50 protein-coding genes and 1 riboswitch (2 of these 51 running past the window's edge) are annotated in these 56,725 nt (G+C 72.7%); of the genes, 26 read left to right on the forward strand and 24 right to left on the reverse strand.

What is annotated here, in order from left to right; all coding sequences use genetic code 11:
* A protein-coding gene (locus tag HHX41_RS16160) for a DUF1116 domain-containing protein (protein WP_182906612.1) crosses the window boundary here: on the forward strand, window positions 1–1,313 show its 3' portion. The gene continues 73 nt to the left of window position 1, outside the view; only the last 1,313 of its 1,386 coding nucleotides appear in the window; its start codon lies off the left edge, out of view; it ends in the stop codon at window positions 1,311–1,313.
* Window positions 1,314–1,510: 197 nt separating this feature from the next.
* Window positions 1,511–3,595, forward strand: a complete 2,085-nt coding sequence (locus HHX41_RS39710) for a protein kinase domain-containing protein (RefSeq protein ID WP_310742010.1) — start codon at window positions 1,511–1,513, stop codon at window positions 3,593–3,595.
* 12 nt (window positions 3,596–3,607) lie between these two features.
* Here HHX41_RS39710 and HHX41_RS16170 read toward each other — a convergent pair whose 3' ends face one another.
* The 3 genes from HHX41_RS16170 to HHX41_RS16180 all read right to left on the reverse strand — a co-directional run bounded on the left by HHX41_RS16170 (window position 3,608) and on the right by HHX41_RS16180 (window position 8,668).
* Window positions 3,608–5,212 carry a bifunctional 3'-5' exonuclease/DNA polymerase gene (locus tag HHX41_RS16170; protein ID WP_182906797.1) on the reverse strand — a complete coding sequence of 535 codons (1,605 nt, stop codon included), beginning with the start codon at window positions 5,210–5,212 and terminating at the stop codon, window positions 3,608–3,610.
* A gap of 338 nt (window positions 5,213–5,550) precedes the next feature.
* Window positions 5,551–7,050, reverse strand: coding sequence for a metallophosphoesterase (locus HHX41_RS16175; protein WP_182906613.1), 1,500 nt, complete (start codon window positions 7,048–7,050; stop codon window positions 5,551–5,553).
* Window positions 7,051–7,069: 19 nt separating this feature from the next.
* On the reverse strand, window positions 7,070–8,668 hold the full coding sequence (locus HHX41_RS16180) for an FAD-binding oxidoreductase (protein WP_259401016.1): 1,599 nt from the start codon (window positions 8,666–8,668) through the stop codon (window positions 7,070–7,072).
* A 57-nt stretch (window positions 8,669–8,725) separates the two neighbouring features.
* Here HHX41_RS16180 and HHX41_RS16185 point away from each other — a divergent pair, with 57 nt between their 5' ends.
* The 3 genes from HHX41_RS16185 (at window position 8,726) to HHX41_RS16195 (ending at window position 11,800) form a co-directional block, all read left to right on the forward strand.
* On the forward strand, window positions 8,726–10,270 hold the full coding sequence (locus HHX41_RS16185) for a glycerol-3-phosphate dehydrogenase/oxidase (protein WP_182906614.1): 1,545 nt from the start codon (window positions 8,726–8,728) through the stop codon (window positions 10,268–10,270).
* 193 nt (window positions 10,271–10,463) lie between these two features.
* Entirely contained in the window at window positions 10,464–11,369 is a 906-nt protein-coding gene (locus tag HHX41_RS16190) for a sucrase ferredoxin (RefSeq protein ID WP_182906615.1), read from the forward strand.
* A 116-nt stretch (window positions 11,370–11,485) separates the two neighbouring features.
* Complete coding sequence (locus HHX41_RS16195) at window positions 11,486–11,800, forward strand: WhiB family transcriptional regulator (protein ID WP_076434697.1); 315 nt, start codon at window positions 11,486–11,488, stop codon at window positions 11,798–11,800.
* 176 nt (window positions 11,801–11,976) lie between these two features.
* Here the strand turns inward: HHX41_RS16195 and rsgA are convergent, their stop codons facing one another.
* The 5 genes from rsgA to HHX41_RS16220 form a co-directional block, all read right to left on the reverse strand.
* Window positions 11,977–13,092 (reverse strand): ribosome small subunit-dependent GTPase A, encoded by a 1,116-nt coding sequence (gene rsgA / locus HHX41_RS16200; protein ID WP_182906616.1) that lies wholly within the window; start codon window positions 13,090–13,092, stop codon window positions 11,977–11,979.
* Between the two features lie 285 nt (window positions 13,093–13,377).
* A complete protein-coding gene (gene glyA / locus HHX41_RS16205) occupies window positions 13,378–14,637 on the reverse strand; it encodes a serine hydroxymethyltransferase (protein ID WP_182906617.1) in 1,260 nt (419 codons plus the stop codon).
* A gap of 29 nt (window positions 14,638–14,666) precedes the next feature.
* A riboswitch (ZMP/ZTP riboswitch) is annotated at window positions 14,667–14,768 on the reverse strand.
* A 40-nt stretch (window positions 14,769–14,808) separates the two neighbouring features.
* Window positions 14,809–16,242 (reverse strand): serine/threonine-protein kinase, encoded by a 1,434-nt coding sequence (locus HHX41_RS16210; RefSeq protein WP_396794642.1) that lies wholly within the window; start codon window positions 16,240–16,242, stop codon window positions 14,809–14,811.
* Between the two features lie 74 nt (window positions 16,243–16,316).
* Window positions 16,317–17,759 (reverse strand): serine/threonine-protein kinase, encoded by a 1,443-nt coding sequence (locus tag HHX41_RS40615; protein ID WP_259401017.1) that lies wholly within the window; start codon window positions 17,757–17,759, stop codon window positions 16,317–16,319.
* 32 nt (window positions 17,760–17,791) lie between these two features.
* Entirely contained in the window at window positions 17,792–18,760 is a 969-nt protein-coding gene (locus HHX41_RS16220) for a YihY/virulence factor BrkB family protein (RefSeq protein ID WP_182906619.1), read from the reverse strand.
* Window positions 18,761–18,942: 182 nt separating this feature from the next.
* Here HHX41_RS16220 and HHX41_RS40620 point away from each other — a divergent pair, with 182 nt between their 5' ends.
* The 6 genes from HHX41_RS40620 (at window position 18,943) to HHX41_RS16240 (ending at window position 22,755) form a co-directional block, all read left to right on the forward strand.
* The gene (locus HHX41_RS40620) at window positions 18,943–19,077 is read left to right on the forward strand and encodes a hypothetical protein (RefSeq protein WP_259401018.1); all 135 of its coding nucleotides are present in this window, start codon (window positions 18,943–18,945) and stop codon (window positions 19,075–19,077) included.
* Between the two features lie 84 nt (window positions 19,078–19,161).
* Window positions 19,162–19,245 carry a putative leader peptide gene (locus HHX41_RS42315; protein ID WP_357054749.1) on the forward strand — a complete coding sequence of 28 codons (84 nt, stop codon included), beginning with the start codon at window positions 19,162–19,164 and terminating at the stop codon, window positions 19,243–19,245.
* Window positions 19,246–19,391: 146 nt separating this feature from the next.
* Window positions 19,392–21,074 (forward strand): nitrite/sulfite reductase, encoded by a 1,683-nt coding sequence (locus HHX41_RS16225; RefSeq protein WP_169980309.1) that lies wholly within the window; start codon window positions 19,392–19,394, stop codon window positions 21,072–21,074.
* Window positions 21,038–21,226, forward strand: coding sequence for an Insertion element protein (locus HHX41_RS16230; protein ID WP_169980307.1), 189 nt, complete (start codon window positions 21,038–21,040; stop codon window positions 21,224–21,226). Before HHX41_RS16225 ends, HHX41_RS16230 begins: the two co-directional genes overlap by 37 nt.
* A gap of 60 nt (window positions 21,227–21,286) precedes the next feature.
* Complete coding sequence (locus HHX41_RS16235; RefSeq protein ID WP_030505395.1) at window positions 21,287–22,015, forward strand: phosphoadenylyl-sulfate reductase; 729 nt, start codon at window positions 21,287–21,289, stop codon at window positions 22,013–22,015.
* Window positions 21,997–22,755, forward strand: coding sequence for a sirohydrochlorin chelatase (locus tag HHX41_RS16240; RefSeq protein ID WP_182906620.1), 759 nt, complete (start codon window positions 21,997–21,999; stop codon window positions 22,753–22,755). The genes HHX41_RS16235 and HHX41_RS16240 overlap by 19 nt, the downstream gene beginning before the upstream one ends.
* Before the next feature lie 167 nt (window positions 22,756–22,922).
* Here the strand turns inward: HHX41_RS16240 and HHX41_RS40625 are convergent, their stop codons facing one another.
* Both HHX41_RS40625 and HHX41_RS16250 read right to left on the reverse strand, forming a co-directional pair.
* On the reverse strand, window positions 22,923–24,215 hold the full coding sequence (locus tag HHX41_RS40625) for a cellulose binding domain-containing protein (RefSeq protein WP_169980303.1): 1,293 nt from the start codon (window positions 24,213–24,215) through the stop codon (window positions 22,923–22,925).
* 678 nt (window positions 24,216–24,893) lie between these two features.
* Window positions 24,894–25,595 carry a DUF1707 domain-containing protein gene (locus HHX41_RS16250; protein ID WP_182906621.1) on the reverse strand — a complete coding sequence of 234 codons (702 nt, stop codon included), beginning with the start codon at window positions 25,593–25,595 and terminating at the stop codon, window positions 24,894–24,896.
* A 130-nt stretch (window positions 25,596–25,725) separates the two neighbouring features.
* On the opposite strand from HHX41_RS16250, the gene HHX41_RS16255 reads away from it, so the two are divergent.
* The 6 genes from HHX41_RS16255 to HHX41_RS16280 all read left to right on the forward strand — a co-directional run bounded on the left by HHX41_RS16255 (window position 25,726) and on the right by HHX41_RS16280 (window position 33,166).
* Entirely contained in the window at window positions 25,726–27,264 is a 1,539-nt protein-coding gene (locus HHX41_RS16255) for an ankyrin repeat domain-containing protein (RefSeq protein WP_310742012.1), read from the forward strand.
* Window positions 27,265–27,360: 96 nt separating this feature from the next.
* A complete protein-coding gene (locus HHX41_RS16260) occupies window positions 27,361–29,007 on the forward strand; it encodes an isovaleryl-CoA dehydrogenase (protein WP_169980299.1) in 1,647 nt (548 codons plus the stop codon).
* Window positions 29,008–29,095: 88 nt separating this feature from the next.
* On the forward strand, window positions 29,096–29,524 hold the full coding sequence (locus tag HHX41_RS16265; protein ID WP_169980297.1) for an OsmC family protein: 429 nt from the start codon (window positions 29,096–29,098) through the stop codon (window positions 29,522–29,524).
* A gap of 115 nt (window positions 29,525–29,639) precedes the next feature.
* On the forward strand, window positions 29,640–31,757 hold the full coding sequence (gene glgX / locus HHX41_RS16270; protein ID WP_182906622.1) for a glycogen debranching protein GlgX: 2,118 nt from the start codon (window positions 29,640–29,642) through the stop codon (window positions 31,755–31,757).
* A gap of 180 nt (window positions 31,758–31,937) precedes the next feature.
* Window positions 31,938–32,864 (forward strand): AzlC family ABC transporter permease, encoded by a 927-nt coding sequence (locus tag HHX41_RS16275; RefSeq protein WP_310742013.1) that lies wholly within the window; start codon window positions 31,938–31,940, stop codon window positions 32,862–32,864.
* A complete protein-coding gene (locus HHX41_RS16280; protein ID WP_182906623.1) occupies window positions 32,861–33,166 on the forward strand; it encodes an AzlD domain-containing protein in 306 nt (101 codons plus the stop codon). The genes HHX41_RS16275 and HHX41_RS16280 overlap by 4 nt, the downstream gene beginning before the upstream one ends.
* Window positions 33,167–33,244: 78 nt before the next feature.
* Here the strand turns inward: HHX41_RS16280 and HHX41_RS16285 are convergent, their stop codons facing one another.
* Both HHX41_RS16285 and HHX41_RS16290 read right to left on the reverse strand, forming a co-directional pair.
* Entirely contained in the window at window positions 33,245–34,321 is a 1,077-nt protein-coding gene (locus tag HHX41_RS16285) for an ATP-dependent DNA ligase (RefSeq protein WP_169980750.1), read from the reverse strand.
* A 16-nt stretch (window positions 34,322–34,337) separates the two neighbouring features.
* Window positions 34,338–35,075: a pyrimidine reductase family protein gene (locus HHX41_RS16290; RefSeq protein ID WP_169980291.1), complete on the reverse strand. Its 738-nt coding sequence runs from the start codon at window positions 35,073–35,075 to the stop codon at window positions 34,338–34,340.
* A gap of 268 nt (window positions 35,076–35,343) precedes the next feature.
* Here HHX41_RS16290 and HHX41_RS16295 point away from each other — a divergent pair, with 268 nt between their 5' ends.
* The 3 genes from HHX41_RS16295 (at window position 35,344) to HHX41_RS16305 (ending at window position 38,742) form a co-directional block, all read left to right on the forward strand.
* Window positions 35,344–36,240 (forward strand): tyrosinase family protein, encoded by an 897-nt coding sequence (locus tag HHX41_RS16295; protein ID WP_182906624.1) that lies wholly within the window; start codon window positions 35,344–35,346, stop codon window positions 36,238–36,240.
* Window positions 36,241–36,477: 237 nt separating this feature from the next.
* Window positions 36,478–37,311 (forward strand): class II glutamine amidotransferase, encoded by an 834-nt coding sequence (locus HHX41_RS16300; protein ID WP_182906625.1) that lies wholly within the window; start codon window positions 36,478–36,480, stop codon window positions 37,309–37,311.
* Between the two features lie 27 nt (window positions 37,312–37,338).
* Window positions 37,339–38,742 carry a glutamate decarboxylase gene (locus tag HHX41_RS16305; RefSeq protein ID WP_220504115.1) on the forward strand — a complete coding sequence of 468 codons (1,404 nt, stop codon included), beginning with the start codon at window positions 37,339–37,341 and terminating at the stop codon, window positions 38,740–38,742.
* Between the two features lie 279 nt (window positions 38,743–39,021).
* On the opposite strand, the gene HHX41_RS16310 is transcribed toward HHX41_RS16305, so the two are convergent.
* Both HHX41_RS16310 and ligD read right to left on the reverse strand, forming a co-directional pair.
* Entirely contained in the window at window positions 39,022–39,306 is a 285-nt protein-coding gene (locus HHX41_RS16310; protein WP_182906627.1) for a hypothetical protein, read from the reverse strand.
* A gap of 530 nt (window positions 39,307–39,836) precedes the next feature.
* Window positions 39,837–40,850 carry a non-homologous end-joining DNA ligase gene (gene ligD, locus HHX41_RS16315; RefSeq protein WP_169980281.1) on the reverse strand — a complete coding sequence of 338 codons (1,014 nt, stop codon included), beginning with the start codon at window positions 40,848–40,850 and terminating at the stop codon, window positions 39,837–39,839.
* Window positions 40,851–41,257: 407 nt separating this feature from the next.
* On the opposite strand from ligD, the gene msrB reads away from it, so the two are divergent.
* Window positions 41,258–41,659 (forward strand): peptide-methionine (R)-S-oxide reductase MsrB, encoded by a 402-nt coding sequence (msrB, locus tag HHX41_RS16320; protein ID WP_182906628.1) that lies wholly within the window; start codon window positions 41,258–41,260, stop codon window positions 41,657–41,659.
* Between the two features lie 3 nt (window positions 41,660–41,662).
* Here msrB and HHX41_RS16325 read toward each other — a convergent pair whose 3' ends face one another.
* Window positions 41,663–42,268, reverse strand: coding sequence for a hypothetical protein (locus HHX41_RS16325; RefSeq protein WP_169980277.1), 606 nt, complete (start codon window positions 42,266–42,268; stop codon window positions 41,663–41,665).
* A gap of 144 nt (window positions 42,269–42,412) precedes the next feature.
* On the opposite strand from HHX41_RS16325, the gene HHX41_RS41805 reads away from it, so the two are divergent.
* The 3 genes from HHX41_RS41805 to HHX41_RS16340 all read left to right on the forward strand — a co-directional run bounded on the left by HHX41_RS41805 (window position 42,413) and on the right by HHX41_RS16340 (window position 45,639).
* Entirely contained in the window at window positions 42,413–44,260 is a 1,848-nt protein-coding gene (locus HHX41_RS41805) for a sensor histidine kinase (RefSeq protein ID WP_182906629.1), read from the forward strand.
* Window positions 44,245–44,898, forward strand: coding sequence for a response regulator transcription factor (locus HHX41_RS16335; RefSeq protein ID WP_310742014.1), 654 nt, complete (start codon window positions 44,245–44,247; stop codon window positions 44,896–44,898). The genes HHX41_RS41805 and HHX41_RS16335 overlap by 16 nt, the downstream gene beginning before the upstream one ends.
* Window positions 44,899–45,018: 120 nt before the next feature.
* Complete coding sequence (locus HHX41_RS16340; protein ID WP_182906630.1) at window positions 45,019–45,639, forward strand: hypothetical protein; 621 nt, start codon at window positions 45,019–45,021, stop codon at window positions 45,637–45,639.
* Here HHX41_RS16340 and hemQ read toward each other — a convergent pair.
* Both hemQ and hemG read right to left on the reverse strand, forming a co-directional pair.
* Window positions 45,611–46,312, reverse strand: a complete 702-nt coding sequence (hemQ, locus tag HHX41_RS16345) for a hydrogen peroxide-dependent heme synthase (RefSeq protein ID WP_169980271.1) — start codon at window positions 46,310–46,312, stop codon at window positions 45,611–45,613. The two genes, HHX41_RS16340 and hemQ, sit on opposite strands and share 29 nt — an antisense overlap.
* A gap of 90 nt (window positions 46,313–46,402) precedes the next feature.
* Window positions 46,403–47,833 carry a protoporphyrinogen oxidase gene (gene hemG / locus HHX41_RS16350; RefSeq protein WP_182906631.1) on the reverse strand — a complete coding sequence of 477 codons (1,431 nt, stop codon included), beginning with the start codon at window positions 47,831–47,833 and terminating at the stop codon, window positions 46,403–46,405.
* A 276-nt stretch (window positions 47,834–48,109) separates the two neighbouring features.
* Here hemG and HHX41_RS16355 point away from each other — a divergent pair, with 276 nt between their 5' ends.
* Window positions 48,110–49,288: an ROK family protein gene (locus tag HHX41_RS16355; protein ID WP_169980267.1), complete on the forward strand. Its 1,179-nt coding sequence runs from the start codon at window positions 48,110–48,112 to the stop codon at window positions 49,286–49,288.
* 87 nt (window positions 49,289–49,375) lie between these two features.
* Here the strand turns inward: HHX41_RS16355 and HHX41_RS16360 are convergent, their stop codons facing one another.
* The 7 genes from HHX41_RS16360 to HHX41_RS16390 are packed head-to-tail and all read right to left on the reverse strand — an operon-like array spanning window position 49,376 to window position 55,975.
* The gene (locus tag HHX41_RS16360) at window positions 49,376–50,701 is read right to left on the reverse strand and encodes an alkaline phosphatase family protein (protein ID WP_182906632.1); all 1,326 of its coding nucleotides are present in this window, start codon (window positions 50,699–50,701) and stop codon (window positions 49,376–49,378) included.
* Window positions 50,701–51,822, reverse strand: coding sequence for a metabolite traffic protein EboE (gene eboE / locus HHX41_RS16365; RefSeq protein ID WP_182906633.1), 1,122 nt, complete (start codon window positions 51,820–51,822; stop codon window positions 50,701–50,703). The genes HHX41_RS16360 and eboE overlap by 1 nt, the downstream gene beginning before the upstream one ends.
* Before the next feature lie 2 nt (window positions 51,823–51,824).
* On the reverse strand, window positions 51,825–52,667 hold the full coding sequence (locus HHX41_RS16370) for a TatD family hydrolase (RefSeq protein WP_182906634.1): 843 nt from the start codon (window positions 52,665–52,667) through the stop codon (window positions 51,825–51,827).
* Window positions 52,668–52,673: 6 nt separating this feature from the next.
* Window positions 52,674–53,177 (reverse strand): EboA domain-containing protein, encoded by a 504-nt coding sequence (locus HHX41_RS16375; protein WP_169980259.1) that lies wholly within the window; start codon window positions 53,175–53,177, stop codon window positions 52,674–52,676.
* On the reverse strand, window positions 53,143–53,994 hold the full coding sequence (locus HHX41_RS16380) for a sugar phosphate isomerase/epimerase family protein (protein ID WP_310742015.1): 852 nt from the start codon (window positions 53,992–53,994) through the stop codon (window positions 53,143–53,145). The genes HHX41_RS16375 and HHX41_RS16380 overlap by 35 nt, the downstream gene beginning before the upstream one ends.
* Window positions 53,991–54,836, reverse strand: coding sequence for an SCO3242 family prenyltransferase (locus tag HHX41_RS16385; RefSeq protein WP_182906635.1), 846 nt, complete (start codon window positions 54,834–54,836; stop codon window positions 53,991–53,993). The genes HHX41_RS16380 and HHX41_RS16385 overlap by 4 nt, the downstream gene beginning before the upstream one ends.
* The gene (locus HHX41_RS16390) at window positions 54,833–55,975 is read right to left on the reverse strand and encodes an inositol-3-phosphate synthase (RefSeq protein ID WP_182906636.1); all 1,143 of its coding nucleotides are present in this window, start codon (window positions 55,973–55,975) and stop codon (window positions 54,833–54,835) included. The genes HHX41_RS16385 and HHX41_RS16390 overlap by 4 nt, the downstream gene beginning before the upstream one ends.
* Before the next feature lie 375 nt (window positions 55,976–56,350).
* Between HHX41_RS16390 and HHX41_RS16395 the strand changes: the two genes are divergently transcribed.
* Window positions 56,351–56,725, forward strand: partial view of a sugar phosphate isomerase/epimerase gene (locus HHX41_RS16395; RefSeq protein WP_182906637.1) — the start only. 774 nt of this gene lie beyond the right edge of the window; 375 of the gene's 1,149 nt are visible here — the first part of the coding sequence; the start codon lies at window positions 56,351–56,353; its stop codon lies beyond the right edge, outside the window.

A 56,725-nucleotide genomic window follows, 5' to 3' on the forward strand; every position in this document is an offset into this window, starting at 1 on the left:
ACCGGCAGGCCGTGCCACGGTGTGAGGTCGACTGGCGGCCACCGCTGCCGGGCACCTCCGCGGCCCTCGCCCGGGTGCTCGCCGACCCCCGCCGCGAGGGCGCCAACGCCACCGCCGTCGGCAGGATGCTGTCGGCGCGGCCGATGCTGACCGGCGTGCGTCCGGCACGTGCGGTCCTGGGCCTGCGGGCCGGGGAGTTCTTCCACGCCGGCCCGCCGGTCACCTGGGAGCGCGCCTCCGGCCCGATGCGCGGGGCGCTCGCCGGGGCGATGCTGTTCGAGGGCCTGGCCGCCACTCCCGAGGAGGCGGAGGACCGCCTGGCCTCCGGCGCGGGGATCAGCCTCGACCCCTGTCACCACCACCGCACGGTCGGCCCCATGGCGGGCGTCGTCAGCCCGTCGATGTGGATGCTTGAGGTGACCGACGCCGAGCACGGCGGCACGGCGTACTGCTCGCTGAACGAGGGGCTGGGCAAGGTCCTGCGCTACGGCGCGTACGGACCCGAGGTCATCGGGCGGCTGCGCTGGATGGGCGAGGTGCTCGGGCCGGTGCTGGCGGCGGCGCTGGAGCGCTGCGGCCCGCTCGACCTGCGCACGCTCATCGCCCAGGCGCTGCAGATGGGCGACGAGCTGCACAATCGCAACCGCGCGGCGACGTCCCTGCTGGTACGCGAGATCGCGCCCGCGATCGTGGAGGCCGCTCCGGACCGCGCGGCCGAGGTGCTGCGTTTCATCAATGGAAATGATCATTTCTTCCTGAACGCGGGAATGGCGGCGGCGAAAGTCAGTGCCGACGCGGCCCGCGGCGTACCCGGATCGAGCCTGGTCGTGGCCATGGCGCGCAATGGAACGGATTTCGGAATACAGGTGTCGGGCCTCGGCGACCGGTGGTTCACCGGCCCTGCCGGGGTGCCCGACGGCCTGTACCTCGGGGGGTACGGCCCGGACGACGCCAATCCCGACATCGGCGACTCCACGATCACCGAGACGGCGGGCCTGGGCGGCTTCGCGATGGCGGCGGCCCCCGCGATCGTCCGGTTCGTCGGCGGCGAGGTGTCCGACGCCGTCGCGGCCACGACCTCGATGTACGAGATCACCATGGCCGAGCACCCGGCGTACCAGATTCCCGGGCTGGGCTTCCGCGGCACGCCGGCCGGCATCGACGTGGCGCTCGTGGCCAGAACCGGTTCGCTGCCCGTCGTCAACACCGGAATCGCCGGCAGGATCGCGGGAACCGGGCAGGTGGGAGCGGGTCTGGTGAGCCCGCCGGCCGAGGCCTTCACGGCCGCTCTCGACGCGCTGGCGGATGCGTGAATTCCCTTTGACCGTCATCAGACCGTAATATCGTCGTCAACCTCAGATATCCGATGCAATTCGCACGGTCCGTTCGGGGGATCTTGCGGATCGAGCGTGAATTGGGGACCTTATCTATGACGACGGATCGCCTGCTCGGTATGGTCCCCCCTATGCCAGAGGGTCAGGGACCTGTGGGCCGAGTCCCCTCCGGGGGCGTGCCCGAAGGGCAGGGACGTCTCGTCGGCCGGCGCTACCGGCTGCTGTCCCCGGTGGGCCGCGGCGGCATGGGGATGGTCTGGCACGCCCACGACGTGCTGCTGGACCGGGACGTCGCGGTCAAGGAGCTGCTCCTGCCGTTCGGGCTCGACCCCGCCGGCGCGCAGACGGCGCATCGGCGGGTGCTGCGCGAGGCGCGCTCGGCCGCCCGGCTCAGCCATCCCGGCATCGTCACCGTCCACGACGTCGTGGAGGAGGACGGGCGGCCGTGGATCGTCATGGAGCTCGTCCGCGCCTGGTCCCTGGAACAGGCCGTGCGGCAGAGCGGGCCGCTGCCGGTCGTGCAGGCCGCCGAGATCGGCATCCGGGTGCTCGACGCGCTGCGCCACGCCCACGCCGCCGGCATCCTCCACCGGGACGTGAAGCCCGGCAACGTGCTGCTCACCGCCGACCGCGTGGTGCTCACCGACTTCGGCATCGCCGCCATAGAGGGCGACGTCACGATCACGCAGACCGGGCTGCTGATGGGCTCACCGGCGTACATCCCGCCGGAGCGCCTGCAGGGCCGCCCGATCACCCATGCCGCCGACCTGTGGTCCTTCGGCGCGACGCTGTACGCCGCCGTGGAGGGCCGCCCGCCGTACGAGGGACCGGACGCGGTCGCCGTGCTCGGCGCGGTGCTGACGCAGGAGCCCAACCGGCCTCGCCGGGCGGGGGCGCTGCTGCCGGTCATCGAGGGCCTGCTCCGCAAGAACCCGGCCGACCGCCTTCCGGCCGCGCAGGTCGCGGAGATGCTGGAGCGCGTGCTGCACAGCCACGGCGCCGGGCTGCCTGGCCGCGCGGGGACGCCGTCCTTGGTGCCGACGCCGCAGGACTCCACGCCCGCGGGCCTGCTTCCGCCGCTCGACATCCCCTCGGGGCCGCTGCCCTCGCGCATCATCGAGACGCCCTCGGGGCCGGTCCGCGTGCCGCTCACGGCGGAGAGCGTGCCCGGCGGCGCCGCGGCGCGCCCCGCCGGGTCCCACTCCGTGGACGCCCGGCCCGACGAGCCCGCGTACGAGCCTCCGGGCGCGTTCGGGCCCGTGGCCGCCTTCGGGCAGATGCCCTCCCCCGACATGGCCTTCGACCCGCTGTCGTCCCCCTCGGGGTCGACGCACGCGCCGGAACGGCCGAAGGAGGCCATGTGGCCGACGCCCACCTCGGGTGACATGCCCGGCGATCTGGGCGCGACCGCGCAGCCGCCGCACCGGCCGGGACAGTACGCGTCCCCTGCCGCGCAGGCCTTCCCAGCACAGGCCGGCGCAGCACAGGGCGGCGCGGCGCAAACCGGTGCGGTGCAGGCCGGTGCGGTGCAGGCCACCGGCTCCGAACCGGCCGCGGAGGCCACGGGCCCGCACCGGCCCGGGGTCGGGCGCAGGCGCAAGGAGCGGGCCGACGAGGTCCCCGGCTCCGACGGCCGGTCGAAGCTCCTCCTGGCCGTGGCCGGCGTGGCCGTGGTCGCGGTCATCGTCGCGATCGTGCTCGTGCTGCTGCCGAGCGGTCCGGACGACGACGAGACCGTGGCCGCCCGGCCGGACACCACGACGGCGGCGGCGACCTCCTCGGCCGGGACGAGCGACGCGCCGTCCGAGCGCCCGCTGTCGGCCGTACGCGTGCCCGAGGGCTACCGCCAGGTGACCGAGGGCGGCGTGTCGCTGGCGGTGCCGAAGGAGTGGTCCGCCACGGTCGAGGACGGGGCCGTCAGGCTCACGGGCCCGAAGGACAGCGGGCAGAGCATCACGATCAAGAGGATCCCGGACGGCGGCCTCACGGCGCTGCGGGCCGCCGAGCAGAACCTCGACATCAAGGACTTCACCGACTACACGCAGATCCAGCTGCGCCAGGTGGACTACCGCTACCCCGCGGCCGACTGGGAGTACACCTACACCAACACCAGCGAGGTCACCGTCCACGCGGTGATCCGGTATGTGGAGGCGACCGGCGGGCGCGCCTACGCGATCATGTTCGCCTCGCCCGACTTCGACTGGAACGAGTCCGCCGCACCGGTGCGGCAGGCCCTCTGGAGCACCTTCCGCCCCGCGTGACCCCGGCAGGGGTCACTTCGCGTCGGCGTAGCAGCTGACGGCCACCGCCTCCATCGGGAAGCGGACCGTGGTGTCGCCGAACAGCAGCCGGGTCGCCTCCTCCGCCGCCTGCCCCACGGCCTCGCGGACCTCGCCGGCCAGGCCGAGCGGGCAGTGCACCATCACCTCGTCGTGCTGGAAGAACACCAGCCTCGCCGCGTCGGGCAGGAGCCCCCGCAGCACCGCCAGGAGCGTCAGCGCCCACTCGGCCGCCGTGGCCTGCACGACGAAGTTGCGGGTGAACCTTCCCCGGTCCCTGGCCGCCCGGGCGCCCTCGGGACCCGCCACCAGGCGCCGCCACCGCTCGGACGGGGGCGGGCAGGTGCGGCCCAGCCACGAGCGCACCAGCCGCCCCTCCTCCCCCGCGCGGGCCGCGTCCTCCACGAACGCGTACGCCTTGGGGAACCGCTGCCGCATGACGGCAAGCAGCTTGGAGGCGTCGCCGCTGGTCCCCCCGTACATCGCGGACAGCATCGCGATCTTGGCCGACTCGCGGACCCCGCCGAACGCCTGGGCCAGCGCGGCGTACAGGTCGATCTCCCCGGCGGCCCGCGCGAGCCCCCGGTCGCCGGACAGCGCGGCCAGCACCCGGGGTTCGAGTTGCGCGGCGTCGGCCACCACGAGCGTCCAGCCGTCGTCGGCCACCACGACCCTGCGCATCACCTTGGGGATCTGCAGCGCCCCGCCGCCGCTGGTGGCCCACCTGCCGCTCACCACTCCGCCCACGACGTACTCGGCGCGGAAGCGGTGGCCGCTGACCCACTGCGCGGCCCAGGTCCAGCCGTGGAAGCTGTGCAGGCGGGCCAGCTCCTTGTACGCCAGCAACGGCGCGACGGCCGGGTGGTCGACCGTCTTCAGCACATGGGAGCGGGTGGACGGGATCTCGATCCCCGTGGTCTTGAACGCCCGGACGATCTGCTGCGGGGAGTCGGGGTTGACGAGGTGGCCGAAGGCGGCCGAAACCTCGTCGGCCAGCGCCTGGAGCTTCGCGGGCCGCATGCCGTGGGCGGGCCGGGGCCCGAGCACGTCGGTCAGCAGCGCGTCGTGGACGTCCTCCCGCCACGGCATGCCCTCGTGGGCCATCTCGGCGGCGACCAGCGCACCGGCCGACTCGGCGGCGACGAGCAGGCGGAACCGCCCCGGATCGGGCGTACGCGCGATCCGGCGGCGCTGGTCCTCGAACACCTCGGCGACCATGTCGGCCTCGGGGACGTCATGCCCGGGCGGCGCGGGCTCGAACAGGCTCGCCTGCGTGCCGCCCGCCTGATGCCCCTCTGCGGCCTCGTGGGGGTCGTCGGGCACGGGGAGGCCGTGCAGGCGCGCGTAGGCCGCACGGACCTGCCTGGGCTCTCCGTAACGGCCGTCGGCCGCCAGCAGCAGTCCCTCGGTCAGCGCGACGTCGTGACAGCGCGACAGCCGTACGCCGGCGGACAGGAGCGCCGGGTAGACGCGGCGCGCGTCGGCCCACACCCAGCGGGGCCGTGCGGCGGCCTCCAGCGACCGCACGGCCACGGCGAGATCGGGCACCCTGATCGCGTGCCCCCCGTGCGCCTGCGGCCTCCACGGCGCCCCGGGCACCCCGAATTCACCGGCGCCCCCGGAATCACCGGACTCCCCGAGGTCACCGCGTCCCCCGGAAGCAGGCCCCCCGAGATCACCGAGCCTCCCGAATTCACCGAGCCTCCCGAGATCGCCGAGCCTCCCGAGATCGCCGAGCTGCCCGTGCTCTCCGAGGGGCCGGATCGTCCCGCCTCCTTCGGCGTCGGCCGCGACCACAACGTGCACTCCACCAGCGTGCCAGGCGTCACCGACAGTTCACCCGCCGGTCGGTCCCGCCGCCCGCCCCGTGGCCGGTCCCGCCGTCACGCCCCGTGGCCGGTCCCGCCGCCCGCCGTCCGCGAGGACGCCGTACGAGGTCAGAGCGGGATCTCGACCTCGTCCTCCAGCGGGGGCTCCTCCTCCTGCGGGAGGCAGCCGGTGGCGGCGAAGCAGCGCAGCCGGAGTGTGTCCCCGGTGACCGACAGGTGGAGGAAGCTCTTGAAGAAGGGCGGGGTGTCCCAGTCGGACAGTTCGGAGATGTACCGGTGGAAGACCCGGCCCACCGGCAGGCGGAACGGCATCGGCCAGCCGCCGAGCAGCCGGGCCGCCCACCTCACCCGCGCGCCAATCGGCGCTCCCGGCGTGGGCCGGGGCGGGGCGTTGCCGATCCGCCGGGACATCAGGGCCAGCCCCTCCTCCGGCGTGATGTACAGCCCGCGCAGCCGCAGCCTCCTGCTGTAGAGCAGGCTGTAGAACGACAGCGAGTCGCCGCGCAGCGGATAGCACTTGAAGTCGTCCTCGTGGACGCCGCCGGCGTCCACCCGGGGGATGGTGTGGGTCGCGTGCATGAACGCCCCGCCGCCCCCGGACACGACGTACTGGATGAGCCGCCCCTCCGCCCGGACCGGGTAGCGCTGGTAGTTGTGCACGTCGCCGCCGATGGCCGCGACGTAGTTGTGCGCGGGGTCGCGGACCACCTCGTCCACCGTGCCGCCGCCCTCGATGGGACAGGGATGGTAGGCGTTGTTGACGTAGATCGGCTTGCCGGTGATCAGGATCTTCGGGCGGGGGCCGGCGGAGACCCGGCGCAACCACTCGCCCTGCTCGCGGTCGAGCGTGCCCTTGATGCCGGTGTCGATGCCCACGAGCAGCAGGCGTCCGGTGTCGAGCACCCAGTACGGCCCCGGCAGCGCCGGGCCGGGGTCGGCCCGCATCTTCCTGGCCTCGGCGAGGGCGTCCTCGTCGATCGTCTCGGGCTTCTTCCACAGCAGCCCGCGCAGCCCGCCGGGCGACAACCGGAATCCCCTGCGCTCGGCGGACAGGGGGCGGGCGTCGCAGAAGACCCGCATGAAGCCGCCGAGCCCGTCGTACCAGTCGTGGTTGCCGGGCACGGCGAAGATCGGGGCCGGGTAGTCCTTGTACGCCCGGAAGAACTTGTCGCGGTACTCGTTGCCCGAGCCGGTCGGGTAGATCACGTCGCTCGCGATGACGGCGAACGAGGTGCCCTCGCCGAGTTTGAGCATCCCGGGCACCACCGCGTACTGCGAGGCGTCGCCCTCTCCGGTGTCGCCGAGCACCAGGAACGAGAACTCCTCGCCCAGGTCGAGGCGCACCCGGAAGTCCTCGTCGACGCCGCGCTCGCGCTGCGATGCCAGCCAGCGGCGGCGCACCTGCGGCGAGGGGTCGCCGAACAGCTGGGCGAGGACCTCGTTGCGCGAGCGCCACAGCGTCGCGGGGTTCAGCCAGCTGAAGGAGTTCCGGTCGGGCCGCAGCGCGTCGAAGGAGCCGATTTCCTGGCAGTCCCAGCCCGCTCCGGCCTGCGACACCCGTGACGAGACCTGCTTCCCCCGCGCGGCGGCCGCGCCCACATCGACCATGGGAACAATCTTGGCGTCTCTAGGGGATAAGCACACCCGGGTTGAGGATCCCGGCGGGGTCGAGCCGTTCCTTGATCCCCCGCAGGATCTCGCCGCCCAGGTCGCCGATCTCCGCGGCGTACGCCTCGCGGTGGTCGCGGCCGACGCCGTGGTGGTGTGAGATCGTGCCGCCCGCCTGCACGATCGCCTCGTTCGCGGCGTGCTTGGCCGCCGCCCACTGCGCGAGCGGGTCGGCGGTCTGCGCGGTCACCACGGTGAAGTACAGCGAGGCCCCCGTGGCGTAGACGTGGGAGATGTGGCACATGACCAGGGGCGAGCCCAGCGCGCCGAGCAGGGCGAGCCGTACGGCGTCGTACAGGCGCGGCAGGTTCGACCAGAAGCCGGCGGTCTCCAGCGTCTCCACGGTCGCCCCGGCGGCCAGCAGGGAGTCACGCAGGTAGGGCGCGGAGAACCGGCCCTGCGCCCACTTCTCCCCCGGCTCCGGTCCCAGGTGGACGCCGCCCGCCTCGGCCAGCACGGCGGCGGCCCGGTCCCGCCGGTGGGCCACGTCGCCCGGGGCGCCCTCGAAGCCCGCCACCAGCAGGCAGCCGGAGTCGCGGCCGGCCGCGCCGAGATCGGCGGGCTTCGCCAGCCCGACCATGGTCTCGGTCTCGTCCGACAGCCGCAGCACCGTGGGGGGCGGGCCCTCCTGCGCGAGCCGCCGCACGGCCGCCGTCCCCGCCGCGAAGCTCCCGAACCGCCAGCCCTCGTACGCCCTGACGGCCGGAGTGCGGTGCACCCGCAGCCGCAGCGAGGTGATCACCCCGAGGGCGCCCTCGGAGCCCAGGAACACCTGGCGCAGGTCGGGGCCGGCGGCCGACCTGGGCGCGCGGCCGATCTCCAGCGTGCCCCGGGGCGTCGCGACGGTCAGACCGGCGACCATGTCGTCGAACCTGCCGTACCCGGCCGAGGCCTGCCCACTGGACCTGGCCGCCGCGAACCCGCCGAGCGTCGCGTACTCGTACGACTGGGGGAAGTGCCCGAGCGTCAGCCCGTGCCCCGCGAGCAGCTGCTCGGCCTGCGGCGCGCGCAGGCCCGGCTCCAGCTCCGCGACCATGGACACGGGGTCGACGGAGACGAGCCGGTTGAGCCTGGCCAGATCCAGCGCGACCACGCCCGCGAAGCCGTGCCGGGCCGCGACGAGCCCGCCGACCACCGAGGTGCCGCCGCCGAACGGCACCACGGCCACCCGGTGCTCCGCGCACAGGCGCAGCACGGCGGCCACCTCGTCGTGAGAGCCGGGGAGCACGACGGCGTCGGGCGCGTCCGAGGCGTCCCCCGCGCGCATGAGCAGCAGGTCGGGGGTGGACTTGCCCCGGGTGTGGCGGATGCGGGCGTCGTCGTCGGCTCGCACGTGCTCGTCCCCCACCACGGTGGCCAGCGCGGCCAGGACGGGCGGCGGCAGCGCCACGGGCGGCAGCCGCACCTCGCCGAACGTCGCCGCCGGCACGGCGGGTGCCCGGACGCCGAGGAGCTCGGCGAGCAGGTCACGCACCGGCGCGGGGAGCTCGGCGGCCTTGGCGGGATCGCCCCAGCCCGACCAGAGCATGGGTTCCGCCGAGGTGAGAGGGGTTTCCATGTCCGTGACGCCTCCAGGTAGGTTACTCAAGAGTAATCCCCAAGTAGTGGAGAGGGCATGAACTCCTCACTCAATGCCGCCAGGCGCCTCTGGGAGCTCGGTGAGGCGCGCACGGACGTCGTCGACGTGCTCGTGGTCGGCCTGGGGGCGACGGGGGCCGGAGCGGCGCTCGACGCCGCCTCACGCGGGCTGTCGGTGGCCGCCGTGGACGCTCACGACCTGGCGTTCGGCACCTCCCGGTGGAGCTCGAAGCTGATCCACGGCGGGCTGCGCTACCTCGCGAGCGGGCAGGTCGGCGTGGCCCGGGAGAGCGCGGTGGAGCGCGACGCCCTGCTGCGCTTCACCGCGCCCCATCTGGTCTCCGCCCACCCGTACCTGCTGCCGCTGACGCCGGCCGTCCCCCGGGCCCGGGCCGCGACCGTCATGGCGGGCTACCGCCTGGGCGACGCGCTGCGGGCCGCCGCGGGCACGCCGCGGCGGCTGCTGCCGGGGCCCACCCGGCTGGGGGCGGAGCGGGCCCTCACGCTCGCCCCGGCCCTGCGCGCGGACGGCCTGCGCGGGGCGCTGCTGTCGTGGGACGGCCGGGTGGTGGACGACGCCCGCCTGGTCGTCGCGCTGGCACGGACGGCCGCCGCCCACGGCGCGCGGATCCTCACCCGCTGCCGGGCGCTGACCCTGGCGGGGGACGGCGCCCGGGTGCGTGACGAGCTGACCGGCGAGGAGTTCGACATCCGGGCCCGCGCGGTGATCAACGCGACCGGCGTGTGGGCCGGTGGGCTGACGCCATCGGTGGCGCTGCGCCCCTCACGGGGCACGCACCTCGTGCTGCGCCCCGGGGCGCTCGGCGCGCTGCGCGCGGGGCTGCACGTGCCGATCCCCGGCGAGCGCGCCCGCTTCGCGCTGGTGCTCCCCCAGGCCGACGGGCGCGTCTACGCCGGGCTGACCGACGAACCGCTGGACGGCCCGATCCCCGACGTCCCCGAGGCGCCCGAGAGCGACGTCGCGTTCCTGCTCGAGGTCCTCGGGACGGCACTGGACCGGCCGCTGTCCCGCGCGGACGTCGCCGGTGCCTTCGCCGGGCTGCGGCCCCTGGTCGACACGACCGACACGACCGACACGACCGACACGACCGACACGACCGGCGCGCGGGCCTCCGCCGGCGGGCCGACGGCCGACCTGTCCCGCCGCCACGCCGTACTGCGCTCGCCGGACGGCGTCGTGACGGTCGTGGGCGGGAAGCTCACCACCTACCGGCGGATGGCCGAGGACGCCGTCGACGCCGCGTGCCCCCACGCGCGTGCGAGCCGTACGGCGCGGCTGCCCCTCGTGGGGGCCGGACCGGTGCGGCCGGGCACGCCCGGGCGGCTGGCCCGCAGGTACGGCTCGGAGGCCTGGGCGCTGCGCGAGCTGATGCGCGCGGACCCGGCGCTGGCCGAGCCGGTGGCGCTGGGGATCACCCGGGCCGAACTGGTGTGGGCCGTGCGTCACGAGGGCGCTTTGGACACCGCCGACCTGCTGGACCGGCGGACGAGGATCGGCCTGGTTCCCGAGGACCGGGCGGCGGCCCTCCCCGCCGCCGAGGCCGCCCTCGCCTACTCCTGACGCGCGGCCGCGTCCGCACCGCCGCTCGCCCTCGGCCTGAGTACGACGCCCTCGTGCCGCGGATTCGGACGGCCACGGCTGCATCCGGACAATTATGGATTTAATGGGGATTTGCAGCCCTGCCTCCGCACCCTCTTCCACAAGTCGCTAAGGTAAGTCTTACCTAAGAAACGCGAGAGAAGGACGGGACCGGATGGCCAACGGGTGCGAGCACCCCGCCGCCTGCCACTCGGGGGAGGCGCCGATCCTGGCGAGCGCGACCAAGAAGGGCCGTTTCTGGCTGCTCATCGAGCACGCGGGGCCCTGGGCCGCGGAGCTGGAGGAGTGCCGGCTGCCCGAGGATGTCCACCGGCTGGTCTCCCGCGCCAGGGCACTGGACATCCGGCCGCAGCTGATCCGCCGGCCCGGCCGCCGCGAGGCCCTCACCGGCCCCCTGCACGTCTACGTCGCCGCCGCCGCGGTGGACCACCCGTGGCTCGCGGAGGGCTTCCTGGAGCGCCCCGACGATCTTGACCTGGGCGCACTCGTGCACGGAGTGGTTCCGGAGTCCTGCATACTGGTGAACGAGCCGATGTACCTGGTCTGCACGCACGGCAGGCACAACGCGTGCTGTGCGCGCCTCGGACTCCCGCTGGCCCGGTTCCTGGACGAGAACCTGCCCGGCGAAGTGTGGGAAACCACACATGTCGGCGGCGATCGATACGCCGCCAACCTCGTATGCTTGCCACACGGGCTTTACTACGGCAGCATGTCTCAGGCTGCTGCGATCGCGGCGGCAAACGCGTACCGGCACGGCGAGGTCGTCCTCGACCGTTTCCGGGGACGCGCGGGTATCCCTGAGCCACTGCAGGCCGCCGAGCACTTCGTCCGGGCGCATACCGGCGAGATCTCGGTCGGCGGGGTGGCCGTGGAATCCTCCCGGTCGGTTGACGACACCACGATCTGCGTCGTGCGGCGCACGACGGAGCGTGGGACGTCGCGATTCCGGGTCGTGGTCGAACCCGCGGTGTTCACGGCACCGTGCGGAATGACTTGCGCCGACGGAATCCCGACCTACAGGTTGGCCGAACTGAGCGAGCTCACGCCGGTATTGACCTGAGGGCTCCTGCCTGGAGCCGGGAACACCACGGCCTATCCCGGCGTTGGCACAAGGGACGCCACAAGCGTCCAAAGCGGCACGAACACTGAAATACCTCTCACCAAAGGTGGTTTCTCATGTCTCAGGTACGTCGGCAGCTCGCCCGCCCGCGCCCCAGCTGGGGTTGGCAGGATGATGCCGCGTGCCGGGGAGAGGACCTGGTGCTGTTCTTCGGTCCTGACGGTGAGCGTCAGCCCGAGCGCGACATCCGGGAGCGCAAGGCCAAGGCCATCTGCGCCCAGTGTCCTGTGCGAGCGGAGTGCCTCGACTACGCGCTCTCCCGGCCGGAGAAGTACGGCACGTGGGGCGGCCTCAACGAGGACGAGCGCGCGTCCGAGCGTCGCCGCCGTATGCGCCGCGCCGCCAGCGCCGGCATCAGCGCCGTCGCCTGAGCGTTTTCCCCTTCCCCGACACGCGTCACCGCTGGGCGCCCCGCGTGCCGTCCCCCGAAGAGGACGGCGCACCCGGGGCGCCCTTCGTGTGCCTTCCGTCCCACCGCGTCCACCTCGTCCCACCGCGTCTCACCGCGGCCGGTGGGCACGGCACGCCGCGGTGGGACGGCGCCGTCCTACGGGCGACTTCTGCCCCGCATCTGTTTGTGGATGACCTTCCACTTGCGGGTCTCCTCGGCGCGCAGCCGGGCGTCGGTCCGGCGGGCCATCCAGGCGGCCTCGCGCCGCAGCCTGTTCCAGCTCTCCAGCCGCCGCTCGGGCAGCTCGCCCGACTCCACCGCGGCCAGCACGGCGCAGCCCGGCTCCTCATGGTGCCGGCAGTCGGAGAACCGGCAGCCCTCGGCCAGTTCCTCGATGTCGCCGAAGACCAGGCCGACGCCCTCGCTCATCTCGTACAGTCCGACCCGGCGGATGCCGGGGGTGTCGATGACGAGCCCGCCGCCGGGCAGCGGGATGAGCTGCCGGTGGACGGTCGTGTGCCTGCCCCGCCCGTCGGCGGCCCTGACCTGCTGGGTCTCCATGACCTCCGCGCCGGCGAGTGCGTTGACGAGCGTCGACTTGCCCGCGCCCGACGGTCCGAGGACCACGGCGGTCCCGGCGGCGCCGAGGTGGGCACGCACCAGCTCCACCCCGTCGCCGGTGAGTGAGCAGACCGGATGGACGTCGACGCCCGGCGCCGCCGCCTCGACGTCGGCAAGGAGATCGCCGAGTCCCTGTTCGAAGAGATCGGCCTTGGTGACGAGCACGACCGGACGGGCGCCGCTCTCCCAGGCGAGCGCCACGAGGCGCTCGATCCTGCCGAGATCGGCGAAATCCGTGGCGTGCATGGACGGCTCGGCCACGAAGACCACGTCGACGTTGGCGGCCAGGACCTGGCCCTGGCCGTCGCCCGACAGCCCTCCGCGCGAGTCGCGGCTCACCCCGCCCCGGACGAAGGCCGTACGGCGGGGCAGCACCTCGGCCAGTTCGTAGCGGCCTCCGTGGGATGAGGACAGGTCGAGCCGGTTGAGCGCGACCCAGTCCCCCACGCACGGAAGCGCGAGCGGGTCGGCCGCCGCGGCCCTGCGTACGCGGGCGCCGAACCGCGCCTGATGGGTTCCGTCGGCGGCGATGACCTCGGCGGCGCCCCGGTCGACCCGGGCCACACGCGCGGGAACGGCGCCGCCGGGCAGGTCGGGGAGCTGCTCCGCGAGCCCCTCGTGCCAGCCGAGAAGAGAAAGATCGTTGAACACTGCTGGTGAACACCCTTCGGAAACCGGGCGTCCCAGCGAGAGGAGACTAGGCGGACACCCGGGAGTTGACGGACGGCATGGTCATCAGAAAGACCCGCATAGTCCTCACCTCCCTGGTCCTGGCCGCACAGATCGCGGCGATGGGGGAACACTAGCAGCCCGTCAGCCGCTCCCCGCAAGCGAATTAATCCGCTTCATCACACCGCAGGCGATTCGGCTGACCGCCCGGTACGGGAACGGCTCCCCGCCACCTTCGCGGGGAGCCGTCGCGGACGATCCGGGTGATCAGGACAGGCCGGGCGCGGGGAACCGGCTCGTCAGCTCGGTGACCTCGCCGTGCACCCGTGCGATCACGTCCTCCGCGTCGCCCTTGGCCACGGCGGTGACGACCTCGTCCATCCACGCGCCGATCTGGCGCATCTCGGCCTCGCCCATCCCACGCGAGGTGACCGACGGCGTGCCGATGCGGATACCGGACGGGTCGAACGGCTTGCGCGGGTCGAAGGGCACGGTGTTGTAGTTGGTCTCCAGGCCCGCCCGGTCGAGCGCCTGCGCGGCCGGCTTGCCCCCGACGCCCTTGGACGTGAGGTCCATCAGGATCAGGTGGTTGTCGGTGCCGCCGGAGACCAGGTCGAACCCGCGGGCGAGCAGCTCGTCGGCGAGCGCCTTCGCGTTCTTCACGATCTGCGCGGCGTACGCCTTGAAGTCCGGCTGGGCGGCCTCGTGCAGGGCGACGGCGATGGCGGCGGTGGTGTGGTTGTGCGGGCCGCCCTGCAGGCCGGGGAACACGGCCTTGTCGAGCGCCTTGGCGACCTCGTCGGTGTTCGCCATGAGCATCGCGCCGCGCGGGCCGCGCAGGGTCTTGTGGGTGGTCGTGGAGATCACGTCCGCGTGCCCGACCGGCGAGGGATGGGCGCCGCCGGCGACGAGGCCCGCGATGTGGGCGATGTCGGCCGCGAGCACCGCGCCGACCTCCTTGGCGATCTCGGCGAAGGCCGGGAAGTCGATCGTGCGCGGGATCGCGGTGCCGCCGCAGAAGATCAGCTTGGGCCGGTGCTCGAGCGCCAGCGCGCGCACCTCGTCCATGTCGATGCGGCCGGTGTCGCGGCGCACGCCGTACTTGACCGAGTTGAACCACTTGCCGGTGGCGGACACCGACCAGCCATGGGTGAGGTGGCCGCCGAACGGCAGGCCCATGCCGAGCACCGTGTCGCCCGGGTTCAGGAACGCCAGGTAGACGGCGAGGTTGGCGGGCGAGCCCGAGTAGGGCTGGACGTTGGCGTGGCTCACGCCGAAGACCGACTTGGCCCGCTCGATGGCCAGCGTCTCGATCTTGTCGATGACCTGCTGGCCCTCGTAGTAGCGCTTGCCCGGGTAGCCCTCGGAGTACTTGTTGGTGAGGACGGTCCCGGTCGCCTCCAGGACGGCCCTGGACACGTAGTTCTCGGACGCGATCAGCTTGACGGTGTCGGCCTGCCGCCGCTCCTCCGCCCTGATCAGCTCGGCGATCTCGGGATCGACGACGTTCAGCGAGTTCTCAGCCATGGCGCCTTCCTTCTCCACGTCGACTCTTCGGCGGCGACCCAGGCGCACGGCCTCCGCGAATTCGCTCCCCGGTGGTGCCCCACCTAGCGACGCGCCACAGCAGCACGTCAGCGCCAGTCGCGATGCCTCCAACCCTATCCGAGCGCGCCTCGCCGGAAAGCCGAGTGCGCCTCAGGCGTCAGATATCGACACATTCCGGAAGACACCCAGGCGGGGGATGTCGACGTCCACCGACTCCGCCTCCTCGGGCACGGACGCGTAGACCGCGTAGAACCGCATCTCCTCACCGGAGCGCACCGCCGTGACCCCGGAGCTGCACACGCACGCGCCGTCCTTCCAGGTGGGGTAGAGGGGCTCCTTGCCCCCCGGCGTCGTCAGGCCGACCCGGGACACCGAGTAGTCGAGCGCACTCCTGCCGAAGTCGTCCATGAAGATCCAGGCGTTCGGACCCCTGTTCGTGAGCGCCCACCTCAGCCGGACGTCGCCGTCGCGCAGCCGGACCGCTTCGGTGATCTGGACCCGCATCGGATTCTTATCGATCTCCATGTCACGGGTGGTCGCGGGCGTGCCCGGAAGGTTGCCCTTCGGCTCCCACGGCCGGACGATGACCAGCGCCGTCGCGGCGGCGGCCAGGGCGAGCACCGCCGCCGCGAGGTACGGCCACAGGCGCCGCCCGCGCCGGCCCGGCGGAGCGGAGGCCGCGAGGGTGGCCGCCGGGGCGACGACCGGGGTCCAGGTGTCCCCGACCACCCGGGTGGCCGTCTCGATCCCGGCGCTCTCCCTGCCGAGCAGGGCGTCGAGGAGCCCTTGGGCGGTGGGGCGCCGGGCCGGGTCCTTGTCCAGCGCCCGCTCCACCAACGGCCGCAGGCGCTCGTCGAGGCCGTCGAGCCGCGGCGGCCGGGACACCACGCGGAAGAGCACCTCGGTGGGGGTGCCGCCGCCGAAGGGCGGGCTGCCGGTGCCGGCGTAGGCGATCACGCACCCCCAGGCGAAGACGTCGGCCGCCGCCGTGATCGGTTCGCCGCTCGCCTGCTTCGGGGCCATGTATGAGGGGGTGCCCACGACGGAACCCGTCCGGGTGGCGTCGGCGTCGGCCAGCCGGGCGATGCCGAAATCGATCACTTTGGGCCCGAGCACGCCGAGCAGGATGTTCGACGGCTTCAGATCCCGGTGCACGACGCCGGCCGCGTGGATGGCGACCAGGGCGGCGGCCGTCGCGACGGCCAGGGCCTGCAGGCTTCCGCCGGTGAGCGGACCCTGATCCCTGATCAGCGAGCCGAGGTCGGGCCCTTCGACGTACTCGGTGACCAGATACGCCTGGTCACCGTCCAGTCCGGAGTCGAGCACGGCCGCGGTGCAGAACGGGGCGACCCGTTGGGCGGCCTGCGCCTCCTGGGCGAACCTGCGCCGGAACTCCGGCCCGGCCGCCAGTTCCGGGCGCATGATCTTGACGGCCACCGGCCGGCCCGACGGATCACGCGCGAGATGGACGATTCCCATCCCGCCCTCACCAAGCCGCCGTAGCAGTGTGTAACCCCCGATCGAGGGCCGCGGCGACGCCGGGGACGTCGACGCGTCGTCAGTGGGAGGAATCGGCGTCGTCACCTGCCTAATGGTGGCGGATAGATCAGTCTTTCGCGTCGAATTCCCGGACTGTACGGACTACGGCGGCGGTCCGGTCAGCCGTCATAGATCGGAACGTCGGCGAAGAGCCCGAACCCGGGGACGTCGACCCCGATCGTCTCCAGGTCCTGCGGTACGCCGGTGTACGTGGCCCAGAGAGGGAGCACGTCACCCGGATGCAGCCACTGGGCCGGAAGGGCGACGCACACGCAGCGGTCGTCCTTGCGCGCGGGCAGGAACTTCGACCCGCTGGGCGGGTCCACGAGGCCCGCGCCGGACAGTTCGTCGCCGAACAGGTCCCTCGGCCACCACGATCCCTCGCTGCCGGTCATCGTGACCGTCCACTGGACGGTCACCGAGGTCCCGCGGCGCTTCACGGCGTCGACCGTGACGTGGAGCGGATGCCCGTTGACCTTGATGTCCCTGGACGCCAGCGGGCCTTTCGGCGGCGTCGTCCCGCCGCCGAAAGGACGCAGTGCGAAGATCAGGACCGCGGCGGCCACCGCGAGCGCCCCGCAGACCGCCGCCACCGGCGCCCAGCGGCGGCCGCCCCGCCTGTCCGTGCCGGCTTCCGCGCCGCCCGCCTTCGCGCCGTCCCCCGCGGCGCCCGCACGGCGGGTCGTCTCGGCGGGGGTCGCCCAGATGTCGCTGACGATCCTCGTGGCGGCCTCGACCGCCACCTCCTCCCGGCCGAGCAGCCGGTCGAGGAGCCGCTGGGCGCTCGGCCGCCGGCCGGGGTCCTTGTCCAGCGCCTGCTCGACCAGGGGCCGCAGGCGCTCGTCGAGCCCGGTCAGGTACGGCACGTGGTGCGCGACCCGGTAGAGGACCTCGGGCGCGGCGCCGCCGCCGAACGGCGGCCTGCCGGTCGCGGCGTACGCGATCACGCAGCCCCAGGCGAAGACGTCGGCCGCGGAGGTCACCGGCTCCCCGCGCGCCTGTTCCGGGGACATGTAACTGGGCGTCCCGATCACGGTCCCGGTCCGCTCGGCCAGCGTGTCGGCGAGCTGGGCCACGCCGAAGTCGATCACCCGGGGGCCGAGGGGCGAGAGCAGGATGTTGGACGGCTTGAGGTCGCGGTGCACGATCCCCGCCCCGTGGATGGCGGCGAGGGCGGTCGCGACGCCGACGGCGAGCGCGTCGAGGTTGGAACCGGACAGCGGGCCCTGCGCGTCGATGACCGACGACAGGTCCGGGCCGTCGACGTACTCGGTGACGAGGTAGTGCCGGTCGCCGTCCCGCCCGGCGTCGAGGAGCGGCGCGGTGCAGAACCTGGCGACCCGCTGGGCGGCCTCCGCCTCCTTGCGGAACCGGGCCCGGAACTCCTCCTGGGTGGCCAGCTCCGATCGCATGACTTTGAGGGCCACCTGGCGGCCCCGCGGGTCCCTGGCGAGATAGACGATGCCCATGCCGCCCTCCCCCAGGCGGCGTACGGGGACATAGGGGCCGATCGTGCGCCGGTGGGTCGCTGTGGGGTCGCCGGCGGAAGGCTGCGCGTCCATCGACGCCATCCTTCCACCGCTGTCGGTATGGATCAGCCTTTACCGGATTTGCGGTGATGGTGCTCGTCCCTGCTGGCACCGCCGAGCGGCCACAGCCGGTCCACCTCCGCGTTCAGGGTCGCCCCGATGAGCACGGCGAGCGCGGTGATGTAGAGCCACAGCAGCACGGCGATCGGCGCCGCGAGCGAGCCGTAGATCGACAGCGGGGTGAACCAGGCCGCCAGCACCTCGCGCAGGAACGCGGCGCACACGATCCAGATCACCAGCGCCAGCACCGACCCCGGGGTCTCGCGCCACCAGCGCGTCCGGTGCGGCACGCTCACGTGGTACAGCACGGTGAGCACCAGCACCGAGCCGATGACGACCACGGGCCAGTAGAGGACGTTCACGAGCACGGCGTATCTGGGCAGGGCGTTGGACATCAGGGTGGGCCCGATGACCAGGACCGGCATGACGACCAGCCCGATCACCAGCGCGGCGAGGTAGAGGAAGAACGACAGCACCCGGGTGCGGATGATCCCCCGGGTCTCCCCCAGCCCGTACGCGATGGATATCAGGTCCACGTAGACGAACAGGGCACGGGAGCCGGACCACAGCGACAGCAGGAAGCCGACGGAGATCAGCGAGACCTGCCCGCCGCTCAGCACGTCGGCGAGCAGCGGCTTCACGACCCGCTCGACGGTGTTGTGGGTGAACAGCAGCTCCGACTGGGCCACGACCCAGCTTCTGATCTCACCGACGGTGGACTCGCCGATCCACCCGCTGAGATGGCCCATGACGCCGAGCAGCCCGAGCACGAACGGCGGCAGCGACAGCAGCGCGAAGAACGCCGCCTCGCCCGCCAGGCCGGTCACCCGGTAGTTGACGCCGGCCATCGTGGTCGCCTTGACCAGGGACCAGATGTTCGTGTCGCGCAGCCACGTCAGGCGCGCCCGGGCGATCGTCATGCCCTTGCGCGTGTTGCGCCGAGGCCTGCGCGACGGCGCGTCCGTGGAGGTCATGGCACCCAATCGGTCATGAGAACTGGGCTGTACCCGCTGCCGGGGCGCTTAGTACGTGACCTGCGAGCGGATTGTCGCCGCCCAGAATAGGGGCCCCTGCCCTCCTCTCGCGAGGATCGCTCACGAACCGTTCACCGTGCCCCCTTGTCATTCGCCCGTGACAGGGGGTGAACAATGGAGACATGATCTGCCCAGCGTGCAGGGAGCACCGGCACGAGGAGTGCCGCGGCGGGTCCTGGTGCGACTGCCAGCACCAGGAGCCGTCCGAGAGGGACCGCGAGGCCGAGCCGCCGGAGAACTGGATGCGCAAGGGGTGACGACCCCGCGTCACATTGCCGTCACAATCCCGCATCCTGGACACGAACTTGGACATCCAGGATCTCAGAGGTATCGTTTGGGACATGCCAGCGGACCCGTTGCTCGTCGTGCGACGCCACGTCGATCTCCTGCGTGTCCGTAGCGCGATCTGTATCGACGCCGGCTGACCGTCGCCCTCCGCTGATCCATTCGGGCGCTCGGCCAGGCGTCGTTTTCGTATGCCCTCACACTCGACGGCGAGGTGAGAGGCCGCCTGCGCCGGGTCCCGCCGAACACCGATCTCAGACCGAGCCTCGGAGAAGGACGTGTGCCCATGAGCACCCCGGCCCGCCCGGCGAACCGCCATCACAAGCGCCCGCGTGGCGAAGGTCAGTGGGCTCTCGGTTACCGTGAGCCGCTGAACAAGAACGAGGAGAACAAGAAGGCCGACGACGGGCTGAACGTCCGCCAGCGCATCATCGACATCTACTCGAAGGGCGGCTTCGACTCCATCGACCCCGCCGACCTGCGCGGCCGCTTCCGCTGGTACGGCCTGTACACCCAGCGCAAGCCGGGCATCGACGGCGGCAAGACGGCCGTCCTGGAGCCCGAGGAGCTCGACGACCGCTACTTCATGATCCGCATCCGGACCGACGGCGGCCAGCTCAGCCTGGAGCAGCTCCGGGTGATCGCCGACGTCTCCAACGATTACGCCAGGGGCACCGCCGACGTCACCGACCGGCAGAACATCCAGCTCCACTGGGTGGAGATCGAGTCGGTGCCGGACATGTGGACGCGCCTGGAGGCCGTGGGCCTGTCCACCACCGAGGCGTGCGGCGACACCCCGCGCGGCATGCTCGGCTGCCCCCTCGCGGGGATCGACGCCGACGAGGTGATCGACGGACGGCCCCAGCTGCAGGAGATCCGCGAGCGGTACATCGGCGATCCGGCGTTCTCCAACCTGCCGCGCAAGTTCAAGACCGCGATCAGCGGCTGCGCCGCGCACTGCACGGTCCACGAGATCAACGACATCGCGTTCGTCGGCGTGCAGAACGAGCAGGGCGAGGCCGGCTTCGACCTGTGGGTGGGCGGCGGCCTGTCGACCAACCCGATGTTCGCCAAGCGGCTCGGCGTGTTCGTCCGGCCCGAGCAGGCGCACGAGGTGTGGGCCGGGGTCACCGGCATCTTCCGCGACTACGGCTACCGCCGGCTGCGCGGCAGGGCGCGGCTGAAGTTCCTGATGAACGACTGGGGCCCGGAGAAGTTCCGCGAGGTGCTGCAGACCGAGTACCTCAAGTACGAGCTGCCCGACGGCCCGGCCCCCGCGGCGCCGCGGGGAGACCGGCGCGACCACGTCGGCGTCCACCTCCAGCGTGACGGCAACTACTATGTCGGCTTCGCGCCCCGGGTGGGCCGGCTCAGCGGCGACCTGCTGCACCGCATCGCCGACATCGCCGAGCGCCACGGGTCCGGCCGGGTGGCGACGACGGTCGAGCAGAAGATGGTCATCCTCGACGTCGCGCCCGACCGGGTGGAGTCCATCGTGGCCGAGCTGGAGGCCGCCGACCTGCGGGTCAACCCCTCCACGTTCCGTCGCCAGACGATGGCCTGCACCGGCATCGAGTACTGCAAGCTCGCGATCGTGGAGACCAAGAACGCCGCGTCGGAGCTGATCGACGAGCTGGAGCGGCGCCTGCCGGACTTCGCCGAGCCGCTGACCATCAACATCAACGGCTGCCCGAACTCCTGCGCCCGCATCCAGACGGCCGACATCGGCCTCAAGGGCCAGCTCGTGGTCAACGACAAGGGTGAGCAGGTCGAGGGCTACCAGGTGCACCTGGGCGGCTCGTTCGGCCTGAGCCCGAGCTTCGGCAGGAAGGTCCGCGGCCTCAAGACCACGGCCGAGGACCTGCCCGACTACGTCGAGCGGGTCGTACGCAACTACGAGAAGCAGAAGAACGAGGGCGAGTCCTTCGCCGAATGGGTCAAGCGCGCCGACGAGGCCGACCTCAAGTGACGACCGAGAGGGCGGCGCCGTTCTACTGCCCGTACTGCGGCGAGGAGGACCTGGAGCCCTACGTGACCGAGGAGGAGAGCCACGGATGGTACTGCAGGTCCTGCGCCCGCGCCTTCCGGGTGAAATTCCTCGGCCTCGGCGTGCGTTCGTGATCCCCGAAGGCTTTCGTCCAATCATCCGATGAATCAGTGAACGACGTGTGAGGAGTAACGATGTCGGTGGCGGAGATAGAGGCAGGACTGGAGCGGCAGCGGGTCACGCTGGACCTTCAGGGCATCGTGGAGTCCGCGGCGCGCTTCCTTGAGGACGCGCCCGCCCGGGAGATCATCCGCTGGGCCGCGGCCACCTTCGGCGACCGCCTCTGTCTCACCTCGTCGATGAGCGACGCCCTGCTGATCGACCTGGTCAGCAGGGTCAAGCCCGGCGTCGACGTGCTGTTCATCGACACCGGCTACCACTTCGCCGAGACCATCGGCACCCGGGACGCGGTCGAGGCGGTCTACCAGGTCAACGTGATCAACGTGAAGCCGTCCAGGACCGTCGAGGAGCAGGACCGCGACCTCGGGCCGCGCCTGTACGGGCGCAACCCCGACCTGTGCTGCTACCTGCGCAAGGTCGAGCCGCTCAACCGGGCGCTGGAGCCGTACCTCGCCTGGGTGTCGGGCATCCGCCGCGACGAGTCGCCCACCCGCGCGAACACCAAGGTCGTGGAGTGGGACGCCAAGCGGCAGATGGTGAAGGTCAACCCCATCGCCCGGTGGACCCAGGAGGACGTCGACAACTACATCGCCGACAACGGGGTCCTGATCAACCCGCTGCACTACGACGACTACCCCTCGATCGGCTGCGCCCCCTGCACCCGCCGCGTGGCGCCGGGCGAGGACCCGCGCAGCGGCCGCTGGGCCGGCCTCGGCAAGATCGAATGCGGCATCCACCTGTGACCGTCCCGCACGAAGGCGCGCCGCTGGTCGCGGTGGCGCACGGGTCCCGCGACCCGCGCGCCGCCGCGACCGTGGAGGCGCTGCTCGACGGCGTACGGCGGGCGCGGCCCGACCTGGACGTCCGCGCCGCCTATCTCGACCACGCCACGCCCTCGCTGCCGCAGGCGCTGTCCGGGCTGGACGAGGCCGTCGTGCTCCCCCTGTTGCTCACCGCCGCCTACCACAGCCGCGTGGACATCCCGGCGGCGCTGCGGGAGGCGGCAGGCCGCGCCCCGCGACTGCGGGCCGTCTGCGGCCCCACACTCGGCCCGCATCCGCTGCTCGTCCGGGCCCTCGAACGCCGCCTCGCCGAGGCCGGCGTGGAGATCGGCGACCCGGAGACGGCCGTGGTGCTCGTCTCGGCCGGCTCCAGCGACCGCCGGGCGAACGCGACGATCGCCGCCGTCGCCCGCGAGTGGGCGCGCACCCGCCCCTGGTGGTCGGTCACCGCCGCCTACGCCTCGGCCACGGCCCCCACGCCCTCGGACGAGGTCGTACGGCTGACGCGTGCGGGCGCCCCGAGGGTCGTGGTGGCGCCGTACCTGCTGGCCCCCGGCTATTTCGCCGACAAGGTGGAGCGCGACACCCTGGAGGCCGGGGCGCACGCCGTGGCCGGCGTCCTCGGTCCCGCTCCCGAACTTGCCGCGCTCCTGCTCGAACGGCACGCCCAGGCCGTGCGCGCCGCCTCCGAGGCCGCCTGACGCCACAGTGGGATCACGCCCGTCGCGTGCGTGCCCGCGCCCGGGCCGTCGACGGTGGTAGCCCTGCGAAGCCGTGCGAGGCCGAAGGCGGCGAAGCGCGGCGGACCGTCATCGGCTCCGGGGTCCGCCGCGCTCACTCTGAACACGCTACGGCGTGCCTGCAGGGATCACGGGCTGGTGCATGTGAGGGTGGGGTTCGACGGCGTACCGGTGCCGAGGAAGCCGAACGTGCTCGAGCCGGACGCGGGGATCGAGCCGTTGTACGAAACGTTCGTCACTCTGACCGCGGAGCCGTTGGCGCTCAGTGTGCCGTTCCACAACTGGTTGATCGTCTGGCCGCCGCTCAGCGTCCAGCCGACGGTCCACCCGTTGATCGCCGAAGTGCCCGCCGTCACCGTGACCTCGCCCTGGAAGCCCCCGGACCACGAGTTCACCGTACGGTAGCTCGCCGTGCAGGCGCGCGACGTCGACGGGCTGGCGGACGGCGACGGCGACGGCGACGGCGACGGCGAGACCGACGGGCTCGCGGATGGCGATGTCGACGGGCTGGCGGACGGAGACGTGGACGGGCTCGCTGACGGAGACGATCCGCCCGGCGGCACGTACGGGCACTTGTTCCGGTACATCGAGACGTTGCCGGGGTCCGCCAGTTGCGGGCACAGGAACTGGGTGTACCGGGTGTCGTTGTCCAGGAAGATCTTCAACCAGGGGATCAGCACCCGCATCTCGGTGGTGTTCGCGCGGGTCGCGAACAGGTGGTCCACGCCGGTGATCTCCACCCACGCGCTCGGCGTCGAGGCCGGGATCGTGGTGTACAGCCCGTTGAGGTAGGACCGCGTGACGGTCGTGTCCCTCTCACCGGAGATGAACATCGTCGGCACGCGGTCGTTGTACAGGCTGTAGTCCCCGACGGGCGAGCCGGGCGCGAGCCCCACCGCGGCCTTCAGCGTGGGCCGCCGGAGCAGCGCGGACAGGACGCCGGCTCCGCCCGCGGAGTGACCGATCACCGACAACCGGTTGGGGTCGACCCGGTCGCGCACCGCGCTGCGCTGGGTGAGGTAGTCCAGCGCGGCGAGCAGCTGGGTTCCCCGGGCGTCCGCGCTGTCGGTGCGGCTGTTGGTCTCGATCCCGATCACGACGAAGCCGAAGGACGCGAGCCAGGGGCCCATCCACGCTTCCTCGTTGGCGAACAGGGCGGAGTAGCCCGGCACGATCGCGACGCCGCCGAAGGTCCCCTGGCTGGTGTCCGTCGGGTAGTAGATCACACCGCTGGCGAAGCCGTTCCCGGCCGGCACGCTGACCTGCGCGGTGGCGAACGTCCCCCGGGTGGCCGACACACTGGCCAGGGTGGGGTCGGGACCCCGCTGATAGGGATTGTCGGCGGCCGATGCCGTGTGAGTCGCGATGGTCACCGAGAGCAGCCCGAGGACGACCACCGTCGCGGCCATCATGCGGTGCATCAAGCGGCGTCCCCGGCCTGGCCGCGGCCCGAGTCCGCCGGCGGCACCGTGTTCCGGAGACTCACTCACATGTCTTCGCACCGTTGTGTTCCTCCTTGTCGAGCTCTGACATAGAACGCCTCACCCCGGGCGCCGGCCACCGTGGTGGAGTGAAGCCCCGCGGTTTCCGGGGTGGAGGCGCCGAGGAGCTCCAGCCCGGTAGTGCGCCTGCCAGGTCGCAGGCGGCTCGCCAAGAGACTGTGCAGGGGTTTCGCCGAGGGCCGGCCCGGCTCGGAGGTGATGCTTGGCGGCGCCGACATCGCCGGTCGGGCGTGCCGGACCTCGATGTGTGGCCCGTAAGGGGCAGCCGTGACGTGGTGCCGTGGGGGTCGCAGGCAATCCGGTCGCTTCCGCGCGGGGCGTCCCGTTGTTAACGCTAACATTCTGTCTGCCGGTCGAGTCCCTCTCCGTCGGGGTGGGTGGCGGTGGTGTCGGGCGGAGCAAATACGAGACAGAGCGCCGCTGTCAAGCGCCCGGCGCACCCGTTCGCGTCGACCCCATGATTCCGAGCGTGGGCTGACTGGGCGTTGTCGCGAGGCGGCTCAACGGATCGGCGTTACCCGTGGTGAAATTTTCATTCATGCCGCGAAGGAACTCGCCGCCGGGCACGGCGGGCTGACCGGACCAGGGAGGCCCGGATCAGTGCAGGCCGTGGTGGCGGCGGTCGGGGAGGTCGTATCCGCCGTAGCCCGGGCTCCGGCGGCGCTCCTGCCACCACTCGCTCCACGCGTGCCAGCCGCGCTTGATCGGCTTGGCCCGGGAGTCGCCGATGATCTTAACGTCGCCCATGAGCACGTACGCCGTGACCTTGACCACGGGAGCGGACTGGCCACGTGGGGCCTCGACCACCTGGACCTTCTTGTCCCCCATGATCGTGACGCCGGAGAGCTGGACGTCGACGCCGTCCGGCACGATGATCTTCACGTCACCCATCACGCACGTGGCGACGATGTCCACCTCACGCCCGCGCACCTCGGCCTCGCGCAGGTCGAGGACCACGTCGCCCATCACGCAGACCGCGCCGAGGCCGTCGTCGATCCGCCACGTGCCGGTCCTCTTGGCGTCGCCCATCACCGCCACGATCCACTTGCGCGTCCTGCTGAGCGGGGCGGCCGGCGCCACAGGAGCGGGGGCGGAGACGGGGGCGGAGACGGGGGCGGCACCCGGCAGGTCGGCGGTGATCTGGGCGAGTTCGCCGTGGGTCTGCGCCAGGTAGGCGGCCTCGGTACGCTCGGTCAGTTCGGCGAGGGTCAGCCGTCCCTCCGTGGACGCCACCCGCAGCCGCTCCACCACGGACTCGCGTTCGGCGTCGGATGCCCGCATTCCACCCGGATCAGTCACGCCCTTCACCGTATCCCGGCCGGTGCCGCTCCCCCATCCTCCTCGGGAACGATCCCGCAACCGTTCCCGGGTGCGGCGGGAGGACGATCCCTGACGACGACGCCGCCCGGGGCTGTGTGAGCATGGAAACGTGACCCGCAGCAGGTTGCTCGAGGCGATAGCGGGAGGGGACGTCGCGCGGGTGGCGGCGATGCTGCACCCGGACACCGCCGTGAACCCCGCTCAGGGAACGACGCCGCTCTACCGGGCGGCCGTCGCCGGTCACCACGACATCGTCAGGCTGCTGCTGGAGTACGGCGCCGACCCCGACCGGCCGAGCGGGGGGCACGAGGAGGGCCTTCCGCTCTGCGCCGCGGCGTGCTGGGACCACGCCGAGACCGTGCAGGCGCTGCTCGACGGCGGCGCCGACCCCGACGCGGCGGAGGAGGGCGGCTGGACGGCCCTGCTGTGGGCCTCGGCCAACGGCAACCTCGAGTCGGCCGACATCCTGCTCGACGCGGGGGCCGACCCCGGCCGGGCCGACGACGACGGCGACACCCCGCTGACGCTGGCCGCGATCTTCGGGGCGTACGGGATCGTCTGGTCGCTGCTCGAGCACGGCGCCGACCCGTCCGCGCCCGGCTGGGACGGCGCGACCCCGCTGGAGATCGCCACACGCCTCGCGGCGGTGGACCTCGAAGCCATGTTGCGCGAGGAGGTCTCCGCGAGGGTGGAGGGCGAGCACACCGTGCTGGTGGCGCACGGCTCCGCGCCGGACGGCACCCGGCGGGTCACGGTCGAGGCGCGAGGCGCCGACGGCGGCTACTCGATCACCCGCCAGCGCGGGCACGCCGCCGTCGCGACGGTCCTGGAGTCGGCGCTCGGCCTGCGACCGCCCGCGGATGCGCTCCTCAGGCGCGTGCTGCCGTACCGCGACCTGGACGAGGACGACGAGACGTGGTGGGCCGCCGTCCACGCGCTGCAGTCCCGCCACGATGAGAAGACCTTCCTCGCGCTGGCCCGGCTGTGCGAGAGCGACGACCCGGTGGAGCGGGAGTTCGGTGTCGACGTGCTCGCGGAGTTCGGCCAGGAGACGCGGCCCGGCCGGGAGGCGGTGCGGGAGACGTGGATCGGCCAGGAATCGGGGCCCGGCCGGGACGCGGGGCGCGCTCCCGACCGGGACCGCACTCTGACGATCCTCCGCGACATGGCCCGGCAAGAGATCGAGCCGGCGGTCGTCGAGGCGCTGCTGCACGCGTTCGGCCACCACGCCGACGAGCGGGCGCTCCCCGAGGTGCTGAGCATCGTCAACAGCCCGGGCCGGAAGCCGACCGCCCACGATCCCATCGCGCTCGCCGCGGTCCTGCCTCCGGACGACGAGGACGGGCTGGCCACGCTGATCCGGCTGAGCGAGTGCCCCGACGACGAGGTGCGCGACTGGGCGACGATGGGTATCGCGGGCCTGGCCGCCGACACCGCCCGCATCAGGGACGCCCTGATCACACGGCTGGCGGACCGCGATCTGACGACGGTGGCCGAGGCCGCGCGGGGCCTGGCCGGGCGCGGGGACCGGCGCGCGCTCGACGGCATCCACCGGGTGCTGTGCGAGGCGGGGGCCGACCAGGACTACGCGCGCGATCTCGCCCTGGAGGCGGCCCAGGAGCTCGGTCTGGAGATCTCGGGCGCCTGACCGGACCCGGACTCCGCCCGGTGTTTGTCCCGGCCGCGCGGAGTGTTGAGATGGAGTCCCAGCAATAACGGACTCCCCGCATCGTGGACGTCCCGCATGGACGAGTCACGGCATCGACCGCAGGAGGACCCAGTGACCCACGACGTGACCAACCAGGTGCCCCAGCTGACCGGCCACGACGTCTCGGCCGATCACGCGCTGCTGGAGGGGCTCGCCAGGGAAGGGGCGGACTGGGCGACCGGAGAGCTGCGTCAGCTCGGCCTGCTGGCCGGCTCGGCGAAGGCGCAGGAGTGGGGGCGGCTGGCCAACGAGCACCCGCCCGTCCTGCGCACCCACGACCGGTACGGCAACAGGATCGACGAGGTCGAGTTCCACCCGGCCTGGCACGAGCTCATGGCGGTCGCGGTCGAGAGCGGCGCGCACGCCGCCCCCTGGACGTCGGCACGGCCGGGGGCACACGTCGCCAGGGCCGCCAAGTTCTTCACCTGGTCCCAGGTCGAGGCCGGGCACGGCTGCCCGATCTCCATGACGTACGCCGCCGTGGCCGCGCTGCGGCACTCGCCGTCGCTGCGGGCGGAGTGGGAGCCGCTGCTGGCCTCCCGGACGTACGACTTCGGGCTGCGCCCGCCGCAGGAGAAGCGGGGCGTGCTGGCCGGGATGGCGATGACCGAGAAGCAGGGCGGCTCCGACGTGCGGGCCAACACCACCCGGGCCGAGCCGCTGGGCGACGGCAGCTTCGCCCTGACCGGCCACAAGTGGTTCAACTCCGCCCCGATGTGCGACGTGTTCCTGGTGCTGGCGCAGGCCCCGGGCGGGCTGTCGTGCTTCCTGCTCCCCCGCGTGCTGCCCGACGGCACCCGCAACGCGATGCGGCTGATGCGGCTGAAGGACAAGCTCGGCAACCGGTCGAACGCCTCCGCCGAGGTCGAGTACGACGGCGCCGTCGCCTTCCTCGTCGGCGAGGAGGGCCGGGGCGTCCGCACGATCATCGAGATGGTGAACATGACCAGGCTCGACTGCGTGATCGGTTCGGCCGCCGGCATGCGGTACGGGCTGACGCAGGCGCTCCACCACGCCCGTCACCGCGAGGCGTTCGGCCGGACGCTGGCCGAGCAGCCGCTGATGCGCTCCGTGCTCGCCGACCTGGCGCTGGAGTCCGAGGCGGCGACCACGCTCATGACGCGCCTGGCGGGGGCGACCGACCGGGCGATCCGGGGCGACGCGGCCGAGGGCCTGTTCCGGAGGGCCGCGCTCGCCGCCGCCAAATACTGGGTGTGCAAGCGGGCGCCGGTCCACGCGGCCGAGGCGCTGGAGTGCCTCGGGGGCAACGGCTACGTCGAGGAGTCGCAGATGCCCCGGCTGTTCCGCGAGTCGCCGCTGAACGGCATCTGGGAGGGCTCGGGCAACGTGGCCGCCCTCGACCTCATGCGGGTGCTGGCCAGGGAGCCGGAGGCGGTCGAGGCGTTCTTCGCCGAGGTGGCGGCGGCCGAGGACAGACGGGTCGCCGACGCGGCCGAGCGGGCGCTCAAGACGCTCGCCTCGGCGGGAGAGGCCGACGCGCGCCGGGTGGCCGAGGAGATGGCGCTGGTCCTGCAGGCGTCCCTGCTCGTACGGCACGCCCCCGCCGCGGTGGCCGACGCGTTCTGCGCCTCGCGCCTGTCCGGCGACTGGGGGCGCGCCTTCGGCACGCTGCCGACCGGCCTCGACCTCGATGCGATCCTCGACCGCGCGGCGCCGGCGTGAGCCGACCGGCCATGCCGGTGAGCCCGGCGCACCGGCGGCGGCGTTAAGGTCACTGTGGATAGGCTCCGCTTACTGAAGGGATATCGCCATGGCGACCACTCGTACCGCGACGACGCAGTGGAAGGGCGCGCTGCTCGACGGTTCGGGCACCGTCTCGCTCGACTCCTCCGGCGTCGGCACCTTCGACGTCTCCTGGCCCTCCCGGGCCGAGCAGGCCAACGGCAAGACGAGCCCGGAGGAGCTGATCGCGGCCGCCCACTCCTCGTGCTTCTCGATGGCCCTGTCCCACGGCCTGGCCCAGGCGGGCACCCCGCCGCAGTCGGTCGAGACCCGGGCGGACGTGACCTTCCAGCCCGGTGAGGGCATCACCGGCATCGTGATCTCCGTACGGGCCCAGGTGCCCGGCATCTCGGCCGAGGACTTCCAGCAGGCCGCCGAGACGGCCAAGGCGAACTGCCCGGTGAGTAAGGCGCTCGCCGGCACGACGATCAGCCTCAAGGCCGAACTCGTCGGCTGAGCGTCAGCGGGGAGCCCCCGCCGGACCCGGTCCGGCGGGGGCTCCCGCATTCCCGGGCGAGAGCAGGGGTCGTCGCGGGTGCACGATTCGCCCCGGCAGTGGAGAATGAGGTTACATGCGCGAGGTTTGGCCTGGAGAGCCCTACCCGCTCGGCGCCACCTGGGATGGTGTGGGCACCAACTTCTCGGTGTTCTCGGAGGCGGCCGAGCGGGTCGAGCTGTGCCTGTACGACGACAGAGGCGGGGAGACCCGCGTCGATCTGCCCGAGGTCGACGGGTTCGTCTGGCACGGGTACGTGCCGGGGATCATGCCCGGACAGCGGTACGGCTTCCGCGTGCACGGGCCCTACCGGCCCGAGCACGGGCACCGGTGCAATCCGTCCAAGCTGCTGCTCGACCCGTACGCCAAGGCGATCGAGGGCTCGGTGCGGTGGAACCAGTCGCTGTTCTCCTACCAGTTCGCCGACCCCGGCCGGCTCAACACCGAGGACTCCGCGCCGTACATGCCGAAGAACGTGGTCGTGAACCCGTTCTTCGAATGGGGCAACGACCGGCCGCCCCGCACGCCGTACCACGAGACGGTGATCTACGAGGCGCACGTGCGCGGCCTGACCATGCGCCATCCCTCCGTCCCGGAGGGACAGCGGGGCACCTACGCCGGGCTCGCGCACCCGGCTGTGATCGACCACCTCCTGTCGATCGGCGTCACGGCGGTCGAGCTCATGCCCGTCCACCAGTTCGTTCCCGAGCACTTCCTGGTGGCCAGGGGGCTGACCAACTACTGGGGCTACAACACGATCGCCTACATGGCGCCGCACAACACGTACGCCAGTTCCGGGCAGCGCGGGGAGCAGGTCCAGGAGTTCAAGGCGATGGTGCGCGCCCTGCACGAGGCGGGCATCGAGGTGATCCTCGACGTGGTCTACAACCACACCGCCGAGGGCGACCACATGGGGCCGACGCTGGGCTTCCGCGGCATCGACAACGTCGCCTACTACCGCCTGCGCGAGGAGGACCGCCGCTACTACCTCGACTACACCGGGTGCGGCAACTCGCTGAACGTCCGCTCGCCCCACGCGCTCCAGCTGATCATGGACTCGCTGCGCTACTGGGTGCTCGACATGCACGTGGACGGTTTCCGCTTCGACCTCGCCGCCGCCCTGGCGCGGGAACTGCACGACGTGGACCGGCTGAGCGCGTTCTTCGACCTCATCCAGCAGGACCCGGTCATCTCGCAGGTCAAGCTGATCGCCGAGCCGTGGGACGTCGGCCCCGGCGGTTACCAGGTCGGCAACTTCCCGCCGTTGTGGACCGAGTGGAACGGCAAGTACCGCGACTCCGTGCGCGACTTCTGGCGCGGCGCCTCCCAGACGCTGCCCGAGTTCGCCTCGCGCCTGGCCGGGTCGAGCGACCTGTACGCCAGCAGCGGCCGCCGCCCGGTGGCCTCGATCAACTTCGTCACCGCCCACGACGGGTTCACCCTCACCGATCTCGTCTCCTACGACCACAAGCACAACGAGGCCAACGGCGAGGGCAACCGCGACGGCACCGACGACAACCGCTCCTGGAACTGCGGCGCCGAGGGCCCGGTGGAGGACCCGGCGATCGTGCGGCTGCGCCGGCGGCAACGGCGCAACCTGCTCGCCACGCTGTTCGTGTCCCAGGGCGTGCCGATGCTGCTGGCGGGCGACGAGTTCGGCCGCACCCAGCACGGCAACAACAACGCCTACTGCCAGGACAACGACGTCTCCTGGATCGACTGGTCGCTGCTGCGGCAGGAGGACGATCTGCTGGACTTCGTCCGCCGCCTGGCCGCCTTACGACGGGCGCATCCCGTCTTCCGGCGGCGCCGGTTCTTCCACGGCCGCACGGTCGGGGGCGGCAGCAGGGACATCGTCTGGCTCACGCCCTCGGGCACGGAGATGACCGACAGCGACTGGCACACGGGATACGCGAAATCGCTGGGGGTCTACGTCAACGGCGAGGCGATCGGCGAGCCCGGCCCGCGCGGCGAGCGGATCAGGGACGAGACGTTCCTGCTGCTGATCAACGCGCACCACGAGAGCCTGACGTTCGCCCTTCCCGGCGCGGAGCTGGGGGCCGCCTGGCGTCCCGTCCTCGACACCGCCGACGAGAGCGTCCGCGACGACCCGTACGCCGAGGAGAGCCTGCCCGCCGGGGCCAAGGTCTGCGTCGCCGACCGGTCCATGCAGATCCTGGTCTGCGCCGGCTGATCTACGCGCGCCGCGCATGGGCGGCCGGTCCCGGGTGGGCACCGTACGGCCGTGCGCGGGCCGCCTTGGCGGGTCTGTGGTGGACCCGTTGTGCCCGTCCCGCCCGGCGTGACCGTTGGGACGAACGCGGCACTGACCCCCATAAGGGACTATCGCGCCCAGTTCGTTACCCTCAGGCGGGTGACCAGGACATCAGTGCAGGCCGGCCTGCCGCCGAAGCCCCGGGCGGCGGTGGTGCGGGACGCCCTCGGGGTGGGCACGGCCGTCGGCCTGTCCGGCTTCGCGTTCGGCGTCACCTCGGCGGGCGCGGGGATGAGCGTCGTGCAGACCTGCGTGCTGTCGCTGTTCGTGTTCACCGGGGCGTCCCAGTTCGCGCTGGTGGGCGCGCTCGGCACCGGCGGGAACCCGCTCGCCGCCGCGGCAGGGGCGCTGCTGCTCGGCGTCCGCAACGCCTTCTACGGGCTGCGGCTGTCGCAGTTGCTGGGGCTCCCCGCGGCGGTCCGTCCGTTCGCCGCGCAGTGGGTGATCGACGAGACCTCCGCCGTGGCCCTGGCCCAGTCCGACCGGCGCCTGGCCCGGCTCGGGTTCACGGTCACCGGGGCCAGCCTGTACGCCGGCTGGAACATCACCACGTTCCTGGGCGCGCTGGGCGCCTCCGCGCTGGGCGACCCGGCGGCCTGGGGGCTCGACGTCGCCGGCCCGGCCGTCTTCCTCGCCCTGCTCCTCCCCATGCTCCGGGGCCGCTCCGCCGCGCCCGACGTTCCCGGGCCCGATGCCTCCGGGGCCGATGCCTCCGGGGCCGATGCTTTCGTCCCCGGCGGCATTGCCGGCGAGCGGCCGGTCGCGAAGACGGGCCCGGCGGGCACAGGTACGCCCGGAGGCACGTCCCGGGGCACGTCCGGGAGCACGGCCTTCCCGCGGCAGGAGGCGGCGGTGGCGGCGCTGGCCGTCGTGCTGGCCCTCGCCTGCGTGCCGTTCGTGCCCGCGGGCGTGCCGGTGCTGGTGGCCGTGCTCGCCGCACCGGCCGTGCTCGCCGTGTCCCGGATCCGTGCCCGCCGCCGTGTCCGCCGCCGTGCCCGCCGCTCGCCTCAAGGAGGACGCCGATGATCTGGGCCGCGATCGTGGTCACCGCCGCCGGGTGCTACGCGGTGAAGCTGCTCGGGCTCTCAGTGCCGGCGGCGATGCTCGAACGGCCGCTCGTACGCAGGCTGGCCGCGCTGGTGCCGATCGCGGCGCTGGCCGCGCTGATCGCCCTGCAGACCTTCGCCGACGGCGGCACGCTCGTCGTCGACGCCCGGGCCGCCGGGCTCGCGGCGGCGGCCGTCGCCCTGCTGCTGCGCGCGCCGTTCCTGGTGATCGTCGCGGTCGCCGTCGTCGTCACCGCCGCCGTCCGCGCCCTCACCGGCTGACCCGCCGCCCCGGCCAGGACCGGCCAGGATCGGGCCGTACGCCACGCGCGTGGCGCGCCCGGTGCCGCGGCGGGACGGTCAGCGGGCGAGGATCTTGTCGAGGTCGTAGCTCACCGGGCGGTCGAGCTGCTCGTAGGTGCAGGACGCGGGAGTGCGGTCCGGCCGCCAGCGGCGGAACTGGGCGGTGTGGCGGAACCGGTCGCCCTCCATGTGGTCGTAGGCCACCTCGACCACCCGTTCGGGCCGCAGCGGGATGAACGACAGATCCTTCTTGGCGTTCCACCGCGACACGGCGCCGGGCAGGCGCTGGCCCTCGGCGCCGCCCGCGGCGACCTCGGCCCAGTGTCCCCACGGATGCTCGCTCAGGTCCCGCACCCGGTACGGCGCGAGCTCCTCGACGAGCTCCTCACGGCGCTTCATCGGGAACGACGCCGCGACGCCCACATGGTGCAGGCGGCCGTCCGGTGAGTAGAGCCCGAGCAGCAGCGACCCGACGACCGGCCCGGACTTGTGCTCGCGGTAACCCGCCACCACGCAGTCGGCCGTCCGCTCGTGCTTGACCTTGAACATCACGCGCTTGTCCGGCGTGTACGGCTGGTCGCCCGGCTTCACGACGATGCCGTCGAGTCCGGCGCCCTCGAACGCGTCGAACCACTCGGCGGCCCGGCCCTCGTCCTGGGTGACCGGCGTGAGCCGTACGGACCGGCCCGCGCCCGCCAGCGTCTCCTCCAGCCGCGCCCTCCGCTCGGAGAACGGCGCCTCCATGAGGTCCTCCGTCGCGGTGGCGAGCAGGTCGAAGGCGACGAACGACGCGGGCGTGTTCTCGGCCAGCAGCCGCACCCGCGACTGCGCGGGATGGATGCGCTGCTGCAGCGCGTCGAAGTCGAGCGACTGTCCCCTGATCAGCACGATCTCGCCGTCCACCACGCACTTGGGCGGCAGCTCCCGCCTGACGGCCTCGACCAGCTCCGGGAAGTAGCGCGTGAAGGGCCGCTCGTTCCTGCTGCCCAGGAAGACCTCGTCGCCGTCCCGGAAGACGATGCAGCGGAAACCGTCCCACTTCGGCTCGTAGTAGAGCGTGCCGTCCTGCTTCGGCAGCGCCTTGACGGCCTTGGCGAGCATCGGCGCGACCGGCGGCACGACCGGCAGCTCCAGGTCGGGAATCTGCGGCTCAACCGGAAGCTTCATCCTGCGTCTCCCTGATGTATCGGCAGAAGAGGAAGCCGTCCTCCTCGAGCACCTGGGCGAGGGTCAGCGGCGTGTGCGATGCGACGCCGTCCAGTATGCGCGCCGCGTCGCCGCCGGTCAGCAGCGGGCTCACGGTCAGCGCCAGTTCGTCGACCAGGCCGGCGGCGGCGAGCTGCGCGTTCACCCGGGGGCCGCCCTCGCACAGGACGCGGCCGAGCCCCCGGTCGCGCAGCTCGCTCACGGCGGTCGCGAGATCGACCGCCTCGTCGCCCGCGACGATCAGGTCGGCCCGCCCCGCCGCCTCCTCGCGCCGGTCCTTCGGCGCCGACTCCGTCGTGATCACGATCGTCCGGGCGTACGGCTCGGTCTCGGTGAACAGCGGGGCCTCGAGGTCGAGGTCGAGGCGGCGGGTGACGACGGCGATGGGCGGCGCCGGGGGCCTGCCCTCCCGCAGGGCCCGCCACGACTCGCGGGGGCGGGCCGGGCGGTATCCCTCCGTGCGGACCGTCGCGGCCCCGGCCAGCACCACGTCGGCCAGGCCGCGCAGCAGTCCGAAGATCCGCTTGTCGGCCCGGCCGGACAGGCCCTCCGAATGGCCCTCGACCCAGGCCGCGCCGTCGGCGCTGGCCACCATGTTGAGGCGCAGCCAGTGGTCGCGCGGGTAGGCGTAGGCGGCGGGGATGTCCGGCTCGTCCTCGGAGTAGGGGTGGATGCGGCGCACGCTTCCTACAGTGGCACACCGCACCGACAAGACCGCCCACGACGCCCCGGCCCACGCTCGTCGCCGCGGCGACCACCCGCGCCCCGCTCCGACTCACCGCCACCGCCACCGCCACCGCCACCGCCACGGGCGCTTTGTCCCGCGGCCGACACGGCCCGAAATTCACGGCCCGGCGGCTTTCTCGTTCTAGTCTTTGCGCCGGTCGGACCAGGCCACGGGACGCGGCGACATCCGGGGGGCGGAAATGCGGGGGCCGAGCAGGCGGGAGATGCTGGCATCGGCGTTGTGGGGCACGGCGGCGATGGCGCTGGGGACGGGCGGGACGGCGGCGCACGCGGACCCGGCCCGGCCGCCGGCCCGCCGGCGAGCCGGTGACATGACCACAGGCCGACGGGCCGGTGACATGACCACCCGCCGGCGGGTCGGCGACATGACCACCGCGCAGTGGGCGGCGTTCGTCCGGGCGGTGCGCGCGCTCAAGGCGCGGGGAACCTACGACGCGCTGGTCGGGACCTACGCGGACGGCTTCGCGACCACCCATGCCAACGGCTACTTCCTGCCCTGGCAGCGCAGATACCTCCTGCACTTCGAGCGGGAGCTCCGGCGCGTCGATCCGGCCGTGTCCGTGCCGTACTGGGACTGGCCCCTCGACGGCCGGGCGCCGGCGCGCTCGGCGGTGCTGTCGAAGGAGTATTTCGGGGGGAACGGAAGCGCCGCGCGCGATCACGCCGTGCTCGACGGCGCGTTCGCGGGGTGGACCGCCAAGATCCCGCGGACTCATCCGCTCCGGCGTTCCTACGCCGACGGCGAGACGATTCCCGCGTGGGGCACCCCCGAGGTCATCGCGAACATGCTGAAGAATCCGAGTTTCCAGGTGTTCAACATGCAGCTGGAAATCCACATCGGAGCCGTGCAGATGGGCATCGGCGGCGATTTGGCCCAGCCCGCCGCCCCGAACGACCCCCTCTACTGGGTCGTCGCCTGCTTCGGCGACCTGCTGTGGCACATGTGGCGCTCCCGGCATCCCGGGGCCCCGATCCGGTCGGCGTACGGGAACGTCACCGAGGAGAGCCGGCTGCCGCGGTACGGCGACACGGTAGCGGGCGTCCTGGACATCGAGAAGCTGGGCTACCACTACGACGGGGCGTGGCCGCGCACCCGCTGACGCCGAGCCCCCTCCCCCTCCGCCCGAGCGGAGAGCCTCACCGCGCGTACAACCGGCGCGGATGGGAACGGCAGGCAGAGGGGGCCGTGGCGATGAGGCTCGATCGTCGGGCGTCCGACGAGCCCGGAGCCGATCGAGCGGAAGCGGGTCGTACCGCCGCGGCCCCGCCCGCACGGAACGCCGGCCGATGTGACGGGGCTGAGGCGGCGGGACCGCTGTGACGGGGGGACAGGACACATGTGCCGCTGGCTGACCTACACCGGCTCGCCGATCGCCCTGGAGAAACTGCTCTACGAGCCGGAGAACTCACTGATCGACCAGAGTCTCCACGCGAGGTACGGCGAGGAGACGGTGAACGGCGACGGGTTCGGGGTCGGCTACTACAGCGACGGCGGCGTGCCGCCCGCGGTGTTCAAGGACACCAAGCCCGCGTGGGGCGACCGCAACCTCCGCGAACTCGCCCGCCACGTCCAGTCGCCGCTGTTCATGGCGCATGTGCGCGCGTCCTCCGGAACGGCGATACAGCAGACGAACTGCCATCCGTTCAGGTACGGCCCCTGGTTGTGGATGCACAACGGCGCGATCCGCGAGTTCGGCCGTCTCAAACGGGATCTCGTCCTGGCCGTCGCCCCGGACCTGTTCCCGGCGATCGAGGGGTCCACGGACTCGGAGGTCATGTTCTTCCTGGCGCTCACGCTGGGGCTGCGCGAGGACCCGCCGGGGGCGGTGGAGCGGATGGCCGGTCTCGTGGAGCGGACGGCGCGCCGGCACGACGTGGACAACCCGCTCCAGATGTCGCTGGCCGCGTCGAACGGGGAGTGCGTGTGGTCCTTCCGCTACTCCAGCGACGGTCGTTCGCGGTCGCTCTTCCACAGCGCGAACACCCAGACTCTCCGGCACCTGCATCCGGAGGTGTTCGGGTCGGTGGATCTCTCCGACGACGCGCGGCTCGTCGTGTCCGAGCCCCTGCGTGACCTGCCCGGCATGTGGCTGGAGGTTCCGGAGTCGACGTACACGGTCGTCAAACCGAGTTTTTTCGATATGCACCCATTCAGACCAGTTACGCCCTGAATGACTCGAGACGGAGAGGAGCGGACGGTGACTCCACGGGAAGGCAGGCAGGTCAGGCAGCGGCCGGTATGGGTCAACCCGTTGTTCGGGGCGACCGACCCCGCCTCCGGGATCACGGCGGTCCCTCCCCGGCGCCGGCTGCCGGAGGGGCCCACGGCACCCGCCACCGTGTCCCGGCTCATCCGCGACGAGCTGATGCTCGACGGGAACCCGCGGCTGAACCTCGCCACGTTCGTCAGCACCTGGATGGAGCCGGAGGCGCACGCGCTCATGGGCGACACGGCCGACAGGAACCTCATCGACAGGGACGAGTATCCCGCGACCGCCGAGCTGGAGCAGCGCTGCATCCCGATGATCGGCCACCTGTGGAACGCCCCCGACCCCGACGCCTCGGTGGGGACCTCCACCGTCGGGTCCAGCGAGGCGTGCATGCTCGGCGGGATGGCGCTCAAACGCCGCTGGATGCGGCGCAACACCGGCCGCTACTCCGCCGGGGCGCGGCCCAACCTGGTCATGGGCGTCAACACCCAGGTGTGCTGGCAGAAGTTCTGCAACTACTGGGAGGTGGAGCCCCGCATGGTCCCCATGGAGGGCGACCGGTTCCACCTGGGCGCCGAGGAGGCCGCCGGGCACTGCGACGAGAACACCATCGGCGTCGTCACCGTCCTGGGCTCCACGATGGACGGTAGCTACGAGCCGATCGCCGGCATCTGCGCGGCGCTCGACGCGCTCGAGGAACGCACCGGGTGGTCCGTGCCCGTGCACGTGGACGCCGCGTCGGGCGGGATGATCGCCCCCTTCCTCGAACCGGACCTGGTGTGGGACTTCCGCCTGCCACGGGTCGCCTCCATCAACGTCTCGGGGCACAAGTACGGGATGGTCTACCCGGGGCTCGGGTGGATCCTGTGGCGGGACCGGGACGCGCTCCCCGGTGACCTGGTGGAGCACGTGGACTACCTCGGCGGAGACGTGGCGACGTTCACGCTCAACTTCTCCCGGTCCGGATCGCAGGTCGTCGCGCAGTACTACAACTTCCTCCGGCTCGGTTACGAGGGGTTCCGCGAGGTGCAGGGCGCCCTCCGGCGGGTGGCGACCCATCTCGCCGAGCGGATCGAGGACCTCGGCTGCTTCCGGCTCCTCACGCGGGGCGACCAACTGCCGGTGTTCGCCTTCACCACCGGCGAGGACGTCACCCGGTTCAACGTCTACGACGTGTCACGGCGACTGCGGGAGTGGGGCTGGCTGGTGCCGGCCTACCCCTTCCCGCCCAACCGGGACGACCTGCACGTGCTGAGGGTGGTGTGCCGCAACGGCTTCTCGCTCGATCTGGCCGACCGCCTGGCGGACGACCTTCGCAGCCTGTTGCCCTGGCTGCACAAGCAGCCCGCCCCCGTGTTCGGCCCGGACGCCGCGACGAGCTTCCACCACTGACACACACCACGGGCACACACCACGGGCACACACTGACGCTGACACGCACTGACGTAGGCCGGTGCGGTGGCGCCGCTCCCCGGACCGGCTCCGGAACGGGGACAGCCCCGGACCGGGAACATCGCGGCGGCGACGATGTCGTCGCCGCCGCGATCGGAAAGCCCGGAACCGGGAGAGCGGGGCCGCCGCGCGTTCCGGCCAGGCCGGTGCCCCCGGTGTGCCCGCGGTGACCGGCGGCGTGGCCGGACGCGCGTGCCTCACGGCCCCGTCGGACGGGCGTCAGCCCCTGGTGGTCGTGGTGGCGCGGGTCCGGCCGGCCGTCTGGCCGACGGTCTCCTTCTCCCTCTCCTGTGCCTGGCGAGCGGACCTGGACAGGTCCTCCAGCTCGTGCGCGGTCTCCTCGAACTCCTGCGCGGCCTCCCGGCTCATCCTGCTGACGAGCCTGCGGCCGCGGACGGCCATGTCCTCGTACACCTCGCCGGCCTTGGCCAGGGCGTAGGGGCCGACGCCGGCGAGGGCGCAGAACGGCTTGGACATGGTGATCCTCTTGACCGGTGTTGTCACTTGGTCACTCTCCATAAATATCGGTCTGGCGGCGGCTTCCACCTGTTTCAACCAGGGGAGAACGGCCCGCTCTCCTCGCCGGGCGCGCGGCCGGGGCCCGGCGGTCAGGAAGGCGGCGTGCCGAGGGACTGCGTCCCGGACCTGATGTTGTCCGCGGCCTGCGCCGGACTGATGTCCGCGGCCCTGGAGGCCTTTCGCAGATCCGTCCAGGTGATGTGGTCGGGATTGCCGTGGTCGTCGTCAGGCTCGCCGCAGCCGCAGCTCAGGCACATCCGGGTGTCTCCCCCCGCTCGGTCTCGTACAAGGCGGCCCCGCCCCCGGCAGCGGTGCGAGGGCGAGGCGCTTGGGTGTTCCAGGTTCGTCCGTGTGCGGTCTTGCCCGGGGACGAGCGCCCGCTCCCCCGTCGGCGAGCGCTCACCAGGACAATCCCCGCACCCGCCTCCAGGGACACCGGGCGGAAATGCAAGAGCCGATCAAGAGCGGAGACAGGCGGACAAAAGCCAGATCGTGCCGGCACACGGGACGGAGGGTCACCCGGCCGCGTCCTCGCCTTCGGCCGGTCTCGCCTTGGACGGCTGCACGCGCCTGGGCTCGCCGGGCATCTTCGGGTAGTTCGGCGGATACGGCATGTCGCCTCGTTCGTCGGCGTCGTACCACTCCAGCAGCGTGCCGATGTCGCAGGCCCGGTCGTCGATCGCCCGCTGCACGTCGCCGAGCTTGGCGAACCGCTCCGGCATCGTCCTGATGTCGAAGTCGCGCGGGTCGCAGTCGGCCAGCTCCTCCCACGTCACGGGGGCGGAGACCCGCGCGTCGGGCCGCGCGCGGACCGAGTAGGCGGCCACCACCGTCCGGTCGCGGGCGTTCTGGTTGTAGTCGATGAAGACCTTCTCCCCCCGCTCCTCCTTCCACCAGGCGCTCGTCGCGAGAGGCGAGCGCCGCTCGACCTCGCGGGCGAAGGCGATCGCGGCGTACCGCACCTCGGTGAAGGTCCAGCGGGGCTCGATGCGCACGTTCACGTGGATGCCCCGGCTGCCCGAGGTCTTCGGGAAGCCCGTCATGCCCAGCTCGTCGAGGATCTCCTTGGCCGTGAAGGCCACCGCACGGGCCTGTTCGAACGAGGTGCCGGGCTGCGGATCGATGTCGATACGCAGCTCGTCGGGGTGGTCGAGGTCGGCGCGGCGCGCGTGCCAGGGGTGGAAGTCGATCGTGCCGAGGTTGGCGCACCACGCGATGGCCGCCACCTCCGTCGGGCAGAACGCGTCGGCCGTGCGCCCGCTCGGGAAGCGCACCGTGACGGTCTCGATCCAGTCGGGATGCCGGGGCATCCGCTTCTGGTAGATCGCGTCGGTGCCGACGCCGTCGGGGTGCCGCTTGAGGTAGGTCGGCCGCTCCCGCAGGGCGCGCAGCACGCCGTCCCCCACGCTCACGTAGTACTCCACCAGGTCACGCTTGGTGGCGCCGATCTCCGGGAAGTAGACCTTGTCCGGGTTGGTGACCTTGACCGTGCGGCCACCCACCTCTATCTCGATGTACGGCGAAGCCATGGATCGACCCTATAGGGAGGAGGGGGTCCGTCCCGGGCTGCCGACGGCGGCCGGACCGGGCGCTCCCACGGCCGCGCCCTACCGGCGCAGGCGCGTGGTCGCGTACGGCGCGCTCGCGTTCGGCTGCGCCGTACGCGACGGGACGGACCACGACGGCCGCCCGTGGGCGGCCTCCTCTCACCGTCCGGCGGCGTCCAGCACGGGTCGGGTGCTTCGCCGCCCTGACGGCGGTGCGGGCGACCGCCTCCGCGCGGGTGCGGCGATCAGCCCCTCGTCAGTGAAGACGCCGGAAGACCGGGGAAAGGATGCCTCGCACCGTGAACATCTGCCGGGAAGATCCCCGGCCGCCGCGGGGTTCCTCAGTTCGTAATCCCCGCGAGGGGCCACAGAAGGCAGGGTGGTGAGCTATGGAGAAGATCGTCAAGAGCGACGCCGAGTGGCGCGCGCGGCTTTCCCCCGAGGAGTACCGGGTCCTCCGGCAGGCGGGGACGGAGCGTCCGTTCAGCGGCGAGTACGTCGACACCAAGACCGTCGGCGTCTACTCCTGCCGCGCGTGCGGGGCGGAGTTGTTCCGGTCGGAGACCAAGTTCGAGTCGCACTGCGGCTGGCCGTCGTTCTACGAGCCGTCCGAGTCGGACGCCGTCACGCTGCACGAGGACGACTCGCTCGGCATGCGCCGGGTGGAGGTCCGCTGCGCCCGCTGCGACTCGCACCTCGGGCACGTGTTCCACGGCGAGGGCTATGCCACGCCGACGGACGACCGGTACTGCATCAACTCCGTGTGCCTGAATCTGCGGCCGGCCGGCTGAGGGTCACTTGGGCTTGGGGTAGGTGACCCGGCAGTCGTCGTCGTCCGGCCCGAGGACGTTGGCGAGGACGGGATTGCCGTTCTCGCCGAACCGGGACTGGACGAACACGACGGGGTTGGCCTCCCCCCGCTCGGCCAGGTACTCCAGGCCGCGCTTGCACAGCGTGATCGCGGTCTTGGAGTTGTCGGCGTTCTCCGGCAGGTTCGTGTAGATGCGCAGGTAGCGGCCGGTGGTGCGGATGTCCTTGACCCGCTTGGCCGTCTTGTCGTTCCACCTGCTGCGGAAGTAGGCCTCCGCCTTCGTGTCGGTGTACTTCGACGGTCCCGACGCCTTGTGCTCGGCGGCCTTTTTGTCCTTTTTCTCCCGCTTGGCGTCGGCCTTCTCGCCGGTGTCGACGCTGGCGACGGTCAGCTCCCCCGCCGGGGAGGCCTGCGGCACGGGCGCGGCGACCGCGCGCTCGGGGGGAGCCGCGTCGGAGCGGGACAACGGCCAGGCGATCGCGGCGGCTCCGACCGCGAAGGCGGCCACCCCCAGCGACACCTCGACGACGTGCGAACGGGCCCGCCTCTTGCGGCGGCGCCCCCTGGAACGTGCCAGCCCGCTTGTCACTCTGCCTCACATAGACGTCGATCCTTCGTCACAGTATGGCAAAGACTTCCGGCGGCCAAGACCGTTTCCGACGTTTCGCGCACGGTCCGCCAGAATGTCCTTTCTGAACGGGTCAGTGGTGCCCGCCGTTCGGAGGGAGGGTGCGTGCCGGCCGTCATGTCCTGGCTCGTGTTCGGGCTGGCCTGCGTCCTGGTCGCGGCGGGCGGGGCGCTTGGCGGCGCCGACCCGATGGACGCGGCGCTCGCGCTCGGTTTCACCCCCCTCGGCGCCTACCTCCTGTCCCGCCGCGAGGGCGGGGCGGTGGGGCCGTGCTGCCTGGTGACCGTGCTCGGCGCGGCGGCCTACTTCGCGGACTCCTACGCCTCGCGGCCGGATCTCCCCGGCGCCCCGTGGGCCGCCTGGGTGGGCGCCTGGGTCTGGGCCCCCGCCCTGCTGACCGTGAGCGGCGTCCTGCTGCTGCTCGTGCCGGACGGCCGCCTGCCCGGCCGGGCCTGGGTGCCGGTGGCGGCGACGGGAGTGGCCGCCACCGCGGCGTTCACGGTCGCGGCCGCACTGGTGCCGGAAGGCGTGGACCGGCCGTTCTCCGTCGAGGCCCTGGCGCCGGTGCGCGACGCGCTGCCGGCGGTCATCGTGATCCTGGCCGCGACCTCGCTCGCCTGCGCGGCCGCGCTCGTCGTCCGTACGGCGCGGGCGCAGGGCGAGCAGCGCACCCAGCTGCTGTGGATCTGCCTCGGCGCCGCCGCGTTCGTGGCGGGGGTCTTCCTGCCGGCCGTCGTCCGGCTGCCCGCCGCCGGCGTGCCGTTCATCCTGGCCCTGCCGGCCTGCGTCGGCGTGGCGATGCTCCGCCACGACCTGTACGGGACCGGCCCGTGGCTGCGCCGCGCGCTGACCCTGGGGCTGCTGGCGGGGGCGCTGGCCCTGCTGTACTTCACGGTCGACGGGCTCACCGGGGCGCACGTCGCCGCCGCGGCGGCCGTGGCGGTCGCGGTCGAGCCGCTGCACCGCTGGCTGCGCCGGGCCTCCGGCCGCATCCTGTACGGCGGCGGGCCCGACCCCGAGGCCGTCCACGCCCGGCTGGGCGCCCGGCTGGCCGCGACCTCGGAGCCCGGGGAGATCCTCGCCGCCGTCGCCGACGCCGTGGCCGAGGCGACCCGGGCCCCGTACGTACGGGCCGAGCTGGGCGCGCCGGGCGAGCCGTTGAAGGTCGTCGAGCGGGGCACACCCGCCCCGCTCGGCGTGTCGGTGCCGCTGCGCTTCCAGGACGAGGTCCTCGGCGCCCTGGGCGCGTCGGGAGGCGACGCACGGGTGCTCGCCCCGCTCGCGTCGCACGCCGGGGCCGCGCTCGCCGCCGCCCACCGCGCCGCGGCGCTGCAGCGTTCGCGCATGCTGCTGGTCACGGCCAGGGAGGAGGAGCGGCGACGGATCAGCAGGGACCTGCACGACGGGCTTGGCGCCTTCCTCGCGGGCATCGGCTTCACCGTCGACGCCGCGGGCAACGCGCTCAAGGCCGACCCGGATCGGGCGCGGGGCCTGCTGACCCAGATCAGGACCCAGGTCGCCGAGGCGGGCGCGGGCGTACGCCGCCTGGTGCGGGGGCTGAGGCCGCCCGAGCTGGCCCAGCTGGGCCTGACCGGCGCCGTGGAGCACACCGCGGCGACGCTGGGCGACGGCGGGGTCGAGATCGAGATCACCGCGGAGGACGTGGGCGGCCTGCCGGCCGCCGCGGAGGTCACGGCCTACCTGGTGGCCCGCGAGGCGCTCACGAACGCGGTGCGCCACGGCGCGCCCCGCCGCTGCGCCGTACGGCTGGGCCGGGTCGCGGGCGGGTTCGAGCTCAGCGTGCGCGACGACGGGCGGGGACTCGGGCCGCAGGCCGTTCCGGGAGTCGGCCTGACCTCGATGCGGGAGCGGGTGGAGGAGCTGGACGGAAAGCTGACGATCGACGCCGCCCCGGGCGGCGGAACGGTGGTGACCGCGTGGATTCCCCTGTGATCAGGCTGCTCGTCGTCGACGACCACCCCGTGGTCCGCGACGGCCTCGGGGCGCTGATGTCGACCGTGGAGGGCATCGAGGTCGTCGCGGTGGCCGAGGACGGCCGCCGGGCGCTCGCGGCCGTCCGCGAGCACTCCCCCGACGTCGTGCTGATGGACATCGCGATGCCGGACATGGACGGCATCGAGGCGACCCGGCGCCTGTCCGCCGGGCCCCGTCCGCCCAGCGTGATCATGCTCACGATGTCGGACGACGACCTGTCTCTGCTGGCGGCCGTCCGCGCGGGGGCGAGGGGCTATCTGCTCAAGAACGCCGCCCAGGACGACGTGGTCGCCGCCGTGCGCGCGGCGGCCCGGGGGCAGGCCGTCTTCGGGACCGGCGCGGCCGAGGCCGTGATCAAGCTGCTGCACGCGCCGCCCCGGGTGTCCCCCCGGCCGTTCCCCGCGCTCACCGAGCGGGAGTACGAGATCCTCGAACTCGTCGCGCAGGGCCTGGGCAACCAGGCGGTCGCGGCGCGCCTGGGCGTCAGCCCGAAGACCGTGGCCAACGCCGTGTCCGGCGTCCTGGTCAAGCTCGGCGTACGCGACCGCGCCGAGGCGGTCGCCGCCGCGCGGGCGGCGGGACTCGCGCCGGGCTGAGCCCGTTCCCGCGGGGTCGGGAGGCGTTCCCGGGCCCGCGGGACCATCGGCTCCTCCGGCCGGGAACGTCGCGGCCCGAATCTGGACGGGCAACGACATCACCCTCCGGAGGAGAACGTCATGGACGCCACCGCGTCGCCCCACACCCCCGCCACCGCGCACCCTCGGGCCGCGCGTACGGACGACCCGGCGGGCGGGAGGCCCGCCGCCGCCTCGGTCGTCGCCGCGCCGCTCGTCGCCGCAGCGGCGTCGCTGACGCTCGGTGTGACGCAGCTCCTGCACACGCAGACGGTGCCGTTCGCCTCGGCGGGCGACTACGTCGCCGAGGGCGCGTACGCCCTCTACCTGGTCGCGGCGATCGGGGCCGTCCTCGCCCTGCGCCGCGTCCACCGCCCGGCGCGGGGCTGGGGGCGGACCGGCGACGCCGGTGCGCTGCTGTACGGCCTCGGCCACGCGGTCGTGGCGGTCCCGGTGACCGCCACCTTCGTCCTCGCCACGAACCCGCCGGACCCGCTCGGCGCGCTGTACGCGCCGGGGATCGTGCTGTGGCTGGCCGGCCTGGTCCCGCTCGCGGTCGCGGTCTTCCGCTGCGCGCTGGTTCCCCGCGCGGTCGCCGTGGTCCTCCCGGCGACGCTGCCGCTGGCGATGGCCCTGGGCGCGGCGGGGCCCCTGGTCGAGGCCCTGACCTGGGCCGTCCTGGCGTTCGCGATCGTCAGGGAAGCGCGGCGACGAGTTCGCTGACCGGCTTGCGGGTGCCCGTGTAGAAGGGGATCTCCACCCTGGTGTGCCGCCTCGCCTCGGCCCCGCGCAGGTGGCGCATCAGGTCGACGATGCGGTGCAACTCGTCGGCTTCGAAGGCGAGCATCCACTCGTAGTCGTTGAGCGCGAAGCACGCGACCGTGTTGGCCCGCACGTCGGGGTAGTCGCGGGCCATCTTCCCGTGCTCGGCGAGCATCGTGCGGCGCTCGGAGTCCTCCAGCAGGTACCACTCCAGCGACCGCACGAAGGGGTAGACGCAGACGAAGCCCCTGGGCTCCTCCTCGGCCAGGAAGGCCGGGACGTGGGACTTGTTGAACTCGGCCGGGCGGTGCAGGGCCATGGCCGACCAGACCGGCTCGCTCGCGCGGCCGAGCGTGGTGCGGCGGAAGCGGGTGTAGGTCTCCTGCAGGTCCTCGGGCGAGGGGGCGTGCCACCAGAACATGAAGTCGGCGTCGGCGCGGAACCCGGCCACGTCGTAGCAGCCGCGGGTCGTCACGTCCTTGCCCGCCGCCTGCGCGAGCAGTTCCTCGACCTCGTCGGCCACGCCGTCGCGGGCGGCGGGAAGCTGGTCGCGCAGCCGGAAGACCGACCACATGGTGTATCGAATGACCAGGTTGAGATCGCGTGCCTTGGGCCGCGGGGCAGGCTCCGTCATGCCTCCATTCTGCCGGTACGACGCGGTGGTCCGGCCGCCGGGTGCCTTCCCGGGGGAGGCACCCGGCGGCCGCGGCGGCCGCGCGTCCGGTCAGGCGTCGGAGGCCGCCGCCGCCCGGCCGCCCCGCAGGTGCTCCACGACGAGCTTGGCGGCGGTGCGGGCGGTCGCGACGCAGGCCGGGATCCCGAGGCCCTCGTACGCCGCGCCGCAGACGGCGAGGCCGGGCTGCCCGGCGATCGCGGCGCGCACACGGGCGATCCGGTCGAGGTGGCCCACGTCGTACTGCGGGAGCCCGCCGCCCCAGCGGGTGACCCGGGTGTCCAGCGGCAGGCCCCGCACGCCCATGATCTCGGCCATCTCGTTCATCGCCAGGGCGGTCAGCTCGGCGTCCTCGCGCTGGAGCACGAGCTCCTCGCCCAGGCGGCCGACCGAGCACCGCACGATCACGACGTTGCGGTCGGCCTCGGCCAGGTGCGGCCATTTGACGCTGCTGAACGTCGCGGCCTTGACCGGCCTGCCCTCGACCGGCGGCACGAGGTAGCCGCTGCCCTCCGGCGGCTCGGGGAAGGCCGTACGGGGATAGGCGAGGGTGATGATCGCCATGCTGGCGTACTCGATCCCGGCCAGTTCGGCCGCCGCCTTCGGCACCTCGCGCCGGAGCAGGCGGGAGGCGGGCCGCGCGGGGACCGCCAGGACGACCGCGTCGGCGTCGATCACCTCCTCGTCCCGGGTGGGACCGGTGACCAGCCGCCAGCCGTCCGGCGTCCGGATCAGGTCGCGTACGGTGACGCCGGTGCGGATCTGCGCGCCCGACTCCTTCGCCACGGCGGCGGGCAGCGACCCCAGGCCGCTCCTGAGCGTGGTGAACACCGGCCCGGCGTCCGCGGGCGCCTCGGCGGCGATGCTCCTGGCCGCCTGCAGCAGCGACCGCTCGGTGCGGGCGGCGGCGGCGATCCGCGGCATGGTCGCGTCCAGCGACAGCATCTCGGCCCGGCCCGCGTACACGCCGCCGAGCAGCGGCTCGACCAGCCGGTCGACGACCTCGCCGCCCATCCGGGCCCGGATGTAGGCCGCCACGGAGACGTCGCCGGTCACGAGCGTGGGCGGCAGGAACTGGTCGAGGGGCACCCGGGCGAGCCCGGCCGGCGACAGGACGCCCGAGCGCGCGAGGGCGACCACGTCCGAGGGGACGCCCATCACCTGCTGCCGGGGCAGCGGGCGCAGCGATCCGCGCGACAGGACGGCGGCCCGCGTCGTGCCCGGGTCCACCAGGTCGTCGCCGAGGCCGGCCAGCCGGGCCAGTTCCTTGCCCTCGGGCCGCCGCGCCAGCATCGACTCGGCGCCCGCGTCGACCTCCACCCCCGCCACCTGCGATGCGTAGAGCTTGCCGCCGACCCTCGGCGCCGCCTCCAGCACTGTGATCCGCAGGCCGGCGTCGGCCCGGTTCAGGTGCAGCGCCGCGGCCAGACCCGCGATGCCCCCGCCGACGACGACCACATGACGACCCGCAATCCCGTCCATGGGGAAAAACTATCGGCCCGTGCGCGCGGCTCCCGCACCGGCGCGGGGCGTGTCCGCCGCGAGGCGGGAACTTCGCCGCCACAGAAAGAGCACAGATAGTCACCCACTGGAACAGTCCCTGACAAAGCGGTCGGGAAGGCAAGATTCTCAGAAACTTTTCACCTGTAGGGCAAAAAGTAAGGGTTTGCTGTAATAAAGTTGATGTCGTCGGAGCAGAAGTAGAGTCACTTCTGGCACGCACCCCGATTCCCCGACCCGAAGAGCGGCGTGAAGCGAATGACGGCTCGCCCCGAGAACCCGCACCAGGCGCGGCTCCTGCGCCTCCTGCGTCAGGACGGCGCGCGCTCGCGCGCCGAACTCGGCGAGGTGGCCCGTCTGTCACCGTCGAAGCTCGCACTCGAGCTCGACCGGCTCAACAAGCTGAACCTCCTCGAAACCGGCGGCCTCGCGGCCTCGCGTGGCGGCCGGCGGTCGGGCATCGTGCGGATCGCCTCGCACCTGCGTTTCGTCGGCATCGACATCGGCGCCACGTCCATCGACGTGGGGGTGACGAACGGCGAACTGGAGGTGCTCGGCCACCTGTCGAAGCCGGCGGACGTGCGGGACGGCCCCGAGGCGGTGCTGGAGCAGGCCCTCGATCTCGTCGGCAAGCTGCGGACCGGCGAGACGAGCGAGATCCACGGTGTCGGCATCGGGGTGCCCGGTCCGGTGAGCTTCCTCGACAGGACGCCGGTCTCGCCGCCGATCATGCCGGGCTGGGACCGCTTCCCGGTGCGGGAGACGCTGAGCCGGGAGTTCGGCTGCCCGGTGCTCGTGGACAACGACGTGAACATCATGGCGCTCGGCGAGCTGCACGCCGGGCTCGCCAGGGCCGTCGGCGACTTCCTGCTCGTGAAGATCGGCACCGGCATCGGCTGCGGCATCGTGGTCGACGGCGAGATCTACCGCGGGGTGACGGGCAGCGCCGGCGACATCGGCCACATCCGGGTGTCGGAAGGCGGCCCCCTGTGCACGTGCGGCAACACCGGCTGTCTCGAGGCCTACTTCGGCGGCGCGGCGCTGGCCCGCGACGCCCTGGCCGCGGCGGAGTCGGGCGAGTCCCCCTTCCTCGCGGAGCGGCTCACGCACGAGGGCACGCTGACGGCCGAGGACGTCGCCGCGGCCGCGGCCTCGGGCGACGCCGCCGCCGTACGGATGATCCGCGAGGGCGGCCGGCACGTGGGCCTCGTGCTCGCGTCCCTCGTGAGTTTCTTCAACCCCGGCCTGGTGATCATCGGAGGCGGGGTCGCCGGTCTGGGCCACGCGCTGCTCGCGGAGATCCGCAGCGTCGTCTACCAGCGCTCGCTGCCGCTGGCCACCGGCAACCTGCCCATCGTCTTGTCCGAGCTGGGCGACACGGCCGGGATCGTCGGCGCCACCCGCCTGATCAGCGACCACGTCTTCTCCGCCGAGTGAGCCGCGCGGCACCGCGTGCCGCGCTCCCTCCGGACGCCGAACGGCCGCCGTCCCCTGCCGGGACGGCGGCCGGTCCACGTAATCCTGTCAGCCCTTGAGCAGCTGCGTGAGCAGGCCCTTCACCTCGGTCGCGGCGTACGCGTCCTTGTCGAAGGGGCCCAGCAGCACCGGTCCGTCCGCCGCCGCGTCGGGCAGGCGGCCGTGGCTGCCGCGCACCGGGGCCGGGTCGAGCGGCACCACCGACATCTTGTAGCGCATGCCCATCTTCTTGCGGGCCAGCGCCGTGCCCGCGCGCAGCTTCACCAGCGGGTCGTTCGGATCCATGAACAGCTCCGCCGGGTCGTAACCGGGCTTGCGGTGGATCTCCACGAGCTTCGCGAAGTCGGGCGCCCGGTCGTCGGACAGCCAGTAGTAGTACGTGAACCAGGCGTCCGGGTCCGCCACGGCGACCAGATCACCGGCCCGCTCGTGGTCGAGGCCGTACCTCGCCTTGCCCTCCTGGTCCAGGACCTCGTCCACGCCCTGCAGCTCAGCCACGATGTCCCGTACGCGGGGCAGGTCGGCGGTGTCGTTCACGTAGACGTGGGCGACCTGGTGGTCGGCGACCGCGAAGGCCCGCGAGGCCCAGGGGTCGAGATACTCCATGCCGTCCTGGGTGTAGACCTCCAGCAGCCCGGCCCGGCGCAGCGCGCGGTTGACGTCGACCGGGCGGGAGGCGTTGGTGATGCCGTACTCCGACAGCACGACGACGGTGGCGTCCTCCCGCAGCAGCGGCGCGAGCGCGGCGTCGACCTCCCGGGCCGCCGCGATCGCCTGCGGCGCGTCGGGGCCGAAGCGCTGCAGGTCGTAGTCGAGGTGCGGGATGTAGACCATGAGCAGGTCGGGCCGCTCCTTCGCGAGGATCCGGCGGGCGGCCGCGATGATCCACTTGGACGAGGTGATGCTCGCCGTCGGCCCCCAGTAGGTGAACAGCGGGAACTCGCCCAGCCCGGCCACCAGGTCGTCGTGCAGCGACGGCGGCCTGGTGTAGCAGTCGGGCTCCTTGCGCCCGTCGGCGTAGTAGATCGGGCGCGGGGTGACGATGAAGTCGCTGGAGCCGCCCATGGCGTACCACCAGCACACGTTGGCCGTGCGGATCCCGGGCACCGCGTCCCACAGCTGCTCGCCCTGGATCAGCCGGTTGTGCTGCCGCCACAGGAAGACCTCACCGAGGTCCCTGAAGTACCAGCCGTTGCCGACGATGCCGTGGTCGCGCGGCATCGAGCCGGTCAGCAGGGTGGCCTGCACGGAACAGGTCACGGCGGGCAGCACGGGCTTCAGGGACGCGGCGGCCCCCACTTTCGCCACGTTCGGCATGTGCGCCAGCAGGCGCGGGGTCAGGCCGACGACGTTCACGACGACGACGGGCGCCATCAGATCTCCTTAAGTCCGAGGGCGGCGAGCCGCCGCCGGGTCCAGTCCAGCTCGGCCGCGACGCCCTCGGCGACGTCGACCGGGCCGGGCAGCACGCTCCAGGTGTAGGTCTCGACCTCGAGGTGCCGGGTGAGGGGGGCGGTGAGGCCCCCGTCCGGGGTCATGAGCCGGCCCAGCAGGTCCTCCAGGTACGGAGCCGTCGTGGTGAGCGGCGGCGGAGCCGCGGCGTGCAGGGGCATGTGGAAGTGCGTGCGCCACGGCAGGTCCACCGGGAGCCCCCCGGCCAGCGCCTCGGGCAGGTCGTCGGCGTACCCGGCCGTGCAGCGGGTCTGGTGGAGGTACCGCTCCTCCTCGTACGCCGCCAGGGCGGACTGGCCGCCCGGGGGCGCCTCGACCGCGGCCGACACCTGGAGCTTCACGATCGGCAGTCCCAGGGCGGCGGCGTCGGCGGGCTCCTCGAGACCGACGGCGAGGTGGCAGGCGTCCAGGCAGACACCGAGGTACTCGGGGTCGGCGCCGCCCAGCAGCGCGACGGCCTGCGGGGTGGTCTCCACGATGCAGCCCGGTTCCGGCTCGAAGCCGACGCGGATCGTCTTGCCGGTGCGCTCCGCCAGCGCCCGCAGGCCCCGGGTGAGCGCGCCCAGGTTGGCGTCGACCGCCGCGGCCTTGTCCGGCGTCCACTCCGTGCGCCAGGCGAGGGGCAGCGTCGAGATCGAGCCCTCGGTCACGTCGTCCGGCAGCAGCACGGCGAGGATCTCGGCCAGGTCGAGGGTGTAGGCGAGCCGCTCCGGCTCGGCCCAGTCGGGCCGGTACACCCGGAGCTTCACGACCTGGTCGTGGAAGCCCTGATAGGGGAAGCCGTTGAGGGTGACGACCTCCAGCCCCAGCTCGTCCAGCCGGGCGCGCAGCCGCGCCAGCTCGCCGGGGTCGGCCCGCAGCGCCCGCGCCGCGCGGGACGACAGCCACAGCCCGAGGCCGAGCACCGGGACGCCGGTCAGCGCCCGCACCCGGGCGGCGACCCCGGAGAGCTGCCCGTGAATCCCGTCGAGGTCCTCGGCGGGGTGGACGTTGGTGCAGTAGGCCAGGTGGACGACGGAGCCGGAGGGATGCAGCAGGCGCATTGTCAGCGCGTCCCGCGCAGGATCGTGTTGCCCTCGTAGTCGCCGCCGGACTCGACGTCGTCCAGGTGCAGGCGCCCGCTCTGGCCGTAGAACTCCACCGGGTTCTGCCACAGCACCCGGTCGACGTCCTCGTCGGTGAACCCGGCGGCCAGCATGGCGTCGCCGACCTGGCGGGTCTTCAGCACGTCGCTGCGCCCCCAGTCCGCGGCGGAGTTCACGATCATCCGCTCGGTGCCGTACTCCTTGAGGATCGCCACCATCCGGTCCGGGTCCATCTTGGTGTCCGGGTAGATCGAGAAGCCCGCCCAGCAGCCGGCCTCCAGGACCATGGCGACGGTCAGCTCGTTGAGGTGGTCGACGAGGACCTTGCCCGGTTCCATGCTCTTGACCACGTCCAGCGTGCGGCGGGTCCCGGCCGCCTTGTCGCGGTGCGGCGTGTGCACGAGCACCGGCAGGCCGTGCTCCTCGGCCAGCGCGAGCTGGGCCTCGAAGACGCGGTCCTCCTCCGGCGTCACCGAGTCGTAGCCCACCTCGCCGACCGCCACGACGGAGTCCTTCAGCAGGTAGCGGGGCAGCTCGTCCAGCACGGCGACGCACCGCGGGTCGTTGGCCTCCTTCGGGTTGAGGGCGAGCGTGCAGTGGTGGCGGATGCCGTACTGCGCGGCGCGGTAGGGCTCCCACCCCAGCAGCGCGTCGAAGTAGTCGAGGAAGCTGCCGACGTTCGTGCGCGGCTGGCCGAGCCAGAAGGCGGGCTCCACGACGGCACGGACCCCGGCGGCGTACATGCGCTCGTAGTCGTCCGTCGTGCGGGACGTCATGTGGATGTGGGGGTCGAAGATCCTCATCGGGAATCAGAGCCTCTCGAAAACGTCGGGGGGAACGGGCCGTCCGGCCGCACGGCGCTCGGCGGCGAAGTCGGCGAGCATGCGCCGCAGTTCGTCGTCGAAGCGCCGGTCGAGGCCCTCGACCGACGCGAGCGGAACGGACATGAAGACGCACTTGAGCACGCCCTGACGGAAGGCGTGGTCGTCCAGCCAGGCCGAGCCGTACGGGCCGAGCGCGGCGGCGACCAGCCGGGTGTCGTTGGTGCGCAGGGCGTCGTGGATGAGCGGGAGAGCGGCCGGACCGAGGTCGAGCCGCGCGAGCGCCTCCAGGATCTCCAGCCGCTCCCCCGCGTCGCCCTGCCAGTAGAGCTTCGTGATGGCCGCCACCGGGTCCGGCAGGGTCTTTGTGAGCGCTCTCAACAGCTCGGCACGGGCGTCTGGGCCGCCCTCCCGCGCGGCCCGCGGGAACAGCGCGTAGACGGTCTCCGGGTCGCGCTCAACGTCGGCTACGGCCTGCGCCAGCCAGGTCATGTGCCCTCCTCAGGAATTCGATCGACCTTCGCGCCACGTCGGGCGCCGCGTGGCTGTGCCTGGCCAGCTCGACGGCGACCAGCCCGCCGAAGCCGTCGAGCGCGGCGAGCGCGGGCGGGAAGTCGATCTCGCCCTCGCCGAACTCGAGATGCTCGTGGACGCCTCGCCGCATGTCCTCGATCTGCACGTGCACGAGGTGCGGCAGCGCCCGTTCGACGCATTCGGGCACGTCGTACGGCTCCAGGCAGCGGCAGTGCCCGATGTCGAGGGTGAGGCCGAATCTCGCATGGCCGCCGAGCAGGCCGCGCAGCCGTTCGTATCCGGCCAGGTCCGCCACGAGCATCCCCGGCTCGGGCTCGAATCCGAGCGTGACGCCCACCTTGTCGGCCTCGCCGAGCAGGCGCTCGCACTGCCGGACGAGCCGGTCCCACGCCTCGGCCTCGGGCACCTGCGGCGGCCGGATGCCGCTCCAGAGGTGCACCACGGGCGCGCCGAGGTCGGCCGCGATCCGCATCGCCTCGCACAGGAAGCGCACGCGCGCCTCCGCGTCATCGTGCAGCAGCGTCGGGTAGTGCTTGCGCCGGGGGTCGAGCGCGTACCTGCCGCCCGTCTCGACGGCGAGGGACAGGCCGAGCCGCCGCGCCAGCGCCGCGATCCGCCCGACCTCCGCTGCGGAGGCGCCGGGCATGAGGTGCCCGTGGTCGAGCGTGACCGCCGCGCCGGTGTAGCCGAGGTCGGCGAGCACCTCCAGCGTCTGGTCGAGCGGATGGTCGCGGAAGCCGTTGGTGCAGTAAGCCCAGTTCATAGGCACGCTCACGACGTGGCCACCTTCGCCGACAGCCAGCGGCCGGCCGGCAGCGCGGCCAGCAGCGCCGCCGCCTGGGCGAACCTGCCCCGCCCGGCCACCGCGGCCGCCTGCAGCGGGATCAGGCCGAGGATGCTCATCCGCACCGCCTGCCGCACCTGCTCGGGGTCGGGGTCGGCGCGCAGCGCCAGCTGGGCCCGGCCGGCGGTGGCGAGGTAGCCGGCGATCATCACGGCGGCGCCCAGCCGTCCCGCCGTCTCACCGTGGCGGCAGGCGACCGCCGCCAGCGCCGCGGACGCGCCGGTCGCGGTCAGCGCCTGGACGACGGTCGCGGGGGTCGCGCCGTCCACCTCGGCCCGGCCGAGCAGGGTGATGCCGTAGGTGTGGGCGCCGACGGCCAGCGCCATCGGGGCCGCCGCCCGGGTCCGCGGTCCCGCCCCGAGCAGCACGTCGAGCGCGCGGCAGGCCGCCATCGCGGCCGGGCCCGCCACGGTGTGCTTGAGACGCAGGTCGTAGGCCCACGCGGCGCCGGCGAGCAGGCCCGCGAGCGCGAGCCCGCGCCGTCCGCCGGCGACCGCGGCGGTGGCCACCCCGGCGCCGGTCAGGGCGACGGCGAGGCCGAGCGCCCCTTCCGGGCTGATCCTGCCGGAGGGGATGGGCCGTTCCGGGCGCTCCTTCGCGTCGAGCTTCCGGTCCGACCAGTCGTTGAGCGCCATGCCGGCCCAGTAGAGCAGCACCGACGCGGCGGCGAGGCCGGGCCGTGCCGACCGTCCGGCCACCGCCGCGCCCGCGAGCGTGTCACCGGGGACGGACAGCGCGGCGGGCGCGCGGACCAGCTCCAGCCAGGCCTTCACAGCCGTTCACCCGTGATCGATTGTGCGAAGTCGACCAGCCGGGCGTACTGGGTGGGCAGGTCGTGTCCCGCGCCGCCCAGCGGGTCCTTGAAGAAGTAGCCGAGCTCGGGGAGCACGCCGCTGTGCCCGGCCTCGTGGGCCCGCGCGACGAGGCGGGCGAGGTCGAGGACGAGCGGGGCGGCCAGCGTCGAGTCGCAGCCCTGCCAGGTGAACTGCATGGTCATGCGGACGCCGAGGAACCCCTCGAACGTGATGTGGTCCCAGGCGGTCTTCCACTCGCCGAGGTCGGCGACGTAGTCGATGTGCGTCAGGCCCTCGACCTCCTCGCCCACGATCGCGGGGACGGCCCGCGCCTTGCTCGCCGACTTGCTCTCCCGGGCCGCGGGATCGGCCAGCGTGGCGCCGTCGCCGCCACCGAGCAGGTTGAGCCCCGACCACGAGCGCACGCGCAGCGCGCGGCCGGCGAACATCGGCGCGAGCGCGCTCTTGACCAGCGTCTCCCCGGTCTTACCGTCGCGTCCCGCGTACGGCACGCCGTTGCGCCGCGCCAGTTCGTCGAGGGCGGGAGGCGTCGGGCCGGCGGACGGGGTGAACGCGACGTAACCGCACCCGGCGGTGAAGGCCGCGTAGGCGTACAGGGAGCTGGCGGGCAGCGGGTCCTGCCCCGACGCGAGCGCCTCCTCCAGGTCGGAGAGCCGCGCGTGCGACACCTCGGCGGGAGGCTCGGTCGACGACACGTCCACCACGACGACGTGGGACAGGCCGTGCCGCTCCCGGAAGTCCGTGATGTCGGCGGCCAGCCGCCGCGCGGCATCGGCCTGGCTCTCCTCGCCGGGCACGTAGCCATGCCTGCTCTCGGCCTCCACGGCGTCGAGGTCCGCGGCGAGCAGGGTCGTCAGGACGGGAGGGAACACTCCCGCCTGGGCGAGCATCTCGGCCCTCTTGCGCAGTGGGGTCCCGACCACGTCGTGACCGCCGAACACCAGGTCGCCCAGAGGAGCGAAGCCCCCGGGGAAGCCGGCGGCCTCGATGACGCACCCGGTGGGCGCAGCCGCTCCCGCACGGACCGCCGCCGCCCCGACTACCGCCGTGGTCGCGACGGACCCCCGGGCGCCGACCAGCCAGACACCGATGGGCACTGTAACTCTCCCGTCAACTCGGGTATGAAGGATGACCCCGGAACATTCGGATACTAAGAGGCATCTTTCGTCGCTGACAAGAAAAAGTTTCCAGCAGGCTACGGAAAGTTCAAAGCTCGCGCCCCGGAACGATGATCCCGGGCCCCCGGCCGCCGACCACCCCCGCCGAGTCCCGCCCCTCGGACGGTCGCCGTCGCCGCCCTTCTCCCTGCGCTCCTCCGACTTTGTCCTCAGATAACACAAAGTTCAAAAGATCATGAAGAAACTTCTTCCCTGTCAGACAAAAGTGGCGTAGCTTGCTCGCCAAGTGCACCCGCGGCCTGGCCGCGTCATCGGGGGATCAAGGTTCTTCACGCAGATGGAGTTGGCAAGACGATGAGTGCGTACGAAGAAGAGATGGAGTCGGCGGGCAACCTCGGACGCCGGCTGGGGCTCAGCCGCCGCCAGCTGCTCGCGGCCACGACCGGCATGGCGGCGGCCGCCGCCGTGGCGGCCGCCGGTCCGATGAAGTCGGTCGCGCGTGCGGCGACCACGGGCAACGGCCCGAACGGCATTCTCATCCCGCCGCCGCGGCGCGGCATCATCCTGTACACGGTCCGCGACGCCATCTCCCGTGACCCGCTGTCCAGCAGCCTCCCCTCCGGCTTCCGCGCCGTGTTCGAGGAGCTCGCCCGCATCGGCTACGCGCAGGTGGAGTTCGCCGGCTACAGCCAGCACCGCAACGCCGAGGGCGGCGCCAGCCTGGAGAGC

It is taken from the genome of Microbispora sp. H13382 (genome assembly GCF_014161445.1).
GTDB lineage: Bacteria > Actinomycetota > Actinomycetes > Streptosporangiales > Streptosporangiaceae > Microbispora.

Excerpts from the sequence above, each read along its gene's own strand:
- HHX41_RS16175 (WP_182906613.1), bottom strand. The coding sequence starts at position 7,050 with ATGGTCGATGTGGGCGCGGCCGCCGCGCGGGGGAAGCAGGTCTCGTCA.
- HHX41_RS16180 (WP_259401016.1), bottom strand. The coding sequence starts at position 8,668 with ATGGAAACCCCTCTCACCTCGGCGGAACCCATGCTCTGGTCGGGCTGG.
- HHX41_RS16185 (WP_182906614.1), top strand. The coding sequence starts at position 8,726 with ATGAACTCCTCACTCAATGCCGCCAGGCGCCTCTGGGAGCTCGGTGAG.
- HHX41_RS16190 (WP_182906615.1), top strand. The coding sequence starts at position 10,464 with ATGGCCAACGGGTGCGAGCACCCCGCCGCCTGCCACTCGGGGGAGGCG.
- HHX41_RS16195 (WP_076434697.1), top strand. The coding sequence starts at position 11,486 with ATGTCTCAGGTACGTCGGCAGCTCGCCCGCCCGCGCCCCAGCTGGGGT.
- glyA (WP_182906617.1), bottom strand. The coding sequence starts at position 14,637 with ATGGCTGAGAACTCGCTGAACGTCGTCGATCCCGAGATCGCCGAGCTG.
- HHX41_RS40615 (WP_259401017.1), bottom strand. The coding sequence starts at position 17,759 with ATGGACGCGCAGCCTTCCGCCGGCGACCCCACAGCGACCCACCGGCGC.
- HHX41_RS16220 (WP_182906619.1), bottom strand. The coding sequence starts at position 18,760 with ATGACCTCCACGGACGCGCCGTCGCGCAGGCCTCGGCGCAACACGCGC.
- HHX41_RS40620 (WP_259401018.1), top strand. The coding sequence starts at position 18,943 with ATGATCTGCCCAGCGTGCAGGGAGCACCGGCACGAGGAGTGCCGCGGC.
- HHX41_RS42315 (WP_357054749.1), top strand. The coding sequence starts at position 19,162 with ATGCCAGCGGACCCGTTGCTCGTCGTGCGACGCCACGTCGATCTCCTG.
- HHX41_RS16225 (WP_169980309.1), top strand. The coding sequence starts at position 19,392 with ATGAGCACCCCGGCCCGCCCGGCGAACCGCCATCACAAGCGCCCGCGT.
- HHX41_RS16230 (WP_169980307.1), top strand. The coding sequence starts at position 21,038 with ATGGGTCAAGCGCGCCGACGAGGCCGACCTCAAGTGACGACCGAGAGG.
- HHX41_RS16235 (WP_030505395.1), top strand. The coding sequence starts at position 21,287 with ATGTCGGTGGCGGAGATAGAGGCAGGACTGGAGCGGCAGCGGGTCACG.
- HHX41_RS16240 (WP_182906620.1), top strand. The coding sequence starts at position 21,997 with ATGCGGCATCCACCTGTGACCGTCCCGCACGAAGGCGCGCCGCTGGTC.
- HHX41_RS40625 (WP_169980303.1), bottom strand. The coding sequence starts at position 24,215 with ATGCACCGCATGATGGCCGCGACGGTGGTCGTCCTCGGGCTGCTCTCG.
- HHX41_RS16260 (WP_169980299.1), top strand. The coding sequence starts at position 27,361 with ATGGACGAGTCACGGCATCGACCGCAGGAGGACCCAGTGACCCACGAC.
- HHX41_RS16265 (WP_169980297.1), top strand. The coding sequence starts at position 29,096 with ATGGCGACCACTCGTACCGCGACGACGCAGTGGAAGGGCGCGCTGCTC.
- glgX (WP_182906622.1), top strand. The coding sequence starts at position 29,640 with ATGCGCGAGGTTTGGCCTGGAGAGCCCTACCCGCTCGGCGCCACCTGG.
- HHX41_RS16280 (WP_182906623.1), top strand. The coding sequence starts at position 32,861 with ATGATCTGGGCCGCGATCGTGGTCACCGCCGCCGGGTGCTACGCGGTG.
- HHX41_RS16295 (WP_182906624.1), top strand. The coding sequence starts at position 35,344 with ATGCTGGCATCGGCGTTGTGGGGCACGGCGGCGATGGCGCTGGGGACG.
- HHX41_RS16300 (WP_182906625.1), top strand. The coding sequence starts at position 36,478 with ATGTGCCGCTGGCTGACCTACACCGGCTCGCCGATCGCCCTGGAGAAA.
- ligD (WP_169980281.1), bottom strand. The coding sequence starts at position 40,850 with ATGGCTTCGCCGTACATCGAGATAGAGGTGGGTGGCCGCACGGTCAAG.
- msrB (WP_182906628.1), top strand. The coding sequence starts at position 41,258 with ATGGAGAAGATCGTCAAGAGCGACGCCGAGTGGCGCGCGCGGCTTTCC.
- HHX41_RS16340 (WP_182906630.1), top strand. The coding sequence starts at position 45,019 with ATGGACGCCACCGCGTCGCCCCACACCCCCGCCACCGCGCACCCTCGG.
- hemQ (WP_169980271.1), bottom strand. The coding sequence starts at position 46,312 with ATGACGGAGCCTGCCCCGCGGCCCAAGGCACGCGATCTCAACCTGGTC.
- hemG (WP_182906631.1), bottom strand. The coding sequence starts at position 47,833 with ATGGACGGGATTGCGGGTCGTCATGTGGTCGTCGTCGGCGGGGGCATC.
- HHX41_RS16355 (WP_169980267.1), top strand. The coding sequence starts at position 48,110 with ATGACGGCTCGCCCCGAGAACCCGCACCAGGCGCGGCTCCTGCGCCTC.
- HHX41_RS16360 (WP_182906632.1), bottom strand. The coding sequence starts at position 50,701 with ATGGCGCCCGTCGTCGTCGTGAACGTCGTCGGCCTGACCCCGCGCCTG.
- eboE (WP_182906633.1), bottom strand. The coding sequence starts at position 51,822 with ATGCGCCTGCTGCATCCCTCCGGCTCCGTCGTCCACCTGGCCTACTGC.
- HHX41_RS16370 (WP_182906634.1), bottom strand. The coding sequence starts at position 52,667 with ATGAGGATCTTCGACCCCCACATCCACATGACGTCCCGCACGACGGAC.
- HHX41_RS16375 (WP_169980259.1), bottom strand. The coding sequence starts at position 53,177 with ATGACCTGGCTGGCGCAGGCCGTAGCCGACGTTGAGCGCGACCCGGAG.